The sequence below is a fragment of the Rhizobium sp. Root1212 genome (assembly GCF_001424985.1).
Classification (GTDB): domain Bacteria; phylum Pseudomonadota; class Alphaproteobacteria; order Rhizobiales; family Rhizobiaceae; genus Pararhizobium.
On sequence record NZ_LMDA01000025.1, the window covers coordinates 169,876 to 226,770 of the forward strand.

Annotated in this window: 54 protein-coding genes and 1 tRNA gene (2 of these 55 cut by a window edge); 24 read left to right on the forward strand and 31 right to left on the reverse strand. The window is 61.7% G+C overall.

The window, feature by feature from the left end; genetic code table 11:
* Nucleotides 1-114: the 3' portion of a gephyrin-like molybdotransferase Glp gene (gene glp / locus ASC86_RS21995; RefSeq protein ID WP_056326362.1), read on the forward strand. 1,098 nt of this gene lie to the left of the window's left edge; the window shows 114 of its 1,212 coding nt (coding positions 1,099-1,212); the start codon falls outside the window, past its left edge; it ends in the stop codon at nt 112-114.
* A 2-nt stretch (nt 115-116) separates the two neighbouring features.
* Here the strand turns inward: glp and ASC86_RS26310 are convergent, their stop codons facing one another.
* The 5 genes from ASC86_RS26310 to ASC86_RS22020 all read right to left on the reverse strand — a co-directional run bounded on the left by ASC86_RS26310 (nt 117) and on the right by ASC86_RS22020 (nt 5,933).
* Complete coding sequence (locus ASC86_RS26310) at nt 117-284, reverse strand: hypothetical protein (protein ID WP_200943843.1); 168 nt, start codon at nt 282-284, stop codon at nt 117-119.
* Nucleotides 285-494: 210 nt separating this feature from the next.
* Nucleotides 495-570: transfer RNA gene (locus ASC86_RS22005), tRNA-Thr, on the reverse strand.
* Between the two features lie 137 nt (nt 571-707).
* Nucleotides 708-1,839 (reverse strand): peptide chain release factor 2 gene (gene prfB / locus ASC86_RS22010; RefSeq protein ID WP_156387159.1). Its coding sequence is split into 2 segments (ribosomal slippage): nt 708-1,769 and nt 1,771-1,839, totalling 1,131 coding nucleotides; the frame shifts between segments, so codons are not numbered across the junction.
* Nucleotides 1,840-1,936: 97 nt separating this feature from the next.
* Nucleotides 1,937-4,390, reverse strand: coding sequence for a penicillin-binding protein 1A (locus ASC86_RS22015; RefSeq protein WP_056326578.1), 2,454 nt, complete (start codon nt 4,388-4,390; stop codon nt 1,937-1,939).
* 346 nt (nt 4,391-4,736) lie between these two features.
* Nucleotides 4,737-5,933, reverse strand: coding sequence for an N-acetylmuramoyl-L-alanine amidase (locus ASC86_RS22020; protein WP_244477675.1), 1,197 nt, complete (start codon nt 5,931-5,933; stop codon nt 4,737-4,739).
* 718 nt (nt 5,934-6,651) lie between these two features.
* Between ASC86_RS22020 and ASC86_RS22025 the strand changes: the two genes are divergently transcribed.
* Complete coding sequence (locus tag ASC86_RS22025; protein ID WP_056326373.1) at nt 6,652-9,459, forward strand: ribonuclease E/G; 2,808 nt, start codon at nt 6,652-6,654, stop codon at nt 9,457-9,459.
* A gap of 300 nt (nt 9,460-9,759) precedes the next feature.
* On the forward strand, nt 9,760-9,969 hold the full coding sequence (locus tag ASC86_RS22030) for a hypothetical protein (protein WP_056326375.1): 210 nt from the start codon (nt 9,760-9,762) through the stop codon (nt 9,967-9,969).
* A 1-nt stretch (nt 9,970) separates the two neighbouring features.
* Here ASC86_RS22030 and ASC86_RS22035 read toward each other — a convergent pair whose 3' ends face one another.
* Complete coding sequence (locus tag ASC86_RS22035) at nt 9,971-11,128, reverse strand: aminotransferase class I/II-fold pyridoxal phosphate-dependent enzyme (RefSeq protein WP_056326378.1); 1,158 nt, start codon at nt 11,126-11,128, stop codon at nt 9,971-9,973.
* A gap of 234 nt (nt 11,129-11,362) precedes the next feature.
* Here ASC86_RS22035 and ASC86_RS22040 point away from each other — a divergent pair, with 234 nt between their 5' ends.
* From ASC86_RS22040 to aat, 5 genes are all read left to right on the forward strand, one after another.
* On the forward strand, nt 11,363-12,130 hold the full coding sequence (locus tag ASC86_RS22040) for a DsbA family protein (protein WP_056326581.1): 768 nt from the start codon (nt 11,363-11,365) through the stop codon (nt 12,128-12,130).
* A gap of 108 nt (nt 12,131-12,238) precedes the next feature.
* Complete coding sequence (aroQ, locus tag ASC86_RS22045) at nt 12,239-12,685, forward strand: type II 3-dehydroquinate dehydratase (RefSeq protein ID WP_056326381.1); 447 nt, start codon at nt 12,239-12,241, stop codon at nt 12,683-12,685.
* A 19-nt stretch (nt 12,686-12,704) separates the two neighbouring features.
* A complete protein-coding gene (accB, locus tag ASC86_RS22050; protein WP_056326383.1) occupies nt 12,705-13,172 on the forward strand; it encodes an acetyl-CoA carboxylase biotin carboxyl carrier protein in 468 nt (155 codons plus the stop codon).
* Nucleotides 13,173-13,182: 10 nt separating this feature from the next.
* On the forward strand, nt 13,183-14,529 hold the full coding sequence (gene accC, locus ASC86_RS22055; RefSeq protein WP_056326387.1) for an acetyl-CoA carboxylase biotin carboxylase subunit: 1,347 nt from the start codon (nt 13,183-13,185) through the stop codon (nt 14,527-14,529).
* Nucleotides 14,530-14,539: 10 nt separating this feature from the next.
* Nucleotides 14,540-15,154 carry a leucyl/phenylalanyl-tRNA--protein transferase gene (gene aat, locus ASC86_RS22060; protein ID WP_056326390.1) on the forward strand — a complete coding sequence of 205 codons (615 nt, stop codon included), beginning with the start codon at nt 14,540-14,542 and terminating at the stop codon, nt 15,152-15,154.
* 19 nt (nt 15,155-15,173) lie between these two features.
* Here aat and ASC86_RS22065 read toward each other — a convergent pair whose 3' ends face one another.
* The 5 genes from ASC86_RS22065 to gatB form a co-directional block, all read right to left on the reverse strand.
* Nucleotides 15,174-15,545 (reverse strand): DUF2155 domain-containing protein, encoded by a 372-nt coding sequence (locus ASC86_RS22065; RefSeq protein WP_244477676.1) that lies wholly within the window; start codon nt 15,543-15,545, stop codon nt 15,174-15,176.
* Between the two features lie 202 nt (nt 15,546-15,747).
* A complete protein-coding gene (locus tag ASC86_RS22070) occupies nt 15,748-16,143 on the reverse strand; it encodes an NADH:ubiquinone oxidoreductase subunit NDUFA12 (RefSeq protein WP_056326393.1) in 396 nt (131 codons plus the stop codon).
* 105 nt (nt 16,144-16,248) lie between these two features.
* Complete coding sequence (locus ASC86_RS22075) at nt 16,249-16,722, reverse strand: GNAT family N-acetyltransferase (RefSeq protein ID WP_056326396.1); 474 nt, start codon at nt 16,720-16,722, stop codon at nt 16,249-16,251.
* An 85-nt stretch (nt 16,723-16,807) separates the two neighbouring features.
* Entirely contained in the window at nt 16,808-17,296 is a 489-nt protein-coding gene (locus tag ASC86_RS22080) for a GNAT family N-acetyltransferase (RefSeq protein ID WP_056326399.1), read from the reverse strand.
* Between the two features lie 3 nt (nt 17,297-17,299).
* Nucleotides 17,300-18,802: an Asp-tRNA(Asn)/Glu-tRNA(Gln) amidotransferase subunit GatB gene (gene gatB / locus ASC86_RS22085; protein ID WP_056326401.1), complete on the reverse strand. Its 1,503-nt coding sequence runs from the start codon at nt 18,800-18,802 to the stop codon at nt 17,300-17,302.
* 281 nt (nt 18,803-19,083) lie between these two features.
* Here gatB and ASC86_RS22090 point away from each other — a divergent pair, with 281 nt between their 5' ends.
* The gene (locus ASC86_RS22090) at nt 19,084-19,338 is read left to right on the forward strand and encodes a YjhX family toxin (RefSeq protein WP_056326404.1); all 255 of its coding nucleotides are present in this window, start codon (nt 19,084-19,086) and stop codon (nt 19,336-19,338) included.
* Between the two features lie 39 nt (nt 19,339-19,377).
* On the opposite strand, the gene ASC86_RS22095 is transcribed toward ASC86_RS22090, so the two are convergent.
* The 4 genes from ASC86_RS22095 to ASC86_RS22110 all read right to left on the reverse strand — a co-directional run bounded on the left by ASC86_RS22095 (nt 19,378) and on the right by ASC86_RS22110 (nt 22,564).
* Entirely contained in the window at nt 19,378-19,899 is a 522-nt protein-coding gene (locus tag ASC86_RS22095) for a GNAT family N-acetyltransferase (RefSeq protein ID WP_056326406.1), read from the reverse strand.
* A gap of 62 nt (nt 19,900-19,961) precedes the next feature.
* Nucleotides 19,962-21,443, reverse strand: a complete 1,482-nt coding sequence (gene gatA / locus ASC86_RS22100; protein ID WP_056326408.1) for an Asp-tRNA(Asn)/Glu-tRNA(Gln) amidotransferase subunit GatA — start codon at nt 21,441-21,443, stop codon at nt 19,962-19,964.
* 51 nt (nt 21,444-21,494) lie between these two features.
* Complete coding sequence (gene gatC, locus ASC86_RS22105) at nt 21,495-21,782, reverse strand: Asp-tRNA(Asn)/Glu-tRNA(Gln) amidotransferase subunit GatC (RefSeq protein ID WP_056326411.1); 288 nt, start codon at nt 21,780-21,782, stop codon at nt 21,495-21,497.
* 77 nt (nt 21,783-21,859) lie between these two features.
* Nucleotides 21,860-22,564, reverse strand: a complete 705-nt coding sequence (locus ASC86_RS22110) for a metal-dependent hydrolase (protein WP_056326413.1) — start codon at nt 22,562-22,564, stop codon at nt 21,860-21,862.
* 81 nt (nt 22,565-22,645) lie between these two features.
* On the opposite strand from ASC86_RS22110, the gene ruvX reads away from it, so the two are divergent.
* Nucleotides 22,646-23,140, forward strand: coding sequence for a Holliday junction resolvase RuvX (gene ruvX / locus ASC86_RS22115; protein WP_056326416.1), 495 nt, complete (start codon nt 22,646-22,648; stop codon nt 23,138-23,140).
* Here ruvX and ASC86_RS22120 read toward each other — a convergent pair.
* From ASC86_RS22120 to ASC86_RS22125, 3 genes are all read right to left on the reverse strand, one after another.
* Entirely contained in the window at nt 23,077-23,421 is a 345-nt protein-coding gene (locus ASC86_RS22120) for a DUF6105 family protein (protein WP_056326417.1), read from the reverse strand. The two genes, ruvX and ASC86_RS22120, sit on opposite strands and share 64 nt — an antisense overlap.
* Nucleotides 23,418-23,579 carry a hypothetical protein gene (locus ASC86_RS26130; protein ID WP_162245028.1) on the reverse strand — a complete coding sequence of 54 codons (162 nt, stop codon included), beginning with the start codon at nt 23,577-23,579 and terminating at the stop codon, nt 23,418-23,420. Before ASC86_RS26130 ends, ASC86_RS22120 begins: the two co-directional genes overlap by 4 nt.
* A 135-nt stretch (nt 23,580-23,714) precedes the next feature.
* On the reverse strand, nt 23,715-25,364 hold the full coding sequence (locus ASC86_RS22125) for an acyl-CoA dehydrogenase family protein (protein WP_056326420.1): 1,650 nt from the start codon (nt 25,362-25,364) through the stop codon (nt 23,715-23,717).
* A gap of 200 nt (nt 25,365-25,564) precedes the next feature.
* Here ASC86_RS22125 and ASC86_RS22130 point away from each other — a divergent pair, with 200 nt between their 5' ends.
* Genes ASC86_RS22130 through dprA form a run of 4 tightly spaced genes read left to right on the forward strand, consistent with a single transcriptional unit; the run spans nt 25,565 to nt 29,604 of the window.
* A complete protein-coding gene (locus ASC86_RS22130) occupies nt 25,565-26,524 on the forward strand; it encodes an aspartate carbamoyltransferase catalytic subunit (protein ID WP_056326422.1) in 960 nt (319 codons plus the stop codon).
* A complete protein-coding gene (locus ASC86_RS22135; RefSeq protein WP_056326425.1) occupies nt 26,521-27,810 on the forward strand; it encodes a dihydroorotase in 1,290 nt (429 codons plus the stop codon). The genes ASC86_RS22130 and ASC86_RS22135 overlap by 4 nt, the downstream gene beginning before the upstream one ends.
* A 22-nt stretch (nt 27,811-27,832) precedes the next feature.
* Nucleotides 27,833-28,447, forward strand: a complete 615-nt coding sequence (gene plsY / locus ASC86_RS22140) for a glycerol-3-phosphate 1-O-acyltransferase PlsY (protein ID WP_056326427.1) — start codon at nt 27,833-27,835, stop codon at nt 28,445-28,447.
* A gap of 8 nt (nt 28,448-28,455) precedes the next feature.
* Complete coding sequence (dprA, locus tag ASC86_RS22145; protein ID WP_056326430.1) at nt 28,456-29,604, forward strand: DNA-processing protein DprA; 1,149 nt, start codon at nt 28,456-28,458, stop codon at nt 29,602-29,604.
* On the opposite strand, the gene ASC86_RS22150 is transcribed toward dprA, so the two are convergent.
* A complete protein-coding gene (locus ASC86_RS22150) occupies nt 29,599-29,859 on the reverse strand; it encodes a hypothetical protein (protein ID WP_348270776.1) in 261 nt (86 codons plus the stop codon). The genes dprA and ASC86_RS22150 overlap by 6 nt on opposite strands.
* A 228-nt stretch (nt 29,860-30,087) precedes the next feature.
* Between ASC86_RS22150 and topA the strand changes: the two genes are divergently transcribed.
* The 6 genes from topA to rpmG all read left to right on the forward strand — a co-directional run bounded on the left by topA (nt 30,088) and on the right by rpmG (nt 37,757).
* Entirely contained in the window at nt 30,088-32,763 is a 2,676-nt protein-coding gene (topA, locus tag ASC86_RS22155) for a type I DNA topoisomerase (protein WP_056326432.1), read from the forward strand.
* A gap of 2 nt (nt 32,764-32,765) precedes the next feature.
* On the forward strand, nt 32,766-35,132 hold the full coding sequence (gene rnr / locus ASC86_RS22160; RefSeq protein WP_056326435.1) for a ribonuclease R: 2,367 nt from the start codon (nt 32,766-32,768) through the stop codon (nt 35,130-35,132).
* A 28-nt stretch (nt 35,133-35,160) separates the two neighbouring features.
* A complete protein-coding gene (locus ASC86_RS22165) occupies nt 35,161-35,622 on the forward strand; it encodes a DUF983 domain-containing protein (protein WP_056326437.1) in 462 nt (153 codons plus the stop codon).
* Between the two features lie 59 nt (nt 35,623-35,681).
* The gene (locus ASC86_RS22170) at nt 35,682-36,299 is read left to right on the forward strand and encodes an NUDIX hydrolase (RefSeq protein ID WP_244477677.1); all 618 of its coding nucleotides are present in this window, start codon (nt 35,682-35,684) and stop codon (nt 36,297-36,299) included.
* Between the two features lie 12 nt (nt 36,300-36,311).
* Nucleotides 36,312-37,496, forward strand: a complete 1,185-nt coding sequence (locus tag ASC86_RS22175) for an MFS transporter (RefSeq protein ID WP_056326441.1) — start codon at nt 36,312-36,314, stop codon at nt 37,494-37,496.
* Nucleotides 37,497-37,589: 93 nt separating this feature from the next.
* Nucleotides 37,590-37,757 (forward strand): 50S ribosomal protein L33, encoded by a 168-nt coding sequence (gene rpmG, locus ASC86_RS22180; protein WP_056326444.1) that lies wholly within the window; start codon nt 37,590-37,592, stop codon nt 37,755-37,757.
* A 704-nt stretch (nt 37,758-38,461) separates the two neighbouring features.
* Here the strand turns inward: rpmG and ASC86_RS22185 are convergent.
* Together ASC86_RS22185 and ASC86_RS22190 are read right to left on the reverse strand one after the other, a co-directional pair.
* Nucleotides 38,462-39,823: a PleD family two-component system response regulator gene (locus tag ASC86_RS22185; RefSeq protein ID WP_056326446.1), complete on the reverse strand. Its 1,362-nt coding sequence runs from the start codon at nt 39,821-39,823 to the stop codon at nt 38,462-38,464.
* A 45-nt stretch (nt 39,824-39,868) separates the two neighbouring features.
* Nucleotides 39,869-40,240 (reverse strand): response regulator, encoded by a 372-nt coding sequence (locus ASC86_RS22190; protein ID WP_056326449.1) that lies wholly within the window; start codon nt 40,238-40,240, stop codon nt 39,869-39,871.
* Nucleotides 40,241-40,405: 165 nt separating this feature from the next.
* On the opposite strand from ASC86_RS22190, the gene ASC86_RS22195 reads away from it, so the two are divergent.
* The 3 genes from ASC86_RS22195 (at nt 40,406) to ASC86_RS22205 (ending at nt 43,428) form a co-directional block, all read left to right on the forward strand.
* Nucleotides 40,406-40,669: a DUF3572 domain-containing protein gene (locus ASC86_RS22195; protein ID WP_056326452.1), complete on the forward strand. Its 264-nt coding sequence runs from the start codon at nt 40,406-40,408 to the stop codon at nt 40,667-40,669.
* 92 nt (nt 40,670-40,761) lie between these two features.
* Nucleotides 40,762-42,054 (forward strand): DNA polymerase IV, encoded by a 1,293-nt coding sequence (locus ASC86_RS22200; RefSeq protein WP_056326454.1) that lies wholly within the window; start codon nt 40,762-40,764, stop codon nt 42,052-42,054.
* A 120-nt stretch (nt 42,055-42,174) separates the two neighbouring features.
* Nucleotides 42,175-43,428, forward strand: coding sequence for a L,D-transpeptidase family protein (locus ASC86_RS22205; protein WP_056326457.1), 1,254 nt, complete (start codon nt 42,175-42,177; stop codon nt 43,426-43,428).
* Here the strand turns inward: ASC86_RS22205 and dnaE are convergent.
* Entirely contained in the window at nt 43,425-46,928 is a 3,504-nt protein-coding gene (gene dnaE / locus ASC86_RS22210) for a DNA polymerase III subunit alpha (RefSeq protein ID WP_056326459.1), read from the reverse strand. The genes ASC86_RS22205 and dnaE overlap by 4 nt on opposite strands.
* Between dnaE and ASC86_RS26135 the strand changes: the two genes are divergently transcribed.
* Complete coding sequence (locus ASC86_RS26135; RefSeq protein ID WP_162245029.1) at nt 46,848-47,222, forward strand: hypothetical protein; 375 nt, start codon at nt 46,848-46,850, stop codon at nt 47,220-47,222. The two genes, dnaE and ASC86_RS26135, sit on opposite strands and share 81 nt — an antisense overlap.
* A gap of 211 nt (nt 47,223-47,433) precedes the next feature.
* On the opposite strand, the gene ASC86_RS22215 is transcribed toward ASC86_RS26135, so the two are convergent.
* From ASC86_RS22215 to ASC86_RS22255, 9 genes are all read right to left on the reverse strand, one after another.
* Nucleotides 47,434-48,726, reverse strand: a complete 1,293-nt coding sequence (locus tag ASC86_RS22215) for a hemolysin family protein (protein WP_056326461.1) — start codon at nt 48,724-48,726, stop codon at nt 47,434-47,436.
* A gap of 120 nt (nt 48,727-48,846) precedes the next feature.
* Nucleotides 48,847-49,584: a FadR/GntR family transcriptional regulator gene (locus ASC86_RS22220; protein WP_082510382.1), complete on the reverse strand. Its 738-nt coding sequence runs from the start codon at nt 49,582-49,584 to the stop codon at nt 48,847-48,849.
* A gap of 38 nt (nt 49,585-49,622) precedes the next feature.
* Nucleotides 49,623-50,591, reverse strand: a complete 969-nt coding sequence (yjfF, locus tag ASC86_RS22225) for a galactofuranose ABC transporter, permease protein YjfF (RefSeq protein ID WP_056326467.1) — start codon at nt 50,589-50,591, stop codon at nt 49,623-49,625.
* A complete protein-coding gene (locus tag ASC86_RS22230) occupies nt 50,588-51,610 on the reverse strand; it encodes an ABC transporter permease (RefSeq protein ID WP_082510394.1) in 1,023 nt (340 codons plus the stop codon). The genes yjfF and ASC86_RS22230 overlap by 4 nt, the downstream gene beginning before the upstream one ends.
* A complete protein-coding gene (gene ytfR / locus ASC86_RS22235; protein WP_056326590.1) occupies nt 51,610-53,127 on the reverse strand; it encodes a galactofuranose ABC transporter, ATP-binding protein YtfR in 1,518 nt (505 codons plus the stop codon). Before ytfR ends, ASC86_RS22230 begins: the two co-directional genes overlap by 1 nt.
* A gap of 220 nt (nt 53,128-53,347) precedes the next feature.
* Complete coding sequence (gene ytfQ / locus ASC86_RS22240; protein ID WP_056326471.1) at nt 53,348-54,310, reverse strand: galactofuranose ABC transporter, galactofuranose-binding protein YtfQ; 963 nt, start codon at nt 54,308-54,310, stop codon at nt 53,348-53,350.
* A 167-nt stretch (nt 54,311-54,477) separates the two neighbouring features.
* Nucleotides 54,478-55,548, reverse strand: a complete 1,071-nt coding sequence (locus ASC86_RS22245) for a BMP family ABC transporter substrate-binding protein (RefSeq protein ID WP_056326474.1) — start codon at nt 55,546-55,548, stop codon at nt 54,478-54,480.
* A gap of 137 nt (nt 55,549-55,685) precedes the next feature.
* Entirely contained in the window at nt 55,686-56,606 is a 921-nt protein-coding gene (locus tag ASC86_RS22250; protein ID WP_056326475.1) for an ABC transporter permease, read from the reverse strand.
* Nucleotides 56,606-56,895: the end of an ABC transporter permease gene (locus ASC86_RS22255; RefSeq protein WP_056326476.1), read on the reverse strand. Its footprint extends 808 nt past the window's final position; 290 of the gene's 1,098 nt are visible here — the last part of the coding sequence; the start codon falls outside the window, past its right edge; its stop codon occupies nt 56,606-56,608. The genes ASC86_RS22250 and ASC86_RS22255 overlap by 1 nt, the downstream gene beginning before the upstream one ends.

The window sequence follows — 56,895 nt, forward strand, 5'->3', positions numbered from 1 at the left end:
CAGGATTCGTCGATGATGCGGGTTCTCGCCGAGGCGGATTGCCTGATCGTCCGCCCGATCGGTGCGCCGACGGCAGAGGCCGGCGATCCCTGCGAGATCATGCTCCTGCGCTGAGCCTATTGTAGCGGAATGCCGACATTGGCGCCGCTCTTCGCCCCAAGGAACGGCTGCGGACCATATCCCTGATAGTCCGCATAGGTTGTGTTGTTTTCGCCGGTCGTAGCGCAGCCGGAGAGCATGACAAGCGCGCTCACTACGGCCAAAATTGTGGTTCTAAAGGTCATCGCCCTCTCCGGTTCCATCGGTTTCTACGCGGTGGAAAATTTCCTTCCGCCTCGTCCGGGCACGGTAAGCCGTTGAATGTTCCGCAACAAGCGTTTTTTGGGATAAGGCACAGACTACGCCGTTTGTTACGGTAACGGCCCCGTTCGCATACGGTTTCGCGCTCCGCGGGAAGATCCCGCCGGGAAGTTTTCAGCGATGGTTTTGAGAAATGGTGCCCCCAGAGAGACTCGAACTCCCGACCCTCTGATTACAAATCAGATGCTCTACCAACTGAGCTATAAGGGCGCCATGGCGATGGCAGTACCATATTTTGCCGGTGTGTAAAGTGAAAATGGTTTGATCGGGTATTTTTGAAAGACTTCAAACGAAAGGGGCCGGGTGTTGTCCCCGGCCCCTTGATAATTTCACGTTCCACGGCCCGATCAGGCGAGATCGTCCACAACAGCATCGGCGCCGCCGGCAACGCGGTGGGCAAGTGCTGCTTCCATGAACTCGTTCAGTTCGCCATCGAGCACGTCCGAAGGGGCCGTGCTTTCGACGCCGGTGCGAAGGTCCTTGACCAGCTGGTAAGGCTGCAGAACGTAGGAACGGATCTGGTGGCCCCAGCCGATATCGGTCTTGGAAGCGGCTTCAGCGTTGGCTGCGTCTTCGCGCTTCTTCAGCTCGGCTTCGTAGAGGCGTGCGCGCAGCATATCCCAGGCCTTGGCGCGGTTCTTGTGCTGCGAACGCTCCTGCTGGCACTGCACGACGATGCCGGACGGCATATGCGTGATGCGCACGGCCGAGTCGGTCGTGTTGACGTGCTGGCCGCCGGCGCCCGACGAACGGTAGGTGTCGATGCGGCAATCGCTCTCATTGATGTCGATCTGGATCGAATCGTCGACCACCGGATAAACCCAGATGGACGAGAACGAGGTGTGACGGCGCGCATTGCTGTCATAGGGAGAGATACGCACGAGGCGGTGCACGCCCGATTCGGTCTTCAGCCAGCCATAGGCGTTGTGGCCCTTGACCAGCAGTGTCGCCGACTTGATGCCCGCTTCTTCGCCATCGTGGATTTCGAGCAGCTCGATCTTGTAGCCCTGGCGTTCGGCCCAGCGGCTGTACATGCGAAGCAGCATGTTGGCCCAGTCCTGGCTTTCCGTACCGCCCGCGCCGGAATGAACTTCGAGATAGGTGTCGTTGCCGTCGGCTTCGCCCGAAAGCATGGCCTCGACCTGACGTCGGGCGGATTCGGCCCTCAGACCCTTCAGCGCGTCCTCGGCTTCCTTGACGACATCGGCGTCGCCCTCTTCCTCACCAAGCTCGATGAGTTCGATATTGTCCTTGAGCTGCCGCTCAAGTGCCCGCACGCCGCTGATCGCCTCGTCGAGGTTCTGACGCTCGCGCATCAGCTTCTGCGCCTCGGTGGAGTCGTTCCAGAGGTTCGGGTCTTCGGCCTTGTTGTTCAACCAGTCCAGTCGTCTTATCGCCTGGTCCCAGTCAAAGATGCCTCCTCAGCAGGCTTATGGCCTGCTTGATCTCGTCGACAATATTCTCGATTTCGCTGCGCATTTTTCCGCTTCTTGAAATGGGGTTTTGATGAGCCGTGAAATAGCGATGCCCGCCGCCAAAGTAAAGGCGGCGGGCATCGGCAATGATGCGAAAGAGCCTAGAACAGGCCGTTGGAGCCGGAGGTCACCGCCTGATTTGCCTGCGGCGAGTTGCGCAGGATTTCTTCCGGCGGCACGTATTCGTCCATGTCGCCGATGACGGAGAAGGTATCGGCCGGGCCAGTACCTGGCTTGAAGGCCTCGATGATCGTGTCCGGATCGCCTTCGGCGGCGGCCATGCCGGTCTTGCGGTTGACCGGGATCAAGCTCATGCCTTCGGGAACCACGAACTTGACCGGGCGGGTGCCCTGAAGAGCGGCCTGCATGAATTCATTGAACACGGGAGCAGCGAGACCGCCACCCGTCGCGCCGCGGCCGAGCGGCGCCGGATTGTCGAAGCCGAGATAGAGGCCAGCGACCAGATCCGGCGTATAGCCGACGAACCAGGCGTCCTTCTCGTCGTTGGTCGTGCCGGTCTTGCCGGCAACCGGACGGTCGAGCTTGACCTTGCCAGCGGCCGTACCACGGGTGATCACACCTTCCATCATCGAGGTGATCTGGTAGGCCGTCATCGGGTCGAGGACCTGTTCGCGGTTGTCGGTCACCACCGGCTCTTCCTGGCTCTGCCAATCAGAAGCGTTGCAGGTCTCGCAGGTGCGTTCCTCGTGGCGGAAGATCGTCTTGCCGTAGCGGTCCTGAATACGGTCGATGAGTGACGGCTTGATCTGCTTGCCGCCATTGGCGATCACGGAATACGCCGACACCATGCGCAGCACCGTCGTCTCACCAGAGCCCAGCGACATGGCGAGCACCGGCAGCATCTTATCATAGATGCCGAAGCGTTCGGCATATTCGGCGACGAGGTTCATGCCCATGTCGTTGGCGAGACGGACGGTCATCAGGTTACGCGACTTCTCGATGCCGAGACGCAGGGTCGATGGGCCGGCGGAGCCGCCACCATAGTTTTCCGGGCGCCAGACCTGTCCGCCGGCGACCATTTCAAACGGCGCATCGAGAATGACCGAGGCGGGCGTATAGCCGTTGTCGAGAGCGGCGGCGTAAACGAACGGCTTGAAGGACGAACCCGGCTGGCGCATGGCCTGCGTCGCGCGGTTGAACTCCGACTGGCCATAGGAGAAACCACCGACCATGGCGAGAACGCGGCCGGTCTGAGGGTCCATGGCGACGAGGCCGCCCTGCACCTTCGGCGGCTGGCGCAGGCGATACTGGCCGTCCGTATCGGTCGGCTCGACATAGACGACATCGCCCGGACCAACCACGCCTTCCGGCGATTTCGCGGTCTTACGCTCGCCGGTGGAGGAGCGATAGGCCCACTGCATGTTCTTGGCAGTGATGAAGCCCTTCACGCGCTCTGCGGCGATCTTGCCGGCGCTATCCTTTTCCGGCTGGATGCCGATTTCGGCGCCCTTGTCATCGACGGAAAGCACGACGGCGAGCTTCCATTCCGGCACGTCCGAGAGCGCATCTAGCTTGCCGAGCGGTTCGCCCCAGTCGCCGCCGATCTCGATCGACTTGATGGCGCCATGGAAGCCGCGGCGCTCGTCGTAGCTGACGAGACCGTCCTGCAGCGCCTTACGGGCCTTGATCTGCATATCGGGATCGAGCGAGGTGCGGACGGAAAGGCCGCCTTCATAGAGGGCGTTGTCGCCGTAGCGCTGGATGATCTGGCGGCGCACTTCCTCGGCGAAATAATCCGACGCAAAGAGATGCGAACCACCGCGGCGCAGCTTGACGCCGAGCGGCTGCTGCTTGGCTTCGTCGCCATCGGCCTTGGTCACGTAGCCGTTCTCGACCATGCGGTCGATGACCCAGTTACGGCGTTCGATGGCGGCCGCTTCCTTGCGGAAGGGATGGTAGTTGGCCGGGCCCTTCGGCAGGGCGGCAAGATAGGCGGTTTCGGCGATCGTCAACTCGGTGACCGACTTGTCGAAATAGGTGAGCGCCGCGCCGGCGATGCCGTAGGAATTCAGGCCGAAGAAAATCTCGTTGAGATAAAGCTCGAGAATGCGATCCTTGCTGTAGGCCTGCTCGATGCGGAAGGAGAGGATCGCTTCCTTGACCTTGCGGTCGATCGTCTGGTCGGCCGTGAGCAGGAAGTTCTTGGCGACCTGCTGGGTGATCGTCGAGGCGCCGACCGGGCGGCGGCCGGAGCCGAAATTCTGCAGGTTGACGAAAATCGCGCGGCCGAGGCCGGTGATATCGACGCCTGGATGCTGGTAGAAATTCTTGTCTTCCGCGGAGATGAAGGCGGCCTTGACGCGATCCGGGATGGCCTGGATCGGCAGGTAAAGGCGCCGCTCGCGGGCATATTCGGCCATCAGCGCGCCGTTGCCGGCGTGGATACGGGTGGTGACCGGCGGCGCGTAGTTCGCCAGGACTTCATAGTCCGGCAGATCCTTCGTCACATGGCCGAGATAAACGGCTGCGGCCGCTGCCACGCCGAGGAGCAGGAAAACGCCAATGCCGAAGAAATATCCAATCAGTCTGATCATCAGCCAGATACCGGTACCTTTGTTGTACATGCCTGTGCGCGTGGGTCCGAGGCCTATCGCGCGCCGAATACGAATGCAACGTGCCGCCCTCGCTTGCTGAAGCGGCGGTTTCATCCAACTGCCGCCAAGCCTTAAGCAGGCGGCTCGATGTCCATGCAAACTCCGGCTTCCGATAGCGACCGGATTGTGAGCAAAATAGGGCTTGAAGCCGTTAAACGACCCGCATCCCCTTGAAAATCATATCGCTGTTACCCGAGCGACACAAATCACATCGGATGCCGTGGTAAACCGCACGGTGATGTAATGCGACGTCCGGCGAAAATCGAATCAATTCAAAAGACAGAAATCAGCCGCCATTGGCGACGGTGGCAGTACGATAGTTGCCGACCGCGCCTGCCAGAAGCTCGGAAAGCTTGGCCCGCCAGGCCGGATCGACCAGCAGCTTTTCGTCTTCCTTGTTGGAGAGGAAGCCGAGTTCGAGCAGGATGGACGGCACATCCGGCGCCTGCAGCACGCGGAAGCCGGCATAGCGGTGGGGATTGTTGATCAGGTTGATCTGGCCCTCGAAGGAGGACACGATGGTCTGGGCGAGATTGACGGAAAAGGCTTGGGTTTCGCGGCGCGTGAGGTCGAGCAGGATGTCGGCGACCTCCGCCGGCTCGTTGGAGAGCGCCACGCCGGCAATCGTATCGGATAGGTTTTCACGCTCTGCGAGGCTCGCGGCCAGATGGTCGGAGGCCTTGTCGGAGATGGTGTAGACGGTCGCGCCGCGGATATCGCGCTGCTTCAACGTATCGGCATGCAGGGAAATGAAGAGGTTTGCGCTCTGGCGGCGGGCGATCTGCACGCGCTGCGGCAAGGAGAGGAATTCATCGCCGTCGCGCGTCAGGAAGGCCTTGATGCCGGCCCGGCGGTTCAGATGATCGACGAGATCGCGGGCGAAAGCGAGCGTCACGTCCTTTTCCACGGTCTTGGTCTCGGTGCCGATCGCGCCGGTATCGATGCCGCCATGGCCGGCATCGACGGCGACGACGAAGGTGCCGTTTTCAGTCTTGGGTTCCGGCGCAGTCACGCGGCCGGTTTTTGCCGCGACCACGCTGCCGGTCCATTTCTGGGCATCGATCAGGTCGGCAAATTGCTTCTTGCTGACGCGCTCCGTGTCGAGAACGAGGCGAAACCCCTTGTTGTCCTCGTCGGGCTTGACCTCGGCAAGCGAGACTTCGATCGGCTCCTTCGCTGTCAGCACGATGCGGGAACTGCCCGCCCCCATCGCGCCGTAACGGATATCGCTGAGCAGTCCCCGCGCCTCCATGTCCTCCTCCTTCAGGCCAAAGGAGGTTTCCGGCAGGTCGATGATCACGCGGACCGGATCGGCAACGTAGTGGACGAAGAAATCGGGCGCGCGGTCGAATTCAATGACGACGCGAGTACGGGCATCGTCGCCGGCAATGCGGGCGCCGTAGGCGAGCAGCGGGGAATCGGCTGCAAGAGCAGACCCGCAGGCCACGCACAGGGCCAGCGCTCCGCATAGATATCGCACCATCGCCGTCAACATCAGAACCGATCTTTCTCATATCGTCTCAAAGAGATTGGCCTTTTGGCGCCCTGCCCTCAGGCTGCGGGCGGTCCAACCGGCACTTTCCATGAATGCCCCTTCACGGTTAACCAAAGCTTACCACGGCGTTTCACGGGCTTTCGCGAGCAGCCACAGGTGGTCGACCGAATCAATCAATATTATGACGGATCAGGCTTTTCCCTTGCCATTGTGACATAGAAAACATACAAGCTTCACAGGTAGAAAGTGTTGACGGGATAGAATCGACGACCGGCAGCCATAGGTATTTAAAACCTTGGCGCCAGCGCGTGATCGCTACGGGTTAAACCGCTCAATGACGATCACGTCGCAGCAGGCAGTCGCGCTTCATCCGCCGTCGCTCCACTTGACTGCCCATACGAATCGCAAGCCGGCGGTGGCCGGGAACATATCGTGGTTTCACCACAAGCCCGTGATCGGGCGCATTCATCGGGCCTTCAGGGCCTAAAAACTTTGGCATTCCTGTTTGGTATCCTACGTTGTCTCAGCAGTATCGGTCAGAAGTAAACAGGCCCCGGGACGTGACCGTCCCGGCTGCCGTCTGGCTGCTGAACGCTGTTCCTTCAGGAATATTTACATCCGGCAAGCAACGCGAACAGTCGGGATGGACTCCTCCGGGAGCCCGTCCCTCTCTCCGTTTGCGCGCTCGCCGAGGAGCACAGCTTACATGGCAGAGAAAATGCTTATCGATGCGTCTCATGCTGAAGAGACGCGCGTCGTTGTCGTTCGCGGAAACCGCATAGAAGAATTCGACTTCGAATCCGAACACAAGAAGCAGATCCGCGGCAATATCTACCTTGCCAAGGTGACCCGCGTCGAGCCGTCGCTACAGGCGGCCTTCGTCGATTACGGCGGCAACCGCCACGGCTTCCTGGCCTTCGCCGAAATCCACCCCGATTATTACCAGATTCCGCTTGCCGACCGTCAGGCCCTGCTGAGGGCCGAAGCGGAAGAAGCGCGCCGCGGCGATGACGATATCGAACCGGTCGAAACGGCACCCTATATCGCCGCATCCGAAACGGTGGCGGAAGAGGCCGAGGTCACCGAGATCGTCGAGGAAACTTCCGAAGTCGAGACGGTGACGGAAGCGGCTGCCGAAGAGATCGTCGAGGAAAAGCCGAAGAAGGTCCGCCGTCCGCGCCGCACCAAGAAGGCTGCAGCCGAGGCTGAAGAGGCCGAGGTCGCAAAGGCCGAAGGCGAAGACGATACCGGCGAAATGGCCGCCATGGTCGATACCGACAGCATCTCGGAAGACGTTCGCGGCGGCCGCCGGCATGACGACGACGATGACGACGACCATCACGAAGAGAAGGAAGTCATCGAATCCGTCGGCGCCGAAGACGCGATGGAAGAAGTGCCGGACCGTCAGTCCAACCGCCGCCCGCGCAAGCAGTACCGCATTCAGGAAGTGATCAAGCGCCGTCAGATCCTGCTCGTGCAGGTCGCCAAGGAAGAGCGCGGCAACAAGGGTGCTGCCCTCACCACTTATCTGTCGCTTGCGGGCCGTTACTCCGTCCTGATGCCGAACACGGCGCGCGGTGGTGGCATTTCCCGCAAGATCACCAACCTGCCGGACCGCAAGCGCCTCAAGGAAATCGCCCGCGCGCTCGAAGTGCCGCAGGGCATGGGCGTCATCCTGCGCACCGCCGGCGCCAATCGCACCAAGGTCGAGATCAAGCGCGACTTCGAATACCTGATGCGCCTGTGGGAAAACGTCCGCACGCTGACGCTTGCCTCCACCGCGCCCTGCCTCGTCTATGAGGAAGGCTCGCTGATAAAGCGCTCGATCCGCGATCTCTACAACAAGGATATCAGCGAGATCGTTGTTGCAGGCGAGGAAGGCTACAAGGAAGCCAAGGGCTTCATGAAGATGCTGATGCCGAGCCACGCCAAGGTGGTTCAGCCCTACCGCGACGTGCACCCGATTTTCTCGCGCTCGGGCATCGAGGCACAGCTGGACCGCATGCTGCAGCCGCAGGTGACATTGAAGTCCGGCGGCTACATCATCATCAACCAGACCGAAGCGCTGGTGGCGATCGACGTCAACTCCGGTCGCTCGACCCGCGAACATTCGATCGAGGACACGGCGCTCCAGACCAACCTCGAAGCAGCTGAAGAAGTCGCACGCCAGCTGCGCCTGCGCGACCTCGCCGGCCTCGTGGTCGTCGACTTCATCGACATGGAAGAAAAGCGCAACAACCGCTCGGTCGAGAAGCGTCTGAAGGACCACCTGAAGAACGACCGCGCCCGCATCCAGGTTGGCCGCATATCGCATTTCGGCCTGCTCGAAATGTCGCGCCAGCGCATCCGCGCCTCGGTGCTCGAATCGACCATGCAGGTCTGCTCGCATTGCAACGGCACGGGCCATGTGCGCTCGCAGTCGTCTGTCGCGCTGCATGTCCTGCGCGGCGTCGAGGAATATCTGCTGAAGAACACCACGCACGACATCACCGTGCGCACGACGCCGGATATCGCGCTCTACCTGCTCAACCACAAGCGCAGCACGATCATCGATTATGAAGCCCGCTTCGGCGTGTCGATCATCATCGAGGCGGATGCCCATGTCGGCGCCCAGCACTTCGCGATCGATCGCGGCGAGCCGGTCGAAAATCCGGTGAAGATCGAGCAGATCATGCACTTCGAACCCGAGATCGAGGAGGACGACGACGACGTCATCATCGAGGAGGAGATCGACGAGGAAGAAGAAGTCGTTGTCGAAGCCAAGCCGGAGCGTGCAGAGCGCGCCGAACGTTCGGAAGGTGACAACGACCGCAAGCGCAAGCGCCGCCGCCGCCGCCGTGGTGGCCGCGGGAACGGCGAACAGACGCAGGCCGAAGCTGCCGGTGACGACGACGCCGAAGCGGAGGGCGACGACGAGGACGGCGATGACGCCGCCGATACCGTTGCTGCCGGCGATGCCAGCGAGGAAGACCGCCAGAAGCGCAAGCGCCGCCGTCGCGGCAAGCGCGGTGGCCGCCGCAGCCGTGGCGACGAGGTCGCAGGCGAGGAGGCTTCAGGAGAAGCATCCGAGTCCGACAACGAGGAAGCCACCGAAAACCTGACCGCTGAAGCCGTGGTCGACGATGCCACCGAGCCGGCAGCCGCAGAAATGGTTGCGGCCGAAGTTGCTGTCGAGGAAACAAAACCCGCAAAACCGCGCCGCAGCCGCAAGAAGGCAGCGCCGGCCGGCGAAGAGGCTCCGGTGACCGAGGAAGCCGTTGCGGAAGCAGCAGTCGTCGACAGCGCAGCCCAGGCTGCCATTGAGGAGACGCCAGCTGAGGAAACTCCGGTTGAGCCGGCCGTCGAAGAAGCGGCGGCCACGCTGGATGAAAAATCCTCGCGCGGCAATCGTGACCTGAACACGATCGCCTCCGCGCCGGTGGTTCGCTCCTCGGCGCCCGCCGAAGGCGAAGGCGACAACGAGCCGCCGAAGCCCAAGAAGGGTGGCTGGTGGCAGAAGCGCGGTTTCTTCTGAGACCTGCGCAAAGCTTGAAGATTTGAACAGCGGCCGGGGAAACCCGGCCGTTTTCGTTTGTAACGACGCCCGCTGCTGCGTCATGTTCAACGGTGTGCCGCGGACCTTCCGGATATCGGAAAATCAAAGGCTTGCGGATTTTCTGTACAACCTCTCGCCTGCGGAGTGAGGTTGCCTGCCGCGTTTTCTACATCCTTGAGGCTATGTTTCCACGGGTACAGAACGTCAGGCGATGCTGTGGGATGCTTGTGGTCAAGGCAGGCACGTTACTATGTGCCGCCGCCAACAAGGACGAACATCATGGGCACGTTTGCAGCCACCCTCGCCGCAGCATCGGTCGTCGGCCTGATTCAGCCTTCGCTTTCAGGCAACGGCGTCCGCCAGTTCCACAATGACTATTACTACCGCAGCTACGATACGGCTTTCGAGCCGGTCTGCGTCGTGCGCGCCGTGCGAAGTCACGATGCCTTCGGCAACCCGGTCACGCGCAAGGTACGGGTCTGCCGCTGACTCAGGCGAGCCAGCGGGCGATCCGGTCCAACGCCTCAATCATGTCGGTTTCCGCACCGGCGTAGGAGAAACGCATGGTGCGGTTTCCGTCGATCGGGTCGAAATCGAAGCCCGGCGTCGCCGCGACATTGATTTCCGCCAGCATGCGCCGCGCAAACGCCATACTGTCATTGGTAAAGCGGCTCACGTCGGCATAGGCGTAAAACGCGCCATCCATCGGCGAAGCGATCGACAGCCCCATTTCGGGAAGCCGCTTCAGGAGCAAGGCGCGATTGGCGCCGTAGGACGCCTTGTAGACGTCAAGCTCTGCTTCGGCGCCCAGTGCTGCTTCCGCCGCGATCTGGGACAGTTCCGGCGGCGAGATATAGAGGCTTTGGGCGATGCGCTCAAAGGCGCGCACCTGACTTTCCGGCAGCACCATCCAGCCGATGCGCCAGCCGGTCATGCAATAATATTTCGAGAAGGAATTGATGATCACGGCCTCGTCTGTAACGCTCAGGGCCGTCGTTTCCTCGCCTGCAAAGGTCAGGCCGTGGTAGATTTCGTCGGAAATTAAGGCGATGCCGCACTCGTGGCAATAATCGGCAAGCGCCTTCAGGCCGGCTCTGCCGGTGACCGTTCCGGTCGGGTTGGCGGGGCTTGCGAGCAGAACACCGTCAAGGCGGCATCCCGCTTTTTTCTCAGCAGCAGCAAGGCTTTCCGGCGTCAGAGTAAAGCCGGTCTCGGCATTCGCTTCGACCTCGACGACGGTAAGGCCGAGCGCCGCCAGGATATTGCGGTAGGCAGGATAGCCGGGCCGCGCGATCGCCACGCAATCACCGGGATCGAACAGCGCAAGGAAAGCCAGGTTGAACCCGGCGGACGAGCCGGTCGTCACCGCGATGCGCTGCGGATCGACCTCGATGCCGTAGCGGGTCTTGTAGTGTTTCGCGATCCCGATCTTCAGACTGTTGGTGCCGAGTGCATCCGTATAGCCGAGGCGGCCTTGAGCGAGGGCAGCGTGCGCGGCCTCCAGGGCCGCCTTCGGCGCGGGGTGGCTTGGCTGGCCGACTGCCATGGAGATGACGGGATAGCCGGCTTCGCGCCGTTTCGTCGCTTCGGCAAGAACATCCATCGCATGAAAAGGCTCGACGGCGCTGCGGCGGGATAGCGTTTTCAAAGCGGTTCTCCTTGCAAATTTCGTTCGGCCTGTCGCCTTGCCGGTGCTTTGCACGATCAAAAAGCCATTCACAAGTGCGAGAACGCCGCACTTCCGCCGATTTTGCGGTTTCGTTTGACGCCCGCTCGACCTATGGTCGGTTGCCGCGCCATAAGGGCCGGAAATGTCTTTCAATTCTGCCGGCCGGCTTCGAACTTGAACGACACAGGCACGACAATGAAGGACACGGAACGCATGCCATCGACTGCCCGCAAGATCATCGCCGCCGCAACCCTGTTCCTGACGGCGAGCGCTGCGCTCCCCCAAGGCGCCTATGCCCTTGACGCCAAGGACAAGAAGGAACTCGGCGAGTTCATCCGCGAATATCTGGTGGCGAACCCCGAAATCCTTCTCGAGGCCCAGCAGTCCTTGAAGAAGAAGCAGCAGGAAGAGCAGCTTCGCCAAGCCGAAGCCGCCATTGCCGGTAACAAGGAAGCGATCTTCCAGTCCGTGCACGATGTCACGCTCGGCAATCCCAAGGGCGACGTCACCATCGTCGAATTCTACGACTACAATTGCGGCTATTGCAAACGCGCGCTGTCCGACATGGAAGCGATCCTCGAAAACGACAAGAACGTGCGGTTCGTGCTGAAGGAACTGCCGATTCTCGGCCCGGATTCTCTTGCCGCGCACCGCGTCAGCGCCGCCTTCCGCCAGATCGCACCTGAAAAATACGGCGATTTCCACCGGGCGTTGCTCGGCGGCGAGGACCGCGCGACGGAAGAGACCGCGATTGCCGTTGCCGGCCGTCTCGGCGTTTCCGAAGCCGATATCCGCGCCAAGATGGAAAGCGATGCGCAGGATGCCGGCGTGAAGGAAGCCTATACGCTCGCCAACGACCTCGGCATCACCGGCACGCCGTCCTATGTCGTCGGCAATGAGGCGGTTTTTGGCGCTGTCGGCGCCGAAGAACTGGAAGCCAAGGTCACCAACATGCGCAGCTGCGGCAAGACCGTTTGCTGACGATCAAGCGATCGCTTGTGGACAAATTCCGTGGGGGAGCAAAAGGCTTTCCCTCACGGAAGCGCCGGTCTATAGGTAACCCCCACGATCCTCGGACTTTAATCCTTCATGGCTGAGACCATCTACGTTCTGAACGGCCCCAACCTCAACGCGCTCGGCAAGCGCGAGCCCGGTATTTACGGCGGCCAGACGCTTGCCGATATCGAGGCGATGTGCGCCGCGGAAGGCAAGAATCTCGGCGTCGAGATTGTTTTTCGCCAGAGCAATCATGAAGGTTACCTGGTCGACTGGATTCACGAAGCGGGCGACAAGGCCGCCGGCGTCGCCATCAATGCGGGTGCCTACACGCACACGTCGATCGCGCTGCATGACGCCATCAAGGCCGTCAAAATCCCCGTCGTCGAGTTGCACCTGTCCAACGTGCATGCCCGTGAAGAATTCCGCCACAAATCCATGATCGCCCCCGCCGTGAAGGGCGTGATCTGCGGTTTCGGCGCTCATAGTTACATTCTCGCGCTCAATGCGCTAAACACACTGACCAAACAAACGAAATAAGAAAAACAAGAGGCTCACCATGGCTGACAAGAAATCCGGCATCGATCAGGCGCTGATCCGCGATCTCGCCAACATCCTGAACGAGACCGATCTCACCGAGATCGAAGTCGAGCAGGACGACCTGCGCATCCGCGTTTCGCGCGCCGGAACGCCGCAATATGTTTCCGCACCGGTTCCGACCGCTTATGCAGCGCCCGCCGCGCAGGCCGCTGCCGCACCGGCCGCCGCCGCCGAGGTTTCTCCCCGCAACAACAAGAATGCGGTCACCTCGCCGATGGTCGGCACGGCCTATTTCGCTCCGGCTCCCGGCGCCCGTCCCTTCATCGAAGTCGGCGCGACCGTCAAGGAAGGCCAGACCATCCTGATCATCGAAGCCATGAAGACGATGAACCAGATTCCGGCGCCGCGTTCCGGCAAGGTGGTCGATATCCTCGTCCAAGATGGTACGCCCGTCGAATACGGCGAAGCCCTGATCATCCTCGAATAGGCGTGAAACGATGATTTCCAAGGTCCTCATTGCCAATCGCGGTGAAATCGCCCTTCGCGTTCTTCGCGCTTGCAAGGAACTGGGCATCGCCACGGTCGCTGTTCATTCGACGGCTGACGCGGATGCCATGCATGTGCGCCTCGCCGACGAAAGCGTGTGTATCGGCCCGCCGCCGTCGCGCGAAAGCTACCTGAACATCCACCAGATCGTCGCCGCCTGCGAGATCACCGGCGCGGACGCCGTGCATCCGGGCTACGGGTTCCTCTCGGAGAACGCCAAGTTCGCCGAAATCCTGGAAGCGCACGACATCACCTTCATCGGCCCGACGGCGGATCACATCCGCATCATGGGCGACAAGATCACCGCCAAGGAAACGGCAAAATCGCTGGGCATTCCGGTGGTTCCGGGGTCCGCCGGCGAAGTGAAGCCGGAAAACGCGCTGGCGATCGCCCGCGAAATCGGCTTCCCGGTGCTGATCAAGGCCACTGCCGGCGGCGGCGGACGCGGCATGAAGGTGGCGAAGTCGGAGGCGGATCTCGAGGAGGCCGTATCGACGGCCCGTTCGGAAGCGCTTGCCGCCTTCGGCAACGACGCGGTCTACATGGAAAAATACCTGGGCAAGCCGCGCCATATCGAAATCCAGGTCGTCGGTGACGGTGAAGGCAATGCCATCCATCTCGGCGAACGCGATTGCTCGCTGCAGCGCCGCCACCAGAAGGTCTGGGAAGAGGCGAACTCGCCTGCCCTCAACGTCGAGCAGCGCATGAAGATCGGCCAGATATGCGCCGACGCGATGAAGAAGTTGAAATATCGCGGCGCCGGTACGGTCGAATTCCTCTACGAAAACGGCGAGTTCTATTTCATCGAAATGAACACCCGCCTGCAGGTGGAGCACCCGATCACCGAGGCCATCACCGGCATCGACCTCGTGCACGAACAGATCCGCGTCGCCTCCGGCGGCGGCCTTTCGGTTACGCAGGACGAGATCGTCTTCTCCGGCCATGCCATCGAGTGCCGTATCAATGCCGAAGACCCGCGCACCTTCGTCCCCTCACCGGGCACGATTACGCATTTCCATGCGCCTGGCGGTCTTGGCGTTCGCGTCGATTCGGGCGCCTATCAGGGCTACCGTATCCCGCCGTACTACGACAGCCTGATTGGCAAGCTCATCGTGCACGGCCGCACTCGTGTCGAATGCATGATGCGTTTGCGCCGCGTACTGGACGAGTTCGTCATCGACGGCATCAAGACGACGCTGCCGCTGTTCCAGGACCTGATCAACAATCAGGACATCGCCAACGGCGACTACGACATCCACTGGCTGGAAAACTACCTGGCCAAGTCCGCGGCCGAATGAGGCATCGCGCATGAAAGGGTCCCGCGACAAGCAGCCGGTGATCACGCCGGAATTGCTGTTGCGGGCCTATTCCATCGGGCTCTTCCCGATGGCCGATTCGGCAGACGATCCGGAAATCTTCTGGGTCGAGCCCGAGCTTCGCGGCATCATCCCGCTCGATAATTTTCATGTTTCCCGCAGCCTTGCCAAGACGATCCGGCGCGCGCCGTTCGAGATCACCTTCAATGCCGACTTCGAGGGCGTGATGAAGGGTTGCAGGGCTTCCGCCCCCGACCGCCCGACGACCTGGATCAATTCCACGATCCTTTCGCTTTACACGTCGCTGCACCGTATGGGGTATGCGCACTCGGTCGAGGCGTGGGAGGGCGAGGAACTTGTCGGCGGTCTCTACGGCGTTTCGCTGGGTGCTGCCTTTTTCGGCGAAAGCATGTTTTCCCGGCGCACCGATGCATCGAAAATCTGCCTCGTGCATCTGGTCGAGCGTTTGCGCGAACGTGGCTACAAGTTGCTCGATACGCAATTCACCACCGAACACCTGAAAACGTTCGGCGCGATCGATGTGCCCAAGGTGCAATACGAGGGTTTGCTCACCCGCGCGATGGCCTCGCCGAACCTGCAATTCTAAAAATTTCTTTGATGGAGATTTACTGGGTTGCAGCCGTATCCGGCGGCGGCAGGTCGGACTTCGCCTTGCAGGACTGCAGCCAGACGTCATAGACCGGGTGCTCGACGGCATTGAGGCCGGGACTATCGGCAAACATCCAGCCGGTGAAGATGCGGCGGATCTTGCGGTCGAGCGTGATCTCGTCAACTTCGACAAAAGTCGTCGTCTTCTGGGCCTCGGTGTCGTCGCGGCTGTAGCAGACGCGAGGCGTCACTTGCAGCGCGCCGAATTGCACTGTCTCGCCGATATAGACATCGAAGGTGGTGATGCGCCCGGTAATCTTGTCGATGCCGGAAAATACCGCGACCGGATTGGAAAGGCGCTCGGCCTGCGCCGGAACGGTAACAGCCATAAGCGAGCCGATCGCGCATGCCACCGCCGCAATGCGTTTGCGGAGCATCGGGAAATCGGAATGTGAAGCTGCCATGATCGCCGTTTCCTTGCGCGCCGCGTTATGATGTTGCGGCATCAGGCGCTAACGATGAAATGTGGCCGAGACATGATTGGCCAGAAATGGGGCGTGCAAAGTCACGCCCTTCTCACGGGAAAAACAATCAGGCGCCGGGAGTCCAGGCGTCGTAGTCGCCAGTCACGCGCGGACGCTCGCCGGTGTTGCTGATCGAGCCTTGCGGACGATAGGCATTCGGCGTGCCCGTCTGGTTCGGCAGATGTGTCTTCTGCCATTCGCGGGCTTTGTAATTTTCATGAGCCGGCGAAATATCGGTGCGATGGTGCATCCAGCCGTGCCAGCCCGGCGGGATAGCGGAGGCGTCGGCGTAACCGTTGTAGATCACCCAGCGGCGGGTGCGGCCTTCCGAGTCCTTGCCGCCTTCGTAATAGACGTTACCTGCCTCGTCTTCACCGACGCGTTTGCCGAATCGCCAGGTGTGGAAACGGGTTCCGAGGGTCTGGCCATTCCACCAGGTAAAGATCTGCAGCAGAGACTTCATGATGTCCGTCCTTGGCCGCGCATGTCGGCGCGGAATAACTGGAATTGCTCGCCTGCTTATGCCGCGCAAGCCGCCGCTTGTCCAGTATTTCCCACGCCGCGGGCTTCATTTCAAACGCAGTTTGAAGCCGAGATGGGAAGCCTCGAAACCAAGGCGCTTGTAGAAACGATGGGCATCGGTGCGCGCGGCATTGGATGTCAGCTGCACCTTCGCAAGCCCCTGATGCCGCGCCTGATCGATCGCAAAGCGGATCATGGTTTCACCGATGCCCTGCCCGCGCCGGTCCTTGCGCGTCTGCACGGCCTCGACCAGCAGGCTGGAGCTTCCACGGCCCGGCAGGGACGTCAGGAGGGTGGTCTGGAACGTGCCGACGACGATGCCGACCATCTCGGCAACGTAGAGCGTGTCGTTCGCCGACGCCTGTATGCGCTCGAAGGCTGCGACGTAGTTTTCGAGCATATCCGGGTCGGTGGTGTCGCCATGGCCGCCAAGGGCGTCATCGGCAAACAGCGCGACCATCGCCGGCAGGTCGCTGCGGCGTGCGTGCCGGATGGTAAGGGTGTTGACGATCGCGTCCATGGGGCGTCCTTTCGCTGAACGCGGCACATCTGGCACCGGTCTGCGAAGGGAATGTGACGGGGAGTGGAAAAGCCAAAGGACGCGATCAGGCGACGAGCGGCTTGTCCATCACGAGGGTCGCAATGCCCCAATGGGGTGCGCCGGCACCCTGGGCCGAAAAGCCATGCGCCTGATAGAAGGCGATGGCTTTTGCATTGTTTTCCTCGACTTCCAGCCTCATGTGGCCGGCATAGGGAAAGCAGGTTTCAAGCTCAGCGAACAGATCGCGGCCGATGCCCTGCCGCTGATAGGCCGGCAGTACATAGAGCTGATGCAGCACGGCGGTTTCATGCAGCGTCTCGGACATCGCGGCATAGGCCATCCCGCCGATTGTCTTGCCACTGTCGGCAACGAGGAATTCGGACTTCTTGCGGGCCAGATTGGCCTTGAGCGCCGGAACCGAATGCCACTTCGCCGTCATTTCCGCGATCTTCTCTGCGCCATAAAGCGCGTCGTAGGTCGCATGACTCGTCTCGGACAGGAGCTTGCTGATCGCAGGCAGGTCGCGTTCCGTTGCTGTCCGCACGAAGAACATCGATCAATCCTCGATGCCGAGCTTGGCCTTGACGAGCGCCTGCACAGCCTGCGGATTGGCCTTGCCGCCGGTGGACTTCATCACCTGACCGACAAACCATCCGGCAAGCGAGGGCTTGGCCTGCACCTTGGCGACCTGATCCGGATTGGCGGCGATGATCTCATCAACGGCCTTTTCAATCGCGCCGGTGTCGGTCACCTGCTTCATGCCGCGGGCTTCGACGATATCGGCAGGATTGCCGCCCTCGTTCCAGACGATCTCGAACAGGTCCTTGGCGAGCTTGCCGGAGATAGTACCGTCCTTGATGAGGTCGATGATGCCGCCGAGCTGGGCCGGCGACACTGGTGTTTCCTCGATGTCCTTGCCAGCCTTGTTCAGCGCGCCGAGCAGATCGTTGATGACCCAGTTGGCAGCGATCTTGCCGTCACGGCCGGCAGAAACTGCCTCGTAATAATCTGCAATCGCCTTTTCGGAGACGAGCACCGAGGCGTCATAGACCGAAAGGCCGAGATCCTTGACGAAACGCTCCTTCTTGTCGTCGGGCAGTTCCGGCAGGCCGGCCAGGAGCTTGCCGACGAATTCGTTGTCGAATTCCAGCGGCAGCAGGTCCGGATCGGGGAAATAGCGGTAGTCATGCGCGTCTTCCTTGGAGCGCATCGAGCGGGTCTCGCCCTTGTTCGGGTCGAACAGGCGGGTTTCCTGATCGATCGAGCCGCCATCCTCGAGAATGCCGATCTGGCGGCGGGCTTCGTATTCGATCGCCTGACCGATGAAGCGGATGGAGTTGACGTTCTTGATTTCGCAGCGCGTGCCAAAAGCTTCGCCGGGACGACGGACGGAGACGTTGACGTCGGCGCGCATCGAGCCTTCGTCCATGTTGCCGTCGCAGGTGCCGAGATAGCGCACGATCGAGCGCAGCTTGGTCATATAGGCCTTGGCCTCATCCGACGAGCGCATGTCCGGCTTGGAGACGATTTCCATCAGCGCGACGCCCGAGCGGTTGAGGTCGACGTAGGACATGGTCGGATGCTGGTCGTGCATCGACTTGCCGGCGTCCTGTTCCAGATGCAGGCGCTCGATGCCGATCTCGATATCCTCGAAATTGCCCTGACGGTCCGGACCGAGCGAGATGACGATCTTGCCTTCGCCGACGATCGGGTCCTTGAACTGGGAAATCTGGTAGCCCTGCGGCAGGTCGGGATAGAAATAGTTCTTGCGGTCGAAGATCGAGCGGTGGTTGATCTGCGCCTTCAGGCCGAGACCGGTGCGCACCGCCTGCTTGACGCATTCGATGTTGATGACCGGCAGCATGCCGGGCATGGCGGCATCGACGAGCGAGACGTTGGCATTCGGCGCCTTGCCGAACTCGGTCGAGGCGCCGGAAAAGAGCTTGGAATGGGAGAGGACCTGGGCGTGCACCTCCATACCGATGATGACTTCCCAGTCGCCGGTGGCGCCGGGGATCAAGCGTTTCGGATCGGGGGTGCGAACATCGACTAGGGTCATGGACTGCTCTTCTTGAAGGCTCGAAATCGTGATCCTCTCGGTAGAACAAATGACATGGGGGTGCAAGGCTTGAAGCCGTCTCCTGTTGACGACGCTGGCGCCCTTTCCTAAAAACGGCGCGTCCGAACGGAGTTTTGATGTTCAATCAGTCCGAGTCCCGCTGAGGGCCCTGCCTGCAAATCGCATTTGCGCGCTGGGCCGAAAACGAAGCCGCCGACGCTTACTCCAGGCGCCGGCCCGTTTTCACGCGTCCATACGGACGCCTCTCGGACTTCAAGACAATGGACATTTCACGCGACGAACAGCGTATTCTTCACCTCATGGCCCAAGGCGGCCGCATCGAAATCAGCCGGTCGAACGGCAAGATCGACATGGCCAAATGCTACACGCGCGACGGCTGGCTCTATCCGGGCTTCGATCTGCTGCTGTTTCGCAAACTGAAGCGGAAGAAGGCAATCTCGTCTTCCGGCGGCAAGCCTTACCGCATTACCCAGCGCGGGCTGGTGCTGGTGCGCTCGGAACTCAACAATCGCTGATGATAAAAGAAGCCCGTCCGGCAATGACCGGACGGGTATTCACGAATAGCTGAAAAGACTGGAGCCGGCGTCCAGCTCGGGCCGCTCGATCAGCACCTTGCGCAGGCCGATCGTCTCGACATTCTGGTCGAGTTTTGCGGCATAGCTGGTGGAGAGCGAGCTGACCGAATAGCCGCGCTTCATGAAGAAATCGACGGCTGCCGTGTTGCGGGCGTGGGTGCCGAGTTCGGCCGTTTCGATATCCATGGCGGCGATGCGGTTTTCCATCTGCTCCAGTAGGGCCGAACCAAGCCCCTGCCGCTGAACTTCAGCCGCTACCCACAGGTCGGTGATCGTGCCATCGCCCTGCTCCGAGGCGACCCACCCGGCCAGAGCGCCGTCGATCTCGCCGACCAGTACCCGTTCCCAGTTGTTGCGTAGAAAAGAGAGAAACGCGACTTCCACCGTATGGCGCATCTTCACGGGATCGACGAGCCCCAGAACGGCCGTCTGCCAGGCGGAAAGCCCGATTGCCGTCAAGGGGATAACGTCGTCTTCCCGTGCAATGCGAATGGTGATCATGCAGCTGCCTTTCAGCCGCACTACACCATCTGGAATGCCTTTTGACCAGCCTTAGCGGCCGATTACCACCACTTTGCCGGGGTGAAACGGCCCGCGGCCTGCTCGATGACGTGGGCCGTCTTGAACAGGGTTTCCTCTTCGAAGGGCTTGCCGATCAGTTGCAGACCGAGCGGAAGACCCTTGTGGTCGAGACCGGCGGGAACGGCGATGCCCGGCAGGCCGGCCATGTTCACCGTCACCGTGAAGATGTCGTTCAGGTACATCTTGACCGGATCGGACGCCAGATCCTCGTCGGCAATGCCGAAGGCGGACGACGGGGTGGCGGGCGTCAGGATCGCATCGACGCCGGCATGGAAGGCAAGCTCGAAGTCGCGCTTGATCAGCGTGCGAACCTTCTGCGCCTGCAGGTAATAGGCGTCGTAGTAACCGGCCGAGAGAACATAGGTGCCGATCATGATACGGCGCTTGACCTCGGTGCCGAAACCGGCCGCGCGGGTCTTCTCGTACATATCGACGATGTCCTTGCCATCGACGCGCAGGCCGTAGCGAACGCCGTCATAGCGGGCAAGGTTGGACGAGGCTTCGGCCGGGGCGACGATATAGTAAGCCGGAAGCGCGTATTTCGTGTGCGGCAGGCTGATATCGACGATCTCGGCACCGGCGTCGCGCAGCCAGGCGATGCCCTGCTGCCAGAGCGCTTCGATTTCTTCCGGCATGCCGTCGACGCGGTATTCCTTCGGGATGCCGATCCGCATGCCCTTTAACGACTGACCGAGCGAGGCTTCGTAATCCGGCACCGGCAGGTCGACGGAGGTGGTGTCCTTGGCATCGACCGATGCCATCGACTTCAGGAGGATGGCAGCGTCGCGCACGTCGCGGGCGATCGGGCCGGCCTGATCGAGCGACGAGGCGAAGGCGACGGTGCCCCAGCGCGAGCAGCGGCCGTAGGTCGGCTTGATGCCGACGGTGCCCGTGAAGGCGGCCGGCTGGCGGATCGAGCCGCCGGTATCGGTTGCGGTCGCGCCGGCGCAGAGGAAGGCGGCAACGGCGGCTGCAGAGCCGCCGGAGGAGCCGCCCGGCACGAGATCGAGGTTCGAGCCCTGCGCCCGCCACGGGTTCTTCACGACGCCGTAATAGGAAGTCTCGTTGGAGGAGCCCATGGCGAACTCGTCCATGTTGAGCTTGCCGAGCATCACGGCGCCATCGTCCCACAGGTTCTGGGTGACGGTCGATTCGTAGCGCGGCTTGAAGCCGTCGAGGATGTGGCTGCAGGCCTGGGTGTGCACGCCTTCGGTGGCGAACAGGTCCTTGATGCCCAGCGGAATGCCTTCGAGCGCCCCGGCCTTGCCGGCGGCGATACGTGCATCCGAAGCCTTGGCCATCTCGCGCGCCTTTTCGGGCGTGACGGTGACATAGGCATTGAGCACGCCGTTGGCCGCATCGATTGCGCCGAGATAGGCCTCCGTCAGTTCGACGGCGGTGATTTCCTTGGCGGAAAGCTTGGTGCGGGCTTCGGCAATGGTCAGGCGGGTCAGGTCGGTCATGGCAAGGGAACTTTCGAAAACTTCAAATCGGCGCGGCAGGAGAGAGGTCGACTATTCGACGACCTTCGGCACCAGGAAGAAATTGCGGTCGGTGACCGGCGCATTGGCAACGACGTCATCCGCCTTGTTGCCGTCGCTGACCACGTCCTCACGCTTCTTCATCGCCATCGGGGTTACAGAGGTCATCGGCTCGACGCCGCTGACATCCACTTCCGAAAGCTGCTCGACGAAACCCAGGATGCCGTTCAGCTCACCCATCATGCGCTGCGCTTCGTCTTCGCTGACGGCGATGCGGGCAAGACGCGCGACGCGCTTCACGGTGGCGAGATCTACGGACATGGAATGGCTCCGGTCTTAAAGGATATTTCCCCCGCTATAATGGCCGCGGCGCGGCGGTGCAACGGGGGAATCGGCGATCAGATCTCTACACGGGTGCCGACGGCCGGCGTTTCCACCGTGACGGAAGCGCCTTCCATGGCGCTGACGAAGGTTTCCGGCGTCTGGTCGACGATCGGGAAGCTGCCGTAATGGCAGGGAATGACCGTGCCGAAATTGAAAAAGCGCTGACAGGCAAGTCCCGCGACGGCACCGCCCATGGTGAAGCGGTCGCCGATCGGCACGAGGCCGATTTCCGGCTGATGCAGCTCGTTGATCAACGCCATGTCGGAGAAGATATCGGTGTCGCCCATATGATAGAGCGTCGGCTCGTCCTCGAAATGCAGCACGAGGCCGTTGGCATTGCCGAGCGCGTGGGAGACGCCGTCTTCTGTGATCTGCGCCGAGGAATGCAGGGCGTTGACGAAGGTGGTGGAGAAACCGCCGAGATGGATCGTACCGCCGGTGTTGCCCATTTCGAGCTTCGACACGCCTTTGCTTCCCAGCCATGCGGCGAGATCGGCATTGGCAACGACGGTGGCGCCGGTTTCCTTCGCGATCGCGATCGTATCGCCGACATGGTCGCCATGGCCGTGGGTGAGCAGGATGTGGGTGAGGCCTGCCGTCGCGTCCCTGCGCGTCTCGTCGCGGAAGGATGGATTGCCGGTGAAAAAGGGATCGATCAGAATTTTCGCCTTGGCCGTCTCGATGCGGAAGGCCGAATGGCCGAGCCATGTGATCTTCATGATGGAACTCCTGTCGATTTTAATGTGCGGGAAGCATATGGATCAGGAAAGCATCAATAGAGGATCGAATCGGCAAATCAAATGGCTGTTCTGACCATCGAAGACCTCGCTGCCCAGCTACAACCCGGACAGGCGATCGCGGGGCTCGACCTCGGCACGAAGACGATCGGCATTTCCGTTTCCGATCTCGGGCGACGGTTCGCAACGCCGCGCGAGGTCATCAAGCGCATCAAGTTCGGTATCGATGCGGAGGCGCTGCTTTCGGTTATCGAAAAAGAAAAGATCGCAGCCTGCGTCATCGGCCTGCCGGTCAACATGGATGGCTCGGAAGGCCCCCGCGTTCAAGCGACGCGCGCCTTCGTGCGCAACATGGGCCAGAAGACGGATATTCCCTTCGTCTTCTGGGACGAGCGGCTTTCGACCGTCGCGGCCGAGCGCGTGCTGATCGAGATGGATGTTTCCCGCCGCAAGCGCGCCGAACGCATCGATTCGGCGGCCGCGTCCTTCATTCTTCAGGGCGCGCTGGACAGATTGGTCACGCTCGGAAGGGCCGCCTCTTCCGACACGGAAGACTGAGGCGCACCGAACCGACGCTGGTACCAGGCGCGGATTTCGCGCCGTTTACGCCAGCCGATGATCGCGAAGACGATCAGGCTGTCAAAGGCGATGGCGCGGGCGACGAGCGGCGGAATGGTTTCCGGCGGCACGCCCAGAACATGGCCGTAAATCTGGAAGACCAGATCATGCACCTGCCGCGTCAGCATGAAGATGCCGAAGTTCATGTCGTAGTAGGAAAGGCTGTACCACGTGGTCAAAAGCGTGACCGGGGCAGCCCAGAGGATCAGAAGCCACTTCATGCGGTTCCCTCCATTTCAGCCGGCCGATAGCTGCGCGCCATCATCCTGCCTGCTGCATCCAGCAGCATCGCGCCGCCGAGAATGACGGCAGGCACGGTCAGGTCGAGCGCAAGGCCCGCAAAAAACATCATCATGATGATCATCAAGCCAGTTCGCACGGAACCCGCTCCATTGCCGGTATTGTTAACAGTCCGGGCACTCTTGCCCGTTAACCGTCACCGCGCAACGTAAACCATTTGTTAAGGTTAATATCCAAGGGCGCGCGCGGCGGCGCGGCCCTTGCGCCGTTGGTCTCACCCCACCGGCGGGTAGAGCAGATCGACGATGTATGAGGAGTCGAACCGCGAATCGAGCATGCCGTAGGTGGAGCGCCAGCCGGCGGCGAGCCGCGATTCGAGGAAGGCATCGGCGATGCGCCCTGCCCCAATGCGGTAGAGTTCGGCCGCAGCCGCGGCGAGCGCCAGTTGCTCGACCAGCATTCGGGCGGCGCCCTCGTCGCGTTCGCAGAGCGACATGGCGGCCTTCAGCACATCCACCGTCTTGCGGGCGGCGGGGCCGAGATCACGGCTGATGACCTGGAACAGGAGATCGAACAACTCCTTGCCGCGCGTCAGGACGCGCAGTACATCGAGCGCCATGACGTTGCCGGAGCCTTCCCAGATCGCATTGACCGGGGCCTCGCGGTAGTGGCGGGCAATCGGCCGCTCCTCGACATAACCGCTGCCGCCGAGGCATTCCATTGCTTCGGCGATCAGGCTGGGGGCGATCTTGCAGACCCAGTATTTCGCAACCGGCGTCATGATGCGGGCATAAGCCGCGTCCTCGGCGCTGTCGCGCGCCCGGTCAAAGGCTTCCGCCAGCCGGAACGACAATGCCGTCGCGGCCGCCACGTCCAGCGCCATGTCGGCGAGAACCCGCGTCATCATCGGCTGGGCCACCAGCGGCTTGTCGAACACTTTTCGACCGCGGCAATGGTGGACGGCTTCGGCCAGCGAAGCGCGCATCATGCCGGCAGAGGCCAGCGCGCAATCGAGCCGCGTCAGCGTCACCATGTCGAGGATGGTGCGAATGCCGGCATCGGGCGTGCCGAGCAGGAAGCCGAAAGTTTCGGAAAATTCCACCTCGGACGAGGCATTCGAGCGGTTGCCGAGCTTGTCCTTCAGCCGCTGGAAGCGGAGGCCGTTGGCGGAACCGTCTTCCAGAAGACGCGGCACGAGGAAGCAGCCCAGTCCCTCGCGGGTCTGCGCCAGCATGACGAAGGCATCGCTCATCGGCGCGGACATGAACCACTTGTGGCCGGAAAGGCGGTAGATGCCCTCACCCACCCGCTCGGCCATCGACGTGTTGGCGCGGACGTCGGTGCCGCCCTGCTTTTCCGTCATGCCCATGCCGATGGTCACGGAAGATTTCTGCATCCAGGGACGGTTGGACGAATCATATTTGCGCGACAGGATTTTCGGCGCCCATTCCTTCTGGACGGCCGGCGACGCGGTGATCGCGGCAACGGCGGCGCTCGTCATCGTCAGCGGGCAGAGATGGCCGCATTCGAGTTGCGCCGTCAGATAAAAGCGCATGGCGCGCGCCTTGTGGGAACGGCCACTCTCGTCGGCGATGTTTTCCCAAGCCGAAGCGTGCAGGCCCGAGGTCATCGAGCGGCGCATCAGCGCATGCCAGGCCGGGTGGAATTCCACCACGTCGAGCCGTTCGCCGCGCGGACCATGGGTCCGGAGCTTCGGCACACCCTCATTGGCCATGCGCGCCAGATCCTGCGCCTCGGGCGAGGTGACGTAGCGCCCGATCGCCTCGAAATCGTCGCGCAGGGGCCGCGGCATCGAGGCGGAAATATCCACTACCAACGGGTCGGTACGGAAAGCATTGATACCGGACCAGAGTTTCGGCTGGTTCAGTTCGGCAAGTTTTTGTTCGGTCCGGTTCAGAGTCATGCCGGGTTTCTAGCTTAACTTCCTGGCGTTAGGAACAGCGTCGCATCCCGATATCCGGCCTACGCGCAACTATTTGCGGCTCCCTCCGAAAAAGGCACGCAAAAGCGTGTGATGGCGCGGCGAATATCCGCTTGCCGCCTTGCCGCTCCCGGATGCAGCCTTTATAGACCCCCAAACTCCACATCATGAGGCGGGTCCACATGGATTTCTTTCCGCATCGCCACCTGCTGGGCATCAAAGGCCTGAGTGAGCAGGACATCACAACCCTGCTCGATCGCGCCGACGAAGCCGTCAAGATTTCGCGCCAGCGGGAAAAGAAGACCTCCACTTTGCGCGGTCTCACCCAGATCAACCTGTTCTTCGAAGCTTCGACGCGCACGCAATCCTCGTTTGAGCTGGCCGGCAAACGCCTCGGCGCCGACGTGATGAACATGTCGGTCGGCAATTCCTCGGTGAAAAAGGGCGAAACGCTGATTGACACGGCGATGACGCTGAACGCCATGCACCCGGACGTGCTGGTGGTTCGCCACTCCTCCGCCGGTGCGGCTGCGCTTTTGGCGCAAAAAGTCTCCTGCTCGGTCGTCAATGCCGGCGATGGCCAACATGAACACCCGACGCAGGCGCTGCTCGATGCGCTCACGATCCGCCGCGCCAAGGGCAAGCTGTCGCGCATCATCGTCGCCATCTGTGGCGACGTGCTGCATTCGCGCGTTGCCCGCTCGAACATCCTGCTTCTCAACCAGATGGGCGCGCGCGTCCGCGTTGTCGCACCGGCAACGCTTCTACCTTCCGGCATCGCCAATATGAGCGTCGAAGTCTACCATTCCATGGAAGAAGGCCTGAAGGGCGCCGATGTCGTCATGATGCTGCGCCTGCAGCGCGAGCGCATGGCCGGCGCCTTCGTTCCGTCCGTCCGCGAATATTTCCGCTATTACGGGCTGGATGCCGAGAAGCTGAAAGCGGCGAAGGAAGACGCCCTCGTCATGCACCCAGGCCCGATGAACCGCGGCGTCGAAATCGCCTCCGAAATCGCCGACGGTCCGCAGAGCGTGATCGAGCAGCAGGTCGAGATGGGCGTCGCCGTGCGCATGGCGGTCATGGAAACGTTGCTTCTTTCTCAGAATCCCCAACTTTCTGAAAAGGGAGGGCCGTTCGCATGAGCCAGTCCATCGTTCTCTCCAATATCCGGATCATCGACCCGTCGCGGAACCTCGATGAAGTTGGCACCATCATCGTTACAGATGGCGTGATCGTCGCAGCCGGCAAGGATGCGGCCAATCAGGGCGCGCCAGAAGGCGCCGAAATCAAGGACTGCACCGGCCTCGTCGCCGTTCCCGGACTTGTCGATGCCCGCGTTTTCGTTGGCGAACCCGGCGCGGAACACCGCGAAACAATCGAATCAGCCTCGCGGGCCGCAGCTGTCGGCGGCGTGACCTCCTTCATCGCCATGCCGGATACCGATCCGGTCATCGACGATATCGCCCTTGTCGAATTCATGCAGAAGAACGCGCGCGACAAGGCCGTGGTCAACGTCTATCCTGCAGCAGCGCTGACGAAGGGCCTCAAGGGCACTGAAATGACGGAATTCGGCCTGTTGCGCGAGGCCGGCGCCGTCTGTTTCACCAATGGGCGCCATGGCCTCCACGACACGCTCGTCCTTCGCCGCGCCATGACCTACGCCCGCGAATTCGGCTCGGTCATCGCGCTCGAAACCCGTGACCGGTATCTGGGCGCCGGCGGCGTCATGAACGAAGGGCTGCTGGCAAGCTGGCTCGGACTTTCCGGCATCCCCCGCGAGGCGGAGATCATCCCGCTCGAGCGCGACCTGCGCGTCGCGGGCCTGACCAGGGCCGCCTACCATGCCGCCAGCATCTCCGTACCCGAATCGGCAGACGCGATCGAACTTGCCCGCACGCGCGGCGCCAACGTCACCTGCGGCATCTCGATCAACAACCTGACGCTCAACGAAAACGACATCGGTGAATACCGCACCTTCTTCAAGCTCTCGCCGCCGCTACGCGGCGAAGACGACCGGGTGAAGATGGTCGAGGCGCTGGCGAAGGGCACGATCGACATCATCGTTTCCTCGCACGACCCGCAGGATGTCGATACCAAGCGCCTGCCCTTTGCCGATGCCGCCGACGGTGCGATCGGCCTCGAAACGCTGCTGGCGGCCGCCCTGCGCCTCCATCACGATGGCTCGGTACCGCTGATGCGCCTCGTCGATGCGCTCTCGACCCGCCCAGCCGCCATCTTCGGTCTCGATGCCGGCACCCTAAAGCCCGGTGCCAAGGCGGATATCGCGGTGATCGATCTCGACGAACCGTGGATACTCTCCGAGGCCGCGATCGTCTCGCGTTCGAAGAACACGCCTTTCGAAAATGCCCGCTTTACCGGCCGGGTGGTTCAAACCTATGTTGCGGGAAAACTGGTTCACGCCCTTTGAGACGTGACGGCGGGAGGACGTGGTGGAAAGCAATTTTTGGCAATTGAGCCCGGCCCTGACGGCTGTCAGCGCCGTCCTTGGGTACCTGCTCGGCTCCATACCCTTCGGGCTGATCCTGACGCGCATGGCCGGCCTCGGCGACGTGCGCAAGATCGGCTCCGGCAATATCGGCGCGACCAACGTCTTGAGAACCGGCAACAAGAAGCTTGCCGCCGCAACGCTGCTGCTCGATGCCCTGAAGGGAACGGCAGCCGCGCTCGTCGCCAAATATCTCTGGGGTTTGGATGCGGCCCTCGTCGCCGGCTTCGCCGCCTTCATCGGGCACCTCTTTCCCGTATGGCTGGGGTTCAAGGGCGGCAAGGGCGTTGCGACCTATATCGGCGTCCTGCTCGGCGTCGCGCCGCTGATGGTGCTGGTCTTTGCTGCCGTCTGGCTTTTGTTTGCCAAGTTGAGCCGTTATTCATCGCTCGCCGCACTGGTTGCAACTCTTGTCGTTCCGGTTGTATCCTACGCTATCGGGGATACCAAACCGGCCATCCTTTTCGCCATCATGACGCTCATTACTTGGATCAAGCACAAAGCGAACATCCAGCGTCTCCTGGCAGGAACGGAAAGCCGGATAGGCGACAAGGGATAGGGGTCTGAATGTCTGATGTCAGCGCGGAACGAACGGGAATTGCGCTGACGGAAAGACAAAGGCTGGCGTGGCTGCGGCTGATCCGCAGCGACAATGTCGGCCCCGCCACCTTCCGCGATCTCATCAATCATTTCGGATCGGCCGAAACGGCGTTGGACATGCTGCCGGAGCTTTCGCGCCGGGGCGGTTCCGCCCGCAGCATCCGGGTCGCAACGCCCGGCGAAGCGGAACGGGAAATGCAGATGGCGTCCCGCCTCGGTGCGCGTTTCGTCGGCATCGGCGAGCCCGACTATCCTGTTGCCCTGCGCCAGATCGAAGGCGCACCGCCGCTTCTCACCATCAAGGGCCGTCTCCAGACCGCCGCCCTGCCCGCGCTCGGGATTGTCGGCTCGCGCAACGCGTCGATCGCCGGCGGCAAGTTCGCCGCGATGATGGCCCGCGAAGTTGGTGGCGCCGGTTATGCCATCATATCCGGTCTTGCCCGCGGCATCGATACGGCGGCCCACCGCGCCAGCCTTGAAACCGGCACGATCGCCGCGCTCGCAGGCGGGCTCGACCGCGCCTACCCGCCTGAAAACGTCCGGCTTCTCGACGAGATCACCGGCGGCAACGGGCTTGCCATTACGGAAATGCCGCTCGGCTGGGAACCCCGCGCCCGCGATTTTCCGCGCCGGAACCGGCTGATCGCCGGGGTTTCGCTCGGCCTTCTCGTCGTCGAAGCGGCGCAACGCTCGGGATCGCTGATCACCGCCCGTTATGCCGCCGATTTCGGGCGGATCGTCTTTGCCGTGCCGGGCTCGCCGCTCGATCCGCGCAGCCACGGCACCAACCGGCTGATCAAGGACGGTGCGACCCTGACGTCAGAGGCCCGCGATATCCTCGAAGTCCTTGCGCCCATCAGCCGGATCGATCTCTTTTCGCAACAGCAAGCCGAGGAACCCGAAAACACGGCGCCGCCGCCACAAGCGCCGCCAAGCGATGACGAGCGGGCCGCAATCGTCGATGCACTCGGCCCCACGCCGGTTGATATCGACGACATAATCCGCCACACCGGCGCGCCGGCATCTACGGTCTATCTCATACTGTTGGAACTGGATTTGGCAGGTCGTCTTCACCGCCATGTCGGCGGTCTGGTCTCTCTGGACCTGACCCTATGACGATGCCCGGCGACGTGACACGATATCGCCGGCCTCTACTGCCGCCATCTCGATGAGATAGACGAGCATGTCTTCCCGTTGCCCGGAGGCCATGGTTCTGAGCTCACCCAGCATGTGCCGGATATAGATAATGATCTCGGGCGATGGGGCTTCCGGCAGATCGTCCACTTCCTGTTTCGACATCATCGGCAGCGCATTCTTTCTCTGCTCGTCACAACCAGCAGCTCTGTTGGGCGGCGCGAGCAAACCCGGCACGCCATGATTCTAGCCAATGTCTTCCTGACTCGGTACACTTCAGGAACGATAGCACCAATATCTATAATTGCAATATTAACGTATTTACGCATAGGTTGCATAGCGTTGTGTGTCGCTAATTTTCCCTCGGGCACTTGACCCCGGACGAATCCCTGTCCATGTCGGGGCTACTCTCTTTCAAGCGCGCATTCGAGTTGCAGCGCGCGTACAAATGGTTGTTCCAGGAATATGACTAGCGTCGTCGTCGTCGAATCGCCTGCCAAGGCAAAGACCATCAATAAATATCTGGGGCCTGGATATAAGGTGCTGGCCTCCTTCGGCCATGTGCGTGATCTTCCCGCCAAGGACGGCTCCGTGCTGCCCGACGAGGATTTCGCCATGTCGTGGGAAGTCGACAGCGCGTCCGCCAAGCGCGTAAACGACATCGGCGCGGCGCTGAAGGCCTCAGACGGCCTGATCCTCGCAACCGACCCGGATCGCGAGGGAGAGGCGATTTCCTGGCACGTGCTCGATCTTCTGAAAAAGAAGAAGCTGATTGGCGACAAGCCAGTCCAGCGCGTGGTCTTCAACGCCATCACCAAGAAGGCCGTTCTCGATGCGATGGCCAATCCGCGTGATATCGACGTTCCGCTGGTCGATGCCTATCTCGCCCGCCGCGCGCTGGACTATCTCGTCGGCTTCAACCTCTCGCCGGTTCTCTGGCGTAAGCTGCCGGGTGCCCGCTCGGCCGGCCGCGTGCAGTCCGTGGCGCTGCGCCTCGTCTGCGACCGTGAAGGTGAAATCGAACGCTTCGTTTCGGAAGAATACTGGAACATTTCCGCGCTCTTGAAGACGCCGCGCGGTGACGAATTCGAGGCCCGGCTGGTTTCGGCAGACGGCAAGCGCTTGCAGGCACGCTCGGTCGGCAACGGCGAAGACGCCAATCGCCTGAAGACGCTGCTGGAAGGTGCAAGCTATGTCGTCGACACCGTCGAGGCAAAGCCGGTCAAGCGCAATCCCTCGCCGCCCTTCACCACCTCGACCTTGCAGCAGGCCGCTTCCTCCAAGCTCGGCTTTTCGGCCTCGCGCACCATGCAGGTGGCGCAGCGGCTCTATGAGGGCCTCGATCTCGGCGGCGAAACCGTCGGTCTGATCACCTATATGCGTACCGACGGCGTGCAGATGGCACCGGAGGCGATCGATGCCGCCCGCGCCGCGATCGGCGACCAGTTCGGCGCCCGTTACGTGCCGGACAAGGCGCGGATCTATACCACCAAGGCGAAAAACGCCCAGGAAGCCCACGAAGCGATCCGCCCGACCGACTTCAACCGCACGCCGGACCAGGTCAAGCGCTACCTCGACGCCGACCAACTGCGCCTCTACGACCTCATCTGGAAACGCGGCATCGCCAGCCAGATGGCGTCCGCCGAGATCGAGCGCACAACGGTCGAAATCCTTGCCGACAACGGCGGCCAGAAGGCTGGTTTGCGCGCTGTCGGCTCGGTCATCCGCTTCGACGGCTTCATCGCCGCCTATACCGACCAGAAGGAAGACGGCGAACAGAGCGACGACGGGGATGACGAAGGCCGTCTGCCCGAAATCAACGCCCGCGAAAAACTGGCCAAGCAGAAGATCAATGCCAGCCAGCATTTCACCGAACCGCCGCCGCGCTACTCGGAAGCAAGCCTGATCAAGAAGATGGAAGAGCTGGGCATTGGCCGGCCCTCCACCTATGCCGCGACGCTCGCCACCCTGCGTGACCGCGAATATGTGACCATCGACAAGCGCAAGCTGATCCCGGAAGCCAAGGGGCGTCTCGTCACCGCCTTCCTCGAAAGCTTCTTCGCCCGTTATGTCGAATATGACTTCACGGCATCGCTCGAAGAAAAGCTCGACCAGATTTCGGCCGGCGAACTCAACTGGAAGGACGTTCTGCGCGACTTCTGGAAGGATTTCTTCGCACAGATCGAAGACACCAAGGAACTGCGTGTTACCAACGTTCTCGACGCGCTGAACGAGGAACTGGCGCCGCTCGTCTTCCCGAAGCGTGAGGACGGCAGCGATCCGCGCATCTGCCAGGTCTGCGGCACCGGAAAGCTTTCGCTGAAGCTCGGCAAGTACGGCGCCTTCGTCGGCTGCTCGAACTATCCGGAATGCAACTTCACCCGCCAGCTGTCCTCCGATAGCAACGGCGAAGAAGCAGCAGCCGTGAACGAACCGCAGTCGCTCGGCAAGGACCCGCATACGGGCGAAGAAATCACCCTGCGCAGCGGCCGCTTCGGACCTTACGTCCAGCGTGGCGACGGCAAGGATGCCAAGCGCTCCAGCCTGCCGAAGGGCTGGACACCCGCAACGGTCGATCACGAAAAGGCGGTCGCCCTGCTCTCGCTGCCGCGCGATATCGGCGCGCATCCCGAAACCGGCAAGATGATCTCCTCCGGCCTCGGCCGCTATGGGCCGTTCATTCTCTCGGATGGCAAATACGCCAATCTGGAGAGCATCGAGGACGTGTTCTCGATCGGCCTCAACCGTGCCGTTGCGGTTCTCGCCGACAAGCAGTCGAAGGCCGGCGCCGGCCGCGGTGCGGCCCAGGCGGCACTGAAGGAACTCGGCGAGCATCCAGCAGGTGGCGCGGTCACCGTTCGCGACGGGCGTTATGGTCCCTATGTGAACTGGGGCAAGATCAATGCGACGTTGCCGAAGGGCAAGGAGCCGCAATCGGTGACGCTCGAAGAGGCGATCCCGCTTCTGGCCGAGCGCGCGGCCAAGAGCGGTGTCAAGGCACCGAAGGCAAAGGCTGCGCCCAAGGCAAAAGCTGCGGCCAAGCCGAAGGCTGCAGCGGAAAAAGCTGAGAAGCCGAAGGCGGCCGCCAAGAAGACGACCGCGACCAAGGCAAAAGCCGCGCCTAAGGCCAAGAAAGGCTGACTGTGACGAGACCTCCCCGCGACCGAACCGAACGGCCCGTGAAATCGACGGTTCGGCTCGGCCGCGCCGCCAAGCTTGCATCGCTGCCGAAGGACCCGGATGTGATCATCCACGGCGCCATTCCGCCGCGCGACGTGCTGATGCGCTTCATCTCCGAAAACCCGGACCGGGCTTCCAAGCGCGAAATCGCCAAGGCCTTCGGCCTCAAGGGCGAGCACCGCGTCGAATTGAAGGCGCTGTTGCGCGAGCTGGAACAGGACGGGCTGGTCGAGAAGAAGCGCAAGTCGCTGGTGCGCCCCGGCGCCCTGCCGCCGGTGACCGTGCTCGATATCACGACCCGCGACAAGGATGGGGAGCTGATCGGCCGCCCGGCGGAATGGCCGGAGGATGCGGGCGTCGCGCCTGCCGTGCTGATTCGCCAGTCAACCGTCGCAAAGGCCAAGGGCAAGATGCCCGTCGGCGGCATCGGCGACCGGGTGCTGGCCAAAATCTTCCCGGCAAAGGATCGCGGCGGCCCGTCCTATACGGGCCGTATCGTCAAGATTCTCGACAAGCGCCGCAACAACAACGCCTCTCTCGGCGTCGTCCGCCTGCTGACGGATGGCACGGCACGCATTCTGCCGATCGACAAGCGCGGCGAGGAGTTGCAGGTCGAAGCGGACGGCCTTGGCGAGGCCAAGGAAGGGGATCTGGTGGATGTCGAGGTTGTGCGCACGGGCCGCTTCGGCCTGCCGCGCGCCCGCGTCAAATCTGTCATCGGCTCGGTCGCCAGCGAAAAGGCGATCTCCATGATCGCCATCCATGCCCACGGCATTCCCTATATCTTCCCCGACAGCGTCATCCGCGAGGCGGAGGCCGCCGGCCCTGCCACCATGTCCCATCGCGAGGACTGGCGCAGCCTTCCCCTTATCACCATCGATCCGGCCGACGCCAAGGACCATGATGACGCGGTTCATGCGGAACCAGACCCCTCGCCGGAAAACCCCGGCGGCGTGATCGTCACCGTCGCGATTGCCGATGTCTCCTGGTATGTGCGGCCGAAATCGGCGCTCGACAACGAGGCGCTGAAGCGCGGCAATTCCGTCTATTTCCCGGATCGGGTCGTGCCGATGCTGCCGGAGCGGATTTCCAACGAGTTGTGCTCGCTGAAGGAAAACGTCGACCGGCCGGCGCTCGCCGTGCGCATGCGGTTTTCGAAGGAAGGCCGCAAGGCCGGCCATACCTTCCACCGCATCATGATGAAGAGCGCGGCAAAGCTCTCCTACCAACAGGCACAGGCCGCCATCGACGGCAATCCCGACGACAAGACCGGGCCGATCCTCGATACGATCCTGAAGCCGCTGTGGGACGCCTATGCCATTCTGACGCGCGGCCGTGACCGCCGCCAGCCGCTTGAACTCAACATGCCCGAACGCAAGATCATTCTGAAGCCGGACGGAACGGTCGATCGCGTCCATGTTCCCGATCGCCTCGACGCCCACAAACTGATCGAGGAGATGATGATCCAGGCCAACGTCGCGGCTGCCGAGACGCTGGAAGTGAAGAAGCAGCCGCTGGTCTACCGTGTCCATGATGCGCCCTCGCTTGCTAAGCAGGAGACGCTGCGCGAATTCCTGGCGACGCTCGATCTTTCTCTCGTCAAGGGCGGCAGCATTCGTTCGAACCACTTCAACGGCATTCTTTCGAAAGCCGAAGGCCAGCCTTTCGAGACCATGGTCAACGAGATGGTGCTGCGCTCGCAAAGCCAGGCGGTCTACAGCCCGGAAAATATCGGGCATTTCGGCCTCAACCTGATGAAATACGCGCATTTCACCTCGCCGATCCGCCGCTATGCCGACCTTATCGTGCATCGGGCGCTTGTATCGACGCTGAAGCTTGGCGAGGGCGGCATCACGCCGGCCGAGGAAGGTGCGCTGGAGGACATTGCTGCCGAAATCTCGACGTTCGAGCGCCGGGCAATGGCCGCCGAGCGCGACACGGTCGACCGGCTGATCGCCCACCACCTCAGCGGTCGAGTCAACGAGGAATTCGACGCACGCGTCTCCGGCGTTACCAAGGCGGGACTTTTTGTCACCCTGCCGACCTATGGCGCCGATGGCTTCGTGCCTATATCTACCCTCGGACGCGACTATTATGTTTATGACGAGGCTCATCAGGCGCTTTCCGGCGAAAAGACGGGGCTGGGCTATCGGCTGGGCGACGACGTCAAGGTAAAGCTCGTCGAAGCCGTGCCGCTGGCCGGCGCGCTGCGGTTCGAGATGATCAGCGAAGGCCGCAAGATGCCGACGGCGATCCGCTCCTTCCACAAGGCTGGCCGCCGCTCCGCCCGCAAGATGCCGGGAACCCGCGCGCCGCGCGGCAGGCGCTGAAGAGCCGACCGAAAAAGGACCAAGACCGATGCACACAGTTGAAGGCAACCACGAGACTGTTCGCTTCGAACAGGCTGACATTGCCGAGCGTCCGGTCGGGCGCTCCATCCGCCGCGGTATGCTCAACACCTGCCCGGCCTGCGGCAGCGGCCGGCTGTTCAAGAGCTTCCTCAAGACGGTCGAGACCTGCGCCGCCTGCGGCGAGCGCCTCGACCACCACCGGGCCGACGATTTTCCGCCCTATATCGTGGTGACCATCATGGGCCACCTTGTGCTCGGCGGCTTCATGGCGACGGAAATGCTGGTGCAGATGTCCAATTGGGCGCATCTCGCCATCTGGCTGCCAATCACCATCATCGGCTCGCTGGCGCTGATGCAGCCGGTCAAGGGCGGCGTCATCGGCCTGCAATGGGCGCTGCGCATGCACGGTTTTGGCGGACATGAGGATCAGCCGGAAGACGTGCTGCCGCCGCGGGACGAAACCGCGTGACGGTGCAGCCGGAAACGACCCGGAAACGGGTGCTGCGGCCGCGCGACGCGGCTTCGCTGATGCTTCTCGACCGGTCGGAGAGGCGGCCGAAGGTGCTGATGGGTCGCCGCAGCAAGGCGCATGTCTTCATGCCGAACCTGCATGTCTTTCCCGGCGGGCGGCGCGATCCGGCGGACCATCGCTTTGCGAACGGCAGTGAAATGCACCCGGAGGTCCTGAGACGCCTCCGGCTTGCCAAGGGTGAGCATTGCTCCCCGGCGCGTCTGCAGGCGCTCGCCGTCGCGGCCCTGCGCGAGCTTCAGGAAGAAGCGAACCTGATCGTCGGTAAGCCCGTCGCCGGCAGCCCGCTTGCCTTTCTTCCCGATCTCACAAACTTGCGCTATATCGCCCGTGCCGTCACACCGCCCGGACATCCGCGCCGGTTCGACACCCACTTCTTCGCGCTCTTCGCCGACGAAGCGGAAATCGATCCAGCCGATGTACGTGATAGCCAGGAGCTTGAAGACTTGCGCTGGATAGACCTCGACGACCTTTCGACGGTGCAGGTGCCGGATATCACGGCCATCGTGCTTGCCGACCTGCGCTCGGCGCTCGAGGACGACGCCTCACTTGCCTTCGACCGGCCTGTGCCGTTCTACCATACACGCCGCGGACGCCACATCCGCGACCTGCTCTGAGGATACCTCCGCATGTCACAGCCGCCGTCCGGCACGTCAGGGCCGGTTGAGGAAATCCACTGGCCATCGCTGATTGCGGCGATTGCGGCGATCACGGCTGTCGGCATTGCGATCGGGCTCGGCCTGCCGCTGCTCAGCATCATCATGGAAAAGCGCGGCATCTCGCCGACCCTGATCGGCCTCAACTCCGCGATGGCGGGGCTCGCCTCGATGGCAGCCGCCCCGCTGACGACAAAGGTTGCCCACAAATACGGTGTCGCCACTACGATGCTCTGGGCGGTGCTGTTTTCAGCCATGAGCGCGCTCGGCTTCTACTACATCACCAATTTCTGGCTCTGGTTTCCGCTGCGCGTCGTCTTCCACGGCGCCATCACGGTGCTCTTCGTGCTTTCGGAGTTCTGGATCAACGCCACGGCCCCGCCACGGCGGCGTGGCCTGGTGCTGGGGATTTACGGAACCGTTCTGTCGCTCGGCTTTGCCACCGGTCCGCTGCTGTTCTCGATCCTCGGCAGCGACGGCATCCTTCCCTTCGCCGTCGGCGCCGGAGTGATTCTCACCGCCGCCATCCCGATCTATCTCGCCCGCGGGGAAAGCCCGGTTCTCAACGAAAAGCCCGAACTGCATTTCCTGCGCTACGTCTTCCTCGTTCCGACGGCGACGGCGGCGGTCTTCGTCTTCGGCGCGGTCGAATCAGGTGGCCTTTCGCTGTTTCCGATCTACGGAACCCGCAGCGGCTTCACCGAATCGCAGGCAGCCCTGCTTTTGACGGTGATGGGCATAGGCAACGTCATCTTTCAGATTCCACTCGGCATGCTCTCAGACCATATGAAGGACCGGCGCAATCTTCTGGCGCTGATGACCGTCATAGGCCTCATCGGCGCCCTCTGTCTGCCGATGCTGACGGAAAGCTGGCTGCTGATGGCTGTCGTGCTGCTGTTCTGGGGCGGCTGCGTCTCCGGGCTTTATACGGTGGGCCTGAGCCACCTGGGCTCGCGCCTGCATGGCGCCGACCTTGCGGCCGCCAATGCCGCCTTCATCTTCTCCTACGCGGTCGGCACGGTCGCCGGCCCGCAAGCCATCGGGGCGGCCATGGATGTCGCCGGAAATCACGGTTTTGCCTGGGCGATCGCCGGATTCTTCGGTATGTATGTGCTTCTCTCGATCGTCAGGATCGTTTTCAACCCAAAACGGACTTGACTTTTCGGGCGCGATTTGTAGTTTCGCGCCAAGTTCGCCGGGCCCCCGATCGGGACCTTCCCGGCTTTGTTATTTTATAAAGGCAGGACGACCATGGCGAAAGCTGCAAAAATCAAGATCAAGCTGCTGTCGACGGCCGACACCGGTTTCTTCTACGTAACCACCAAGAACAGCCGCACGATGACCGACAAGATGACCAAGACCAAGTACGATCCGGTCGTCCGCAAGCACGTCGAATTCAAGGAAACCAAGATCAAGTAAGATCCTTGGTTGGACTGAGCCCGGTTTCGCATCGGGCCACTCCGCACAATAAGGCGCCGGCCATCAGGCCATGGGCGCCTTTTTTGTTGCCGAAAGATAGTCTTCTTTGCCGCCAATTCTCCCCAAGCGGAAGCCCAAAACAAAAACGCCACCTGCAGGGCAGATGACGTTTTCAATGGGCGTCGGCTGATCTTGGCGGCGGCACGAGGAACCGCAGTTGCCAATGATCAGCCGACAAACCCCACGACCCAGGAGATGCGGCGGACCTGAGCATCATGGGGTAATCGGTGAGAGTTGAGAGCCTCTCTTAAATATGAGGATCACCTGAAACGAAAAAAAAATCAATGAATTCTTGGCCGATTATCAGGCTTCCGGGCAAAAATAGTTAATATACACAACCGGTGGGCGTATACGGCAACCGCTCGTTTCCGGAAAATCCCGCTCGCTTGTGATGCAAGCCATTGCAAAAGCAGGGAAATCCGGCTTTTTTGACGCTCCAAAACTGCTTTATGACAACGAAGCAAGCTTCTGTTTTCATTGATTTTTTTCACGCACGCCAGAACGTCACGCGTCTCTGCGGGATCACGAGCGCTTCGGCACCTTAAATTATACGGGAAAATGCTGCCGGGGATTGATGACAATTTTTCTCGGTCGGCCTGTGGAAAACATCGCCTCGCAGAAAAACCGGCAAATTTCGCCTAAACTCAGGCCGCCGCGGCGACCACCTGGTTTCGACCGTTGCTCTTGGCCTGATAGAGCGCGTTGTCGGCCCGTTTCAGCAGTGCCTCGGGGGTGTCGCCTTGCAGGTTGAGGCTGGCTGTACCCATGGAGGCTGTAATGCCGAGCATCTTTTCCCCCAGCGAAAAAGCCTGCCCCTCGACGCTGATGCGCAAGCGCTCGGCGATGGCGGCGGCGGCATCGGCCGGGGTGTCGGGCATGATGACGACAAATTCCTCGCCGCCATAGCGGCAGGCGAGATCGGCGCCGCGCACCGTCGCCCGGAGACGCCGGGCAAACTCGCGCAGCACGATGTCGCCCGCATCATGACCATAGGTATCGTTGACGCTCTTGAAGCGGTCGATATCGGTGATGCAAACGGAAAGCGGACGGCCGCGGGCGATGGCGCGCTCGATCAGCACCTTCAGGTGATTGTCGAGATAGCGGCGATTGTGCAGCCCCGTCAGTCCGTCGGTGACGGCAAGCTCGATGGTTTCGCGGACGCTGGAGCGCAGGCGGTCGTTATAGTGCTTGCGGCGAACCTGCGTCAGGCTGCGCGCCACCAGTTCGTTCGGATCGACAGGCCGCATCAGGTAATCGGTGACGCCGAGATCGAGCGCCCGCACGATCAGCTCCTCCTGCCCCTGCTCGGCGATCAGCAGCACCGGGATATAGCGGGTGCGTTCCAGCGAGCGCAGCTGCGAGCACAGGCGCAGCGGGTCGTAATTGTCGAAATTGCCGTTGACGATGACGAGATCGAAATTGCGCTCGGCCGCCTCGAACAGCGCCGCTTGCGGATCGGACATCGCCACCACGTCGGCAATCGGCTTTAGCGAGCGGGTCAGCCGGTCCTGGGAGCCGGCGCGGCCGTCCACCAGCAGAACGCTGCCCTGTTCGTCCGGGCGCTCCGTGCGGTTCAGATCCTGCAGGCCTACACTATAGGCCGTTTCGGCGCGCAGGCGCAGTTCGTCGCTGACATTCTTCAGCCGCACGAGGCTTTTGACGCGAGACATCAACTGCAGATCGTTGACCGGCTTGGTGAGGAAATCGTCGGCGCCGGCTTTCAGGCCGCGGACCCGATCCGAAGGCTGATCCAGTGCCGTAACCATGACGACAGGGATATGGGCGGTTCGGCCGCTCGCCTTCAGGCGCTCGCAAACCTCGAATCCGTCGATGCCGGGCATCATGATGTCGAGCAGGATGAGATCGATCGGCTGGCTCTCGCAGATCGCCAGCGCCTCATAACCGTCCTTCGCCGTCAGGACATCGAAATATTCCGCCAGCAGCCGCGCTTCCAAGAGCTTCACATTGGCGGGTATGTCATCAACGACGAGGATTCGCGCGGTCATGTCTACTTCCTGTCAGTCCTTCCGGGAGGGCAAGCGGCGGCCGTCTCAGGCATCCCCCAGATAAGTCTTGATGGTATCGATGAATTTCGGCACCGAGATAGGCTTGGAAACATAGGCCTCGCACCCGCCCTGGCGGATACGCTCCTCGTCGCCCTTCATGGCAAAGGCCGTGACGGCGATGACCGGGATGACATGAAGCTCGTCGTCTTCCTTCAGCCACTTGGTCACTTCCAGGCCGGAAACCTCGGGGAGCTGGATATCCATGAGAATGAGATCGGGCCTGTGTTTTCGCGCAAGCTCCAGCGCCTCCATGCCGTTGCGGGTCTGGATCGTGGTGTATCCCGTCGCCTCGATGAGGTCGCGGAAGAGCTTCATATTCAGCTCGTTGTCTTCAACAATCATAACCTGCTTGGGCATTGGCATCCCTTGTCGCACATTCCGGCTTGAACGGTCATCTCACGAATATAAGGTGCCGTTCGCCCGGTTTCACCTTAGCCGGATTGGGAAGCTAAGGCTATTTGGTTGAAAAACCGGTAATATCAGCCGGAAAAACACCGGCAGGAAACAAAAGGTCGAAGTAGCGTGACATCACCTGACGATATTGCAATCGCCATTCTCGGTTGGCTTGCGGGCGAACCGGAACTGCTGGGCCGTTTCATGGCGATCACCGGCGCCGATGCGACGTCGCTGCGCCGCATGGCCGGCGATCCGGGCTTTATGGCCGGGCTCGTCGATTTCCTGATGTCGCATGAGCCGACGCTGCTTGCCTTCTGCACCGATAGCGGCATCAAGCCGGAAGAGGTTGTGCGCGCCCATCAGATGCTCTCCGGCCCGGTCGACTACTGATTCCGTCGCGACCTTGGATGGCGCGTCAAAAAGCCGTTTCGGTCGATCAGTTTTTACGCTAGGGTGCGGTCGTTCAACCTTTGTTCCGTGCCATGGCAGACGATCTCACCTCCTCTTCAGGCTTCTGTCGCGACTGCCTGACTGGCCAATCGGGAGATGCGCGCCGGTGCCGGTCCTGCGGCAGCCCGCGCCTGCTGCGCCATCCCGAGCTTCACCAGCTGACGCTTGCCCATATCGACTGCGACGCATTCTATGCCTCGGTGGAAAAGCGCAACAATCCCGAGCTTGTCGATAAGCCTGTCATCATCGGCGGCGGCAAGCGCGGCGTTGTTTCCACCGCCTGCTATATCGCGCGTATCCATGGCGTGCGCTCGGCCATGCCGATGTTCAAGGCGCTGGAGGCGTGTCCAGACGCTATCGTTATCAAGCCGAACATGGAAAAATATGTGGCGGTCGGAAGGCAGGTTCGGGCGATGATGCAGGATTTGACGCCGCTGGTGCAGCCGCTGTCCATCGACGAGGCCTTCCTCGAACTCAAGGGCACGGAACGGCTCCACCATGCTTCGGCGGCCTTGACGCTTGCCCGCTTCGCCCGGCGCGTCGAAAGCGAGCTTGGCATCACCGTCTCGGTCGGGCTCTCCTATTGCAAATTCCTCGCCAAGGTCGCATCCGATTTGCAGAAGCCGCGCGGCTTTTCCGTCATCGGCGAGGCGGAAGCGCTCGATTTCCTTCGGGAAAAGCCGGTGACGATGATCTGGGGCGTCGGCAAGGCCTTTGCTGCGACGCTGGAGCGCGACGGCATCCGTACCATCGGCCAGCTCCAGACGATGGAGGAAGGCGATCTGATGCGGCGCTACGGCACCATGGGGCAGCGCCTGTTCCGCCTTTCGCGCGGCCACGATGAGCGGCGGGTGGAAATCGACGGTGAAGCGAAGAGCGTTTCGGCTGAAACCACCTTCAACGACGATCTCTGCGACTATGACGATCTCGTCGTGCACCTGCGCCGTCTCAGCGAAAAGGTCAGCGCCCGTTTGCGCAAATCACAGATTGCCGGCCAGACCGTGGTGTTGAAGCTGAAGACCGCCGATTTCAAGCTGCGCACCCGCAACAGGCGGCTGGAAAGCCCGACGCAGCTCGCAGACCGCATCTTCCAAACCGGCATGCAGTTGCTCGACCGGGAAACGGACGGCACGAAATTCCGCCTGATCGGCATCGGCGTCAACGATCTCGGTGACCCCACGCTCGCAGACCCGCCCGATCTCGTCGATCGCAATGCCGGCCGGCGGGCCGCGGCCGAGGCCGCGATGAACGTGCTGCGCGACAAGTTCGGCAAGGCCAGCGTCGAAACCGGCTATACCTTCGGCAAGGGCCGGCGCGATCATTAAGCAGCACCAGCCCCACCCGGCAAAACTTCGTTAAACCCCTTTCGATAGGTTTACCTTTCACCATTCTGGTGGAGGTGCGCGCCATGCAGGCGTGCGCAGAGTAAAAACCCGGATGTCGTCATGGTTCAGCGTATCGCCTTTCGGTCCAGCCTGTTTTCCGTCGCACTCATTGCCGGCACAGCTCTGGGAAGCGGCAGCCTGCTCGCCGCCAGCGACAGGCCGCTGCAGGTCATCGTCTCGAAACAGCAGCAATCGCTGGTCGTCTATGACGGCGATACGGTGATCGCGACCTCCCATGTCTCGACCGGCAAGAAAGGGCATTCGACCCCAACCGGCATCTTCTCCATCCTGCAGAAGGCGCGGCATCATCGCTCGAATATCTATTCGGATGCGCCGATGCCCTTCATGCAGCGCCTCACCTGGTCCGGCATCGCGCTTCACGCGTCCGGTCATGTGCCGCCCTACCCCGCCTCGCACGGCTGCGTGCGCATGCCGAACGACTTTGCCAAAAGTCTGTACGGCATGACCGGGATGGGCATACACGTGCTGATCTCGGAACAGCAGGTCGCGCCGGTTCCGGTCGAGGACGACTTCCTGTTCCAGCCCCGCCCGCTTTCGCCGCCGCTGCTGTCGGATGTGGAGTTGCGCCCCTCCGTCTCGCATCTGCCGTCGCAGGCAGCGCCCGTCGAGGTCGCGATGCAGGAGCCGGTGAAACCGAAGCCGGCCGCGATGCCGGAGGGATCGCCGCTGCGCATGCTGATCACCTGGCGCGGACAGCGCGAAACGACCATGGACGTGCAGCGCCTGCTCGGCGAACTCGGTTTCGACGCCGGTATTGCCGATGGTTTTGCCGGAGTGCAGACGCTCGATGCCATCCGGGCCTTCCAGGAAAGCGAAGGCTTGGCGGCGGACCCCAGGATCACCCCGGACCTGCTCGCCCTGCTCTACAAGAAGACGAACAGGGGCACGCCGGGCAACGGCCAGATCCTCATCCGCCGCGATTTCAAGCCGATCTTCGAGGCGCCGGTCACGATCGCCGAACCGCAAAAGGCGCTGGGCACGCACTTCCTGCAATTCCACGCGCCCGACGCGGAAAGCGGACAGACCGATCGTGGTACATGGTTTGCCACCACGCTCGATAACGCGCTGCCCAAGGCCATGAAAACCCGCCTCGGCATTACCGAAGACGCCGATCCGCTCGGCGCGGCGGTGCTGACGCTCGACCGCCTCGGCCTCGATGACGATACCCGGCAGCGGATCGAGGAAATGCTGGCCGACGGCTCGTCGCTGACGATCAGCGACAGCGGGCTTGGCATGGAAACCGGCGCAGGCACCGACTTCATCACCGTCACCCATACGCCTTCTAAAGGCTAAACCAGTTCGACGTCGAGAACGCCCGGCGTGCTGCGCATCGCCGCCGCGATCTCGGCCGAAATACGGTAGCGCTCGTTCAGTTCCACCTCGATCTCGCGCTGGCCGTTGTCCTTGATGACGATGAAGGAGACGAGGCCATCGCCCTTGGTGTTGAGATGGGTCGCCACCGAGCGTAGCGGGCCGCTGTCGCGCACATAGACGCGCAATGCCTTCTGCATCTGCAGCGACCGTTCTTCCAGCGATTGCAGCGTTTGGATGCGCAGCCCGATGCCTTCGGGCCGCTCTTCCGCCTGCACCGTCATGACCAGCGACTTGCCGGGCTCCAGAAGGTCGCGGAACTGGTTGAGCGCTTCGGAAAACAGCACCGCCTCGAACTGGCCGGAGGAATCCGAAAAGGCAATGATGCCCATCTTGTTGCCGGTGCGGGTCTTGCGCTCCTGCTTGGAGGTGACGGTGCCGGCAAGACGGCCGGCGGTCGCACCCTTCTTCACGGAAGCCGCGAAATCGCCGAAGGTCTGCACCCGCATCTTGCCGAGAAGCTCGTTATAGGTATCGAGCGGATGGGCCGAGAGATAGAAGCCGAGCACCTGGAATTCCCGGTGCAGCTTTTCCGATGCCAGCCACGGGGAATAGGCGGGAAGGCCGAGCTTTTCCGGGCCGGTCGCCGCCCCTGCCCCGAACATGTCGCTCTGTCCGCTCACCTTGTTTTCCTGCGCGCGCTGCGCAAGCCCGAGGATTCGGTCAAGGCCGCCGACCAGTTCGGCGCGGTCGTAGCCGAAGCAATCGAAGGCGCCGGCGCAGATCAGGCTTTCGAAGACGCGGCGGTTGAGCAGCTTCGGATCGATTCGCAGGCAGAAATCTTCGAGGCTTTCGAAGGGTTTGTCGCCACGGACTTCGACGATATGTTCGACAGCCGCCTCCCCGACGCCCTTGATGGCGGCGAGCGAATAGAAGATGCAATTGTCGCCGGTTTCGAAGCGGCGGAACGAACTCTGCACCGAGGGCGGAACGATCTTGATACCGAGGCGGGCCGCATCCTGCCGGAAGTCGTTGACCTTGTCGGTGTTCGCCATATCGAGCGTCATCGACGCGGCCAGGAACTCGACCGGATAATGGGCTTTCAGGAACGCCGTCTGGTAGGAGACGATCGCATAAGCCGCCGCGTGGCTTTTGTTGAAGCCGTAGTTCGCGAACTTGGCAAGCAGGTCGAAGATCATGTCGGCCTGCGGCTTCGATACGCCGTTCTTCACCGCGCCATCGACGAAACGGGCGCGCTGCTTGTCCATCTCCTCCTTGATCTTCTTGCCCATGGCGCGGCGCAACAGGTCGGCCTCGCCGAGCGAATAGCCCGAGAGGACCTGGGCGATCTGCATCACCTGTTCCTGATAGACGATAACGCCCTGCGTTTCCTTGAGCAGGTAATCGATCATCGGATGGATCGATTCGATCTCTTCCTCGCCGTGCTTGCGGGCGTTGTAGACCGGGATGTTTTCCATCGGGCCGGGACGATAGAGCGCCACGAGCGCAATGATGTCTTCGATGCAGTCCGGCCGCATGCCGATCAGCGCCTTGCGCATACCGGCGCTTTCCACCTGGAACACGCCGACCGTCTCGCCGTTCGAGAGCATCTCGTAGGTCCGGGTGTCATCCAGCGGCAGCGATTCGAGCGAAACCGAAATATTACGCTTGGCGATGAAATCGACCGCCGTCTTCAGCACGGTCAGGGTTTTCAAGCCAAGGAAGTCGAATTTTACGAGACCGGCCTGCTCCACCCATTTCATGTTGAACTGGGTGACGGGCATGTCGGAGCGCGGATCGCGATACATCGGCACCAGCTGCGACAGCGGCCGGTCGCCGATGACGATGCCGGCAGCGTGGGTCGAGGCGTGGCGGTAGAGGCCTTCGATCTTCTGGGCGATATCGAGCAGCCGCCCGATGACCGGCTCCTTGTCCACCTCCTCCTGGAAGCGCGGCTCCTCCTCGATCGCCTTGGAGAGCGGCGTCGGGTTAGCCGGATTGTTCGGCACCAGCTTACAGATCTTGTCGACCTGGCCATAGGGCATCTCAAGCACGCGACCGACGTCGCGCAACGCCGCGCGCGCCTGCAGCGAACCGAAGGTGATGATCTGCGCCACCTGCTCGCGCCCATATTTGCGCTGCACGTAGCGGATCACCTCTTCGCGGCGATCCTGGCAGAAGTCGATGTCGAAGTCCGGCATCGAGACGCGTTCCGGATTGAGGAAGCGCTCGAACAGCAGCGAGAAGCGCAGCGGATCGACGTCGGTGATCGTCAGCGCATAGGCGACGAGCGAGCCCGCACCCGAACCGCGGCCCGGCCCGACCGGGATGTCATGCTGCTTGGCCCATTTGATGAAGTCCGCGACGATCAGGAAATAGCCCGGAAACTTCATGCGCTCGATGACGCCGAGTTCGAATTCAAGCCGCTCGCGATAATCCTGTTCCGTATAACCGGCCGAAATGCCGAGGGTCTGGATGCGTGCCTCCAGCCCTTCCTGGGCCTGACGGCGCAATTCCTGCGATTCGGCGCGCTCTGCCTCCTGCGGATCGTCGGTCGCGCCGGTGAAGCGCGGCAGGATCGGCCCGCGGGTCTTGAGTACGAAGGAGCAGCGACGGGCGATCTCGACCGAGTTTTCCAGCGCCTCCGGCAGGTCCTTGAACAGCGCCGCCATGTCCTTGCGGCTCTTCAGGTAGTGATCCGGCGTCAGCCGGAAGCGGCTGTCGTCGGAGACCATGGCGTTGTGGGCGACGGCCATCAGCGCGTCGTGGGCATCATAATCGTCCGGCGTCGGGAAGAACGGTTCGTTCGTCGCCACCAGCGGCAGATCGAGCTTGTAGGCAAGTTCAATCATCCGGCTCTCATGCCGGCGATCGTAGCGGCCGTGGCGCTGCAGCTCGACATAGAGCCGATCACCGAAAATGCCGGAAAGCGCTTTCAGCCGCGCCTCGGCCACAGCCGCGTGGCCGGAGCGCAAGGCCATGTCGATGGGGCCGCTTGCGGCGCCCGTCAGCGCGATCAGGCCATCGGCGCCGCCCTCGCTGAGCCAGGAAAGCGATATGCGCACCGCCTGCCCGCTCTCACCATCGAGATAGGCACGGCTGACGAGATTGACGAGATTGACGTAGCCGCGATCGTTTGAGGCGATCAGCACGACCGACGGCAGCTTCGCCAGATGTTGGGCATGGCCGCGTTTTTCGCCTTCGCCCTCATCCTCCATGTCGATCGATAGCTGGCAGCCGATCAGCGGCTGCAGGCCGTCATCCATAGATTTCAGCGAAAATTCGAGTGCGGCGAAGAGATTATTGGTGTCGGCGATGCCGATCGCCGGCTGCCCGTCGGCCACGGCCTTGCCGATGATCTTCTTGAGCGGAAGCGCGCCTTCGAGCAGCGAGTAGGCGGAGTGAACCCGAAGATGCACGAAGAGAGGATCGCCTCCCTCGCCGGCTCCAACCTGCTGATCACCTTTTGCCGCTTCCGCCATGACACGCCTCGATTCCAATCATCGAAAACGGTATCCCGCTTCGGGCTGACGATGTCCACTTTTCATGGCCATCGGCCGGAAATTTTCCGTATCCATGAAAATTGTCCACAGCGAACCAACGGTACGGCGTGCCCGTTACATGCCCATGATCAGGATGGAGAAGCTGGCGATGAACATCATCATGGAGGTGAATGCGGCGAGATCACGAAGAAAATCGGTCATGTCATTGCTCCTTTTCTGTATATGTTTTTAATTTGTTCTATTTTTGTTCACTCGTCAAGCAGGAAAACCTGATGTGCGGAGGACGCGGCGGTACGGTGGTAAACAAAATACTACCGCCGGGCATGCGGCGGCAACGCATTGCGGGAGACGCAACGACGTTCATGAATCGTTAACCTTATTGTAGGAAGCTTTAGCCAGTGACGCTGACTACGGATGAACTAGCAGCGCTTGCATCTACCAGACAAGGCCGGGAAGCGCTCCCGGCCTTTTCTCGTTTTTGCACTCAATCGGCGGACACGACCTTCGAGACGAGGATCTTGTCGATGCGGCGGCCATCCATGTCGATGACCTCGAAGCGATAGCCGTGGGCTTCGGTGATATCGCCCTCTTCGGGCGTCTTGCGCAGTTCCTGAACGAGGAAGCCGGCGATGGTTTCGTAGCTGCCGTCATCGGCATCCATCTCGTCGATGCCGATCGTCAGGTTGATTTCATCGATCGGCGTGCGGCCGTCGACGAGCCAGGAGCCGTCCTCGCGCTGGCGGATCAGCACGTGCTCGACATCGTCATAGTTCGACGGCAGCACGCCGACGATCGCTTCGAGGATATCGGCGATGGTGATGATGCCTTCGATGCTGCCGTATTCATCGACGATCATCGCCATGTTGATGCGCGAGGTCTTGAAGGCATCGAGCGCTTTCAGGCACGAGGCGGTTTCGGGCAGCGTGTGGATGTCCTTGAGGAAATCACGGACATGAAAGGCGCCGCCGCGCACCTGCGCGTTCAGCACTTCCTTGACCAGCACGGCACCCAGCACCTCGCCCGTCGAGGTCTCCATGACCGGGTAGCGGGAATGGGCCGACTGGGACACCTTGGCGCGGACGGCTTCGAAGTTGTCATCGATGTCGATGAAGGCGACCTCGGTGCGGTGGGTCATGATCGATTTGACGTTGCGGTCGCCGAGGCGGATGATTCGCCGCAGCATCTCGTGCTCGGATTTCTCGATGGCGCCGCTTTCGACGCCCTCGGCCATGATCGCCTGAACCTCTTCTTCCGTCACCTTGTCGCTGTCGTCGCTGGCACCGAAAATCTTCAGGACGAGGCCGGCCGACATTTCGAAGAGATAGACGACGGGGGCTACAAGCTTCGACAGGAGCGACATCGGGCCGGCGACGAACATTGCGACGGCTTCGGAATTCTTCAGCGCCAGCTGCTTGGGGATAAGCTCACCGATCACGACGGAAAGATAGGTGATGAAGGTGACGACGACGGCAACGGCAACCGTGCTGCCATAGGGGTTGATCCAGCCGATGCCGTTCAGGACCGGTGCCAGCTTGTCGGCGATGGTGGCGCCGCCATAGGCGCCGGCCAGCGTGCCCACGAGGGTGATGCCGACCTGGACGGTGGACAGGAACTTGCCGGGGTCCTCGGCGAGCTTCAGCGCCCGTTCCGCCCGGATATTTCCCTGGCGGGCCATTTGCCGGAGCATGGGCCGGCTTGCCGATACGATTGCCATTTCAGACAGCGCAAAAAATGCATTGATCAAAAGAAGAATGAAAATGACAATAAGTTCGGCCATAGCCCTCAAGCACCGTTGAAACTCAGCGCGAACCTCAAGGTTGCGCCATGCGATGTTTCACCAGATAGGCGGATCGGGCAAAAACGGCAAGCCGGCCAATGGCGATTTACGGCTTCGGGATCAAGAAGGCCGGCCCGCCTTTGCATCATTTTCACGGAAGGCGCCCTGCACACGCTCGCGACCGACGCGGATGACCAGCTCCATGGCCGCGCGGGCGCCCGGCTCGTCGCGGCGGCTGATCTGCTCGACGATGCGGATGTGGGTGCGCGAGATTTCGGTGATCCCGCTCTTGTCCTCGACCGGGGAGCTGAGCTTGAAGACACCGACAAGGGCCGCCTCGATCAGGCCGCCGACGGTGCGCATAAAAGGATTGCCGGAGGCTTCGAGCACGGCGAGATGAAACTTGAGGTCGGCAATCGCCAGCGTTTCGGCGCTGTGGTTTTCGTCACCCATGGCAACCGCAAGCCGCATCATGTTGCTGATTTCCGATTCGGTCGCATTGCGGGCAGCGAGTGCTGCGGCATGCGGCTCGAAGGCGAGACGGATTTCGCTGAGGTGATAGAGGAAATCCTCATCGATGCCGCCATTGAAATGCCAGGTGAGGATGTCGTTGTCGAACAGGTTCCACTGGCTCCTGTCGGTGACGCGGGTGCCGATGCGGGCGCGCGGCACGATCAGCCCCTTGGCGGCCAGGGTCTTCATCGCCTCGCGCAACACCGTGCGCGACACCTTGAAGCGCAACGCTAGGTCGTTGTCCCCCGGCAGGATGGAGCCGACCGGGAACTTGCCGGAAACGATTTCCTTACCAAGCTCCTCGACAACTTGCGCATGACTGGTGCGCGTATTGGCACCCGTCATCACCTTTTCCAACAATCCCCTACGCAATCACGTCCCCCTTACGCATAACCTCTGCTGCGCCGCGACAAGAACATGATCGCTTTCTGCATCAGAATGAACGCAAATAACAAACCACCGATCAGTATCTTCGTCCACCAACTCGACAGCGAACCGTCGAAGGTGATGTAGGTCTGGATAATGCCTTGAATCAGCACGCCGACGAGCGTTCCTCCGACAAACCCGGCTCCCCCCGTCAGCAGCGTTCCCCCGATCACCACCGCGGCAATGGCATCCAGCTCCACGCCAACGGTCGCGAGCGAATAACCTGCTGAGGTGTAAAGGGAATAAACGATTCCGGAAAGCCCTGCGAGGAAGCCGGAGAGCGCATATATTAGAATTGTCGTGCGCGCCACCGGCACGCCCATCAGCATCGCCGTCTGGGTGCCGCCGCCGAGCGCATAAACATTGGTGCCGAATCGGGTTCGCTGCGCAATCACGATGCCCGCGAGAAACACCAGAAGCATCAGCCCGCCGATCAGGGTGATGCGTCCGCCGCCCGGCAGCTTGTAGTAGAAACTTTTCAGCGTTGCGTAGAACGGATGGCGGACGGGGATCGAATCGATCGACAGGACGAAGGCCATGCCGCGGGCCAGAAACATGCCGGCAAGCGTAACGATGAAGGCCGGCATTTCGAGATAGTGGATGATCGCGCCCATCAGCGCACCGAAGGCGGTGGTGATGAGAAGCGCGAGCGCGAAGGCGATCAGCGGATGCAGGCTGGTGGTCTCCATCAGAACCGCCAGGAAAACGCCGGTGAAGGCGATCACCGAGCCGATCGACAGATCGATGCCGCCAGACAGGATGACGAAGGTCATGCCGACCGCTGCAATGCCGAGAAAGGCATTGTCGGTCAGAAGGTTGCCGATCACGCGGGTCGACAGCATGTTGGGATATTGCAGCACGCAAAGCGCATAGGAGGCGACGAAGATCACGATCGTTGCGATCAGGGGGAGGTATTTCTGGTTCATCGCGCCGTTTGCTCCACGTCACGCTTGCGGGCCGACCTTGCAGTCAGGAAGGTCAGGGCGGCCTGTACTTTCGGAGACTGGATGACGAGAATGACGACGATGATCGCCGCCTTGATGATCAGGTTGAACTCCGGCGGAAAGCCGGAAAGCAGGATGCCGGTGTTGACGGCCTGAATGACCATGGCGCCGATCAGCGAAGCGATAATGCTGAAACGGCCGCCGAGTAGCGAATTACCGCCGACAACGACCGCCAAGATGGCATCGAGTTCCAGCCAGAGGCCGGCATTGTTGGCGTCCGCACCCTTGATATCGGCGGCGGCGATGATGCCGGCAATCGCCGCGCAAAGGCCGGACAGCATATAGGCCGCCATCAGCAGAACCGGGGTCTGGATGCCGGAAAGAGTGCTCGCCCGGCGGTTAATGCCGATCGCCTCGATCAGCAGCCCGAGCGCCGTGCGCCGCAGGAGAACGGCGACCGCGATGCCGAAGACCAGCCAGATAATGACCGGCATCGGCAGGGCGGCGAACGAGCCGCTGCCGATGAAGATCAGGCCGGGATCGTTGAAGGTGAGGATCGCGCCTTCTGTGATGAGCTGCGCGATGCCGCGTCCCGCCACCATCAGCACCAGCGTCGCCACGATCGGCTGGATATTGAGCACGGAGACGAGGAAACCGTTCCAGACACCGCAGATGAGCCCGACGCCGAGGGTCAGCAGCAAGGTCAAGATGAGCGGATCGCCGTTGACGCTCGACGAGGCCGCAACGGCGCCGCAGATCGCCATGACGGCGCCGACAGAAAGGTCGATACCCCTGGTGGCGATCACCACCGTCATGCCGATGGCCAGAAGCGCAACCGGTGCGCCGCGGTTCAGCACATCGATCACGCTGCCATAGAGGCGGCCGTTCTGGAATTCGATCGCGAAGAAGGCCGGAAACACGAGGCGAATCAACGCCAGGATGATGATCAGGGCCACGATCTGCGGCATCAGCCGCGCAAGAAGGCGTCGTGCGCTTTCCATCATTGAATTCCCTTTTCGCCGCTGCCGGCGATCGCATTGACGATATTCTGGGTGGTGATGTCGCCGCCAGTCAGTTCGGCAACATGCTCCCTGTCCCGCAGCACAAGAACGCGCGAACTGTAAGCCACCAGTTCCTGAAGTTCTGAGGAAATGACGAGAAGCGACATGCCCTCGGCACACAATTCCTCGATCAGCCGGATGATTTCGGCATGGGCGCCGACATCGATGCCGCGGGTCGGCTCGTCGAGGATGAGGAATTGCGGATTGGTTGCCAACCAGCGGGCGAGGATCGCCTTCTGCTGGTTGCCGCCGGAGAGCAATTTGATCGGCTTTTCGCGATCCGTGGTGCGGATATCGAGTGCCTTGATGTAACGATCGGCAAGCGAGACCTGCTCGGCGCGGGACAAGGGCCGCGCCCAGCCCTGCCGAGCCTGCAGCGCCAGCGCGATGTTTTCGCGGATCGACAGATCGCCGATGATACCGTCGAGCTTGCGGTCTTCCGGACAGAAGCCGAAGCCTTCGGCGACCGCCGACCGTGGCGAGCCGAGCGAAATCACCCGCCCCTCGACCTCGGCCGCCCCGCTATCGGCCCTGTCGGCGCCGAAGAGCAGCTCAGCGGTTTCCGTGCGGCCGGAGCCGAGAAGCCCGGCCATGCCGACCACTTCGCCCTTTCGCACCGAAAGATCGAAGGGCTTGATCTTGCCGGCCTTGCCGAAATTCCTGAACTGGAAACGGATGTCGCCAGCCTCTTTATGTTGATCGCGGCTTTCCTTTTCGGTCTCCAGCAGCTCGTGGCCGAGCATCATGGTTACCAGTTCCTTACGCTGTAACGACACCGTATCGCGCGTTGCGATGTATCGGCCGTTGCGCAGCACGGTGATGCGGTCGGAGAGATCGTAAACCTGTTCAAGGAAGTGCGTGATGAAGACGACACCGAGCCCCTTGGCCGTCAGGCCCCGGATAATGCGGAAGAGCATATCGACTTCCTGCGCATCGAGGCTGGCGGTCGGCTCGTCGAGGATCAGCACCTTGCCGGAAAGATCGACGGCGCGGGCGATCGCCACCACCTGCTGCACGGCGACGGAATAGCTGTCGAGGGCGCGGGAGACATTGACATCCATGCCGTAATCGGCCAGTAGCGCGCTTGCCCGGCGGTTCATTTCCCGGATATTGACGAGGCCGAAACGCTTGGGCTGGCGCCCGAGAAACAGGTTTTCCGCCACGCTCAGATTTCCGAGCAGGTTGACCTCCTGATAGACGGTGCCGATCCCGAGCGATTGCGCATCGAGCGTGTCGCGCGGATCGATCTCGACGCCATCGAGGGTGAGCGAGCCGCCGTCGCGACGATAGGCGCCGGTCATGCACTTGATCAGCGTCGACTTTCCCGCGCCGTTTTCGCCCAGCAGCGCATGCACCTCGCCGCGCCGCAGGGAAAAATCGACGTGATCCAGCGCGATAGCGCCGGGAAAGCGCTTGACGATGCCTGTGGCGGTGAGAATGTCTTTGTTTTCAATCATTCGGGCAGCCATGAAGGGCAATTGGTTAGCAACTGCGAACCATTCAGAGGATATAGCCACCCTCCCCCTCCGTCATCCTTGGGTTTGCCCCGAGGATCTTCCAGCCCGCCCTCATAAGGGGAGAAGCTGAAAGATGCTCGGGACAAGCCCGAGCATGACGAAGAGAGAGCACTGGCTTCGCCAACAGTCTGGGCGCCGCGCTGCGGCGTCCTTCCCTGACTTAGTAGCCGAGGCCCTTCTTGGCTTCGTAGACCTTCTGCGGATCATCAGCCTGCGTGTAGAGCTTCGATTCCGTCTGAATCCACTTCGGCGGCTCTTTCTTGTCCTTGAGGTAGGCGTCGAGCGCGTCGAGCGCCGGGCCAGCCATGTCGGGGGTCAGTTCGACCGTCGCATTGGCTTCGCCGGCGGCCATGGCCTGGAAGATGTCCGGCACGGCGTCGATCGAGACGACGAGAATATCGGTACCCGGCTTCAGGCCGGCTTCCTTGATCGCCTGAATGGCGCCCACTGCCATGTCGTCGTTATGGGCGTAAAGCGCGCAGATATTCTTGCCGCCGTCCTCGGCCTTCAGGAAGCTTTCCATCACTTCTTTACCCTTGGTGCGGGTGAAGTCGCCGGTCTGGCTGCGGATGATCTTCAGGTTGTCATGGCCTTTCAGAGCTTCCTCGAAACCCTTCTTGCGATCGATAGCCGGCGAAGAACCTGTCGTGCCCTGCAGCTCGACGACGTTGCACGGCTTGCCGGCGACCGTATCGACCAGCCACTTGCCGGCGACATTGCCTTCATGGACGAGGTCCGAGGTGACGGCCGTGAGGTAAAGATCCTTGGACGAATCGACGGTGCGGTCGAGCAGGATGACCGGAATTTGGGCATCCTTGGCTTCGGTCAGCACTTCATCCCAGCCGGTGGCGACGACCGGTGCAACGAGGATCGCATCGACGCCCTGGGCGATGAAGGAGCGCAGCGCCTTGATCTGGTTTTCCTGCTTCTGCTGGGCATCGGCGAATTTCAGGTCGATGCCGCGCTTTTCGGCCTGCTGCTTGGTCAGCGTGGTTTCGGCGGCGCGCCAGCCGGACTCAGAACCGATCTGCGAAAAGCCGATCGTCAGGTCTGCGGCAGAGGCCGAACCGAACATGCAGGCAGCAAGGATCGTGGCACTCGCCAGTGCGTTTTTCAATTTCATGATGTCCTCCCAATGAAAACTGCTCCTCAGCAGTGCGATTAAAAAATCATACTATATTATTTATGTAAACGGCTATTTGTGGCTTCCGCTTAAAATTTTCGAGGGCCGGAAACGCAAAAGGGGCAGCCTCACGGCCACCCCTTCCATCACGCAAAAGGTTGAAAAGCTTATTGCGGCAGTTTGTCGTCGACGCCTTCGACATAGAAGTTCATGCCGAGCAGCGTGCCATCATCCGAGGATACGCCGGCGGCCAGCCATTCGCTGCCGTCCTGCTTCTTCAGCGGGCCGGTGAAGGGCTTCAGTTCGCCGGACTTGATCTTGGCTTCGGTTTCCTCGGCCATCTTCTTCACGTCGTCGGGCATGTTGGTATAGGGCGCCATCTTCAGGATGCCGTCCTTCAGGCCGTCCCAGCTGGAAGCGGTTTCCCACTTGCCGTCGAGGAGGAGCTGGGTGCGCTTGATGTAGTAGGTGCCCCAGGTGTCGACGATCGCCGTCAGCTGGGTTTCCGGGCCGGCCTTGATCATGTCGGAAGCCTGGCCGAAGGCCTTGGCGCCGCGCTCGGCGGCAACCTGCATCGGCGCCGTCGTATCGGTGTGCTGGGTGAGGATATCAACGCCCTGGTCGATCAGCGCCTTGGCGGCATCGGCTTCCTTACCGGGGTCGAACCAGGTGTTGGCCCACACGACCTTGATCTTGAAATCCGGGTTGACCGAGCGCGCGCCGACGACGAAGGCATTGATGCCCATCACCACTTCCGGGATCGGGAAGGAGGCGATGTAACCGGCAACGCCCGTCTTGGAGACTTTGGCTGCGATCTGGCCCTGAATGTAGCGGCCTTCATAGAAGCGGCTGTTGTAGTTGGCCAGATTTGGGCCGCTCTTGTAGCCGGTGGCGTGCTCGAACTTCACGTCCGGGAACTTTTCGGCGATCTTGACGGTCGCGTCCATGAAGCCGAACGAGGTCGAGAAGATGAGGTTGCAGCCGGAACGGGCGAGACGCTCGAGCGCACGCTCGGCATCCGGGCCTTCCGGAACGTTTTCGAGGAACTGGGTCTCGATCTTGTCGCCAAGGGCCTTTTCCAGATCCAGACGACCGAGGTCGTGAGCCTGGCTATAGCCGCCGTCGGTGTGGGAACCGACATACATGAAGCAGATCTTGGCCTTGTCCTGGGCGCTGGCGGCAGCGGTGAAGCCGAGCACGGCAACAGTCGATGCAAGCGCGAAAAGAAGTTTTTTCATTTTTACCCCTGTGGTTTGGTTTTGAAGTTTTCTTGTTCTCAAGCCTGACAAGTTCATCCTGAACCTGTCAGGCTTTCGATTCTTTTGTTTTCGTTTGTCTTTCGGGAAAACCGGTTCCCACTTTTCCCTGACAAACGTTATCGATCCGGCACGAAAGACTTGCCGAGCGACGCCGGCGTATTGATCAGCGTCGTGCGGCGATTGTGCGAGATGACGATGAGGACTGCAACCGTCGCAAGATAGGGAAGCGCCGACAGGAACTGCGACGGGATGCCGATGCCGAAGGCCTGCGCATGCAGCTGGCTGATGGAGACCGCGCCGAACAGATAACCGCCGATCACCACGCGCCACGGCCGCCACGACGCGAACACCACCAGCGCCAGCGCGATCCAGCCGCGGCCGGCCGACATGTTTTCCGTCCATTGCGGCGTATAGACGAGCGAAAACTGCGCCCCCGCCAGCCCTGCGCAAGCGCCGCCGAAAAGGACGGCGAGATAACGCGTGCGGATGACGTTGATGCCGAGCGCATGGGCGGAGGAATGGCTATCGCCCACCGAGCGCAGCATCAGGCCGGTGCGCGTCTTGAACAGGAACCAGTTGACCGCGAAAATCAGCACGATCGAGAGGTAGAAAATCAGGTCCTGCTTGAAAAGCAGCGGCCCGAGATAGGGAATGTCCGACAGGAACGGAAAGACGATCTGCGGCAGTTTGGCGCCGGACTGGCCGGAATAGGGTTCGCCGATCATACCGGAAACGCCGAGCCCGAGGATCGTCAGCGCAAGGCCCGTCGCCACCTGGTTTGCCACCAGCGTCAGCGTCAGGAAGCCGAAGAGCAGTGAAAACAGTGCGCCGGAGACAGTGCCAGCGATGATGCCGATATAGGGAGAGCCGGTTTGCTGGGTGGCGACGAAGGCGCAGACCGCGCCGATGATCATCATGCCCTCGACACCGAGGTTGAGCACGCCGGAGCGCTCGGTGACGAGTTCGCCAAGCGCTGCGATAACCAGCGGCGTCGCGGCGGTGATGACGGTGAGGAGGATTGCTTCGACGATACCCATCAGTTCGCTCCCCCATCCTTGACGGTGTCGGTCAGATCGGCCCAAACCATGCGGATCTTGTAGTGGATCAGCGTATCGCAGGAGAGCACGAAGAACAGCAGAAGGCCCTGGAACACGCGCGTCACCTTGTCGGAGACGCCCAGCGACAGCTGAGCCGCCTCGCCGCCAAGATAGGTCAGCGCGAGAACGAGGCCTGAGGCGACGATGCCGAGCGGATTGAGTCGACCGAGAAAGGCGACGATGATCGCGGTGAAGCCGTAGCCGGGCGAAATCACCGGCCGAAGCTGCT

Bases quoted from the DNA above. Each gene is read 5' to 3' on its own strand.
- ASC86_RS26310 (WP_200943843.1), bottom strand. From the start codon at position 284: ATGACCTTTAGAACCACAATTTTGGCCGTAGTGAGCGCGCTTGTCATG.
- ASC86_RS22015 (WP_056326578.1), bottom strand. From the start codon at position 4,390: ATGATCAGACTGATTGGATATTTCTTCGGCATTGGCGTTTTCCTGCTC.
- ASC86_RS22020 (WP_244477675.1), bottom strand. From the start codon at position 5,933: ATGGTGCGATATCTATGCGGAGCGCTGGCCCTGTGCGTGGCCTGCGGG.
- ASC86_RS22025 (WP_056326373.1), top strand. From the start codon at position 6,652: ATGGCAGAGAAAATGCTTATCGATGCGTCTCATGCTGAAGAGACGCGC.
- ASC86_RS22030 (WP_056326375.1), top strand. From the start codon at position 9,760: ATGGGCACGTTTGCAGCCACCCTCGCCGCAGCATCGGTCGTCGGCCTG.
- ASC86_RS22040 (WP_056326581.1), top strand. From the start codon at position 11,363: ATGCCATCGACTGCCCGCAAGATCATCGCCGCCGCAACCCTGTTCCTG.
- aroQ (WP_056326381.1), top strand. From the start codon at position 12,239: ATGGCTGAGACCATCTACGTTCTGAACGGCCCCAACCTCAACGCGCTC.
- accB (WP_056326383.1), top strand. From the start codon at position 12,705: ATGGCTGACAAGAAATCCGGCATCGATCAGGCGCTGATCCGCGATCTC.
- accC (WP_056326387.1), top strand. From the start codon at position 13,183: ATGATTTCCAAGGTCCTCATTGCCAATCGCGGTGAAATCGCCCTTCGC.
- aat (WP_056326390.1), top strand. From the start codon at position 14,540: ATGAAAGGGTCCCGCGACAAGCAGCCGGTGATCACGCCGGAATTGCTG.
- ASC86_RS22065 (WP_244477676.1), bottom strand. From the start codon at position 15,545: ATGGCTGTTACCGTTCCGGCGCAGGCCGAGCGCCTTTCCAATCCGGTC.
- ASC86_RS22070 (WP_056326393.1), bottom strand. From the start codon at position 16,143: ATGAAGTCTCTGCTGCAGATCTTTACCTGGTGGAATGGCCAGACCCTC.
- ASC86_RS22075 (WP_056326396.1), bottom strand. From the start codon at position 16,722: ATGGACGCGATCGTCAACACCCTTACCATCCGGCACGCACGCCGCAGC.
- ASC86_RS22080 (WP_056326399.1), bottom strand. From the start codon at position 17,296: ATGTTCTTCGTGCGGACAGCAACGGAACGCGACCTGCCTGCGATCAGC.
- gatB (WP_056326401.1), bottom strand. From the start codon at position 18,802: ATGACCCTAGTCGATGTTCGCACCCCCGATCCGAAACGCTTGATCCCC.
- ASC86_RS22090 (WP_056326404.1), top strand. From the start codon at position 19,084: ATGGACATTTCACGCGACGAACAGCGTATTCTTCACCTCATGGCCCAA.
- ASC86_RS22095 (WP_056326406.1), bottom strand. From the start codon at position 19,899: ATGATCACCATTCGCATTGCACGGGAAGACGACGTTATCCCCTTGACG.
- gatA (WP_056326408.1), bottom strand. From the start codon at position 21,443: ATGACCGACCTGACCCGCCTGACCATTGCCGAAGCCCGCACCAAGCTT.
- gatC (WP_056326411.1), bottom strand. From the start codon at position 21,782: ATGTCCGTAGATCTCGCCACCGTGAAGCGCGTCGCGCGTCTTGCCCGC.
- ASC86_RS22110 (WP_056326413.1), bottom strand. From the start codon at position 22,564: ATGAAGATCACATGGCTCGGCCATTCGGCCTTCCGCATCGAGACGGCC.
- ruvX (WP_056326416.1), top strand. From the start codon at position 22,646: ATGGCTGTTCTGACCATCGAAGACCTCGCTGCCCAGCTACAACCCGGA.
- ASC86_RS22120 (WP_056326417.1), bottom strand. From the start codon at position 23,421: ATGAAGTGGCTTCTGATCCTCTGGGCTGCCCCGGTCACGCTTTTGACC.
- ASC86_RS22125 (WP_056326420.1), bottom strand. From the start codon at position 25,364: ATGACTCTGAACCGGACCGAACAAAAACTTGCCGAACTGAACCAGCCG.
- ASC86_RS22130 (WP_056326422.1), top strand. From the start codon at position 25,565: ATGGATTTCTTTCCGCATCGCCACCTGCTGGGCATCAAAGGCCTGAGT.
- ASC86_RS22135 (WP_056326425.1), top strand. From the start codon at position 26,521: ATGAGCCAGTCCATCGTTCTCTCCAATATCCGGATCATCGACCCGTCG.
- dprA (WP_056326430.1), top strand. From the start codon at position 28,456: ATGTCTGATGTCAGCGCGGAACGAACGGGAATTGCGCTGACGGAAAGA.
- topA (WP_056326432.1), top strand. From the start codon at position 30,088: ATGACTAGCGTCGTCGTCGTCGAATCGCCTGCCAAGGCAAAGACCATC.
- ASC86_RS22165 (WP_056326437.1), top strand. From the start codon at position 35,161: ATGCACACAGTTGAAGGCAACCACGAGACTGTTCGCTTCGAACAGGCT.
- ASC86_RS22170 (WP_244477677.1), top strand. From the start codon at position 35,682: ATGCTTCTCGACCGGTCGGAGAGGCGGCCGAAGGTGCTGATGGGTCGC.
- ASC86_RS22175 (WP_056326441.1), top strand. From the start codon at position 36,312: ATGTCACAGCCGCCGTCCGGCACGTCAGGGCCGGTTGAGGAAATCCAC.
- rpmG (WP_056326444.1), top strand. From the start codon at position 37,590: ATGGCGAAAGCTGCAAAAATCAAGATCAAGCTGCTGTCGACGGCCGAC.
- ASC86_RS22185 (WP_056326446.1), bottom strand. From the start codon at position 39,823: ATGACCGCGCGAATCCTCGTCGTTGATGACATACCCGCCAATGTGAAG.
- ASC86_RS22190 (WP_056326449.1), bottom strand. From the start codon at position 40,240: ATGCCCAAGCAGGTTATGATTGTTGAAGACAACGAGCTGAATATGAAG.
- ASC86_RS22200 (WP_056326454.1), top strand. From the start codon at position 40,762: ATGGCAGACGATCTCACCTCCTCTTCAGGCTTCTGTCGCGACTGCCTG.
- ASC86_RS22205 (WP_056326457.1), top strand. From the start codon at position 42,175: ATGGTTCAGCGTATCGCCTTTCGGTCCAGCCTGTTTTCCGTCGCACTC.
- dnaE (WP_056326459.1), bottom strand. From the start codon at position 46,928: ATGGCGGAAGCGGCAAAAGGTGATCAGCAGGTTGGAGCCGGCGAGGGA.
- ASC86_RS22215 (WP_056326461.1), bottom strand. From the start codon at position 48,726: ATGGCCGAACTTATTGTCATTTTCATTCTTCTTTTGATCAATGCATTT.
- ASC86_RS22220 (WP_082510382.1), bottom strand. From the start codon at position 49,584: ATGACGGGTGCCAATACGCGCACCAGTCATGCGCAAGTTGTCGAGGAG.
- yjfF (WP_056326467.1), bottom strand. From the start codon at position 50,591: ATGAACCAGAAATACCTCCCCCTGATCGCAACGATCGTGATCTTCGTC.
- ASC86_RS22230 (WP_082510394.1), bottom strand. From the start codon at position 51,610: ATGGAAAGCGCACGACGCCTTCTTGCGCGGCTGATGCCGCAGATCGTG.
- ytfR (WP_056326590.1), bottom strand. From the start codon at position 53,127: ATGATTGAAAACAAAGACATTCTCACCGCCACAGGCATCGTCAAGCGC.
- ytfQ (WP_056326471.1), bottom strand. From the start codon at position 54,310: ATGAAATTGAAAAACGCACTGGCGAGTGCCACGATCCTTGCTGCCTGC.
- ASC86_RS22245 (WP_056326474.1), bottom strand. From the start codon at position 55,548: ATGAAAAAACTTCTTTTCGCGCTTGCATCGACTGTTGCCGTGCTCGGC.
- ASC86_RS22250 (WP_056326475.1), bottom strand. From the start codon at position 56,606: ATGGGTATCGTCGAAGCAATCCTCCTCACCGTCATCACCGCCGCGACG.